Below are 55,691 nucleotides of genomic sequence, written 5' to 3' on the forward strand. Positions count from 1 at the left end.
GATCTTCAGCGACTTGTCAGCAGCGCTTTCGCGCCACTGCTTGGCGGCTGGCCACTACCAGCCGTTGGCGGACAGTGATGCGTTGCACATCACCCGAACCAAGGGGTCTTCTGCAGTCGGGGTCAGAAGACACTCAAAAACCGTCTTGGGCTTGGCAGGCTTTTGGGTGCGCTCTGAAAGCGGCAAAGGCTGGAGGGCCTTTCGGCGCACTCCAGCCCTGCGTTGGAACCGAATTACTTCAATTCCGCCTTGGCGCCGGCGTCTTCCAGCTTCTTCTTCATCGCTTCGGCGTCGGCCTTGGCCACGCCTTCCTTCACGGCCTTGGGAGCGGCTTCCACCAGGTCCTTGGCTTCCTTCAGGCCCAGGCCGGTGATTTCGCGCACGGCCTTGATCGCGGCAACCTTGTTCGCGCCGGCTTCCATCAGCATGACGTTGAACTCGGTCTTTTCCTCGACGGCAGCGGCGGCGGCACCGCCACCACCGGCGGCCGGGGCGGCCATGGCTGCGGCGCTCACGCCAAACTTCTCTTCGATGGCTTTCACCAGGTCGTTGAGCTCCAGGACCGTCATGCTGTCGAGCGCGGTCAGAAATGCGTCTTTATCGAATGCCATTTGGGTTTCCTAACAATTGGGTTGAAATTTGCAAAAACAAGCTCAGGCGGCTTGGGCTTCGACCGCAGCCTCGGCCGGGGCTTCGCCGCCACCACGCTTCTCGGCGAGCGCGGCCAGGACACGTGCCGTGCGCGAGATCGGGGACTGCATCAAGCCCAGCAGTTGCGCCAACAGCACTTCCTTGGAAGGGATGTTGGCCAGTTGCTTCACGCCTTCGACGTCCAGGGCCTTGCCACCGAAGGCACCGCCGCGAATGACCAGCTTGTCGTTGGTCTTCGCGAAATCGGCCACCACCTTCGCGGCGGCCACGGCATCCTCGGAGAAGCCATAGATCAGCGGGCCGGTCATCTGGTCACCGACGACTTCGAATGCGCTACCAGCGACAGCACGGCGTGCCAGGGTGTTCTTGAGAACACTCAGGGTCACACCCTTGCTGCGCGCATCGTTGCGCAGACGGGTCATGTCAGCGACCGTGATGCCACGGTATTCCGCCATCACGAGCGTTTGAGCTTTTGCGGCGAGGCTGGTCACATCACTGATGACCGCTTCTTTCTCACTGCGATTCAGACTCAAGGTCTACTCCTTTTCAATGCATCCTTCGGCGTACAGCCTCGGGACGCGCTTCATGCAGCGACCAACTGTTTCGGAAACGGATTCCTTGCAGCGGGATCGCCATCTGCGCTGGTTGCCTCACGAAGGTCGAGGCGATTAAGTGCAGGCCCTCCTGCATGCCAGCGGTCTCGGATGGCCCGGGACAGCGCTTGCACGCCGTCCCGACCCACCACACCGCCCCGCCGCCCTTCGACAGGCAACGGGGCCGATCTCATCGGGGCCCTGCCGGAGCAAGACCCGCTTTCATGCGCCTCAGCCCTGGGCCGAGATGGTCTGCGTGTCCACGCGGACACCCACACCCATCGTCGAGGACACGGCCACCTTGCGCAGGTAGATGCCCTTGCTTGAAGCCGGCTTGGCCTTGACCAGCGCCTCGATCAGCGCGGCCAAGTTGCCCTGCAGCTTGTCGGTGTCGAACGAACGGCGGCCGATCGTGCCGTGGATGATCCCGGCCTTGTCGACGCGGAACTGCACTTGGCCGGCCTTGGCGTTCTTGACGGCGGTAGCGACGTCGGGCGTCACGGTGCCGACCTTGGGATTCGGCATCAAGCCGCGCGGGCCGAGGATCTGGCCCAGCGCACCGACCACGCGCATCGCGTCCGGCGCGGCGATCACCACGTCGAAGGGCATGTCACCGGCCTTCACCTGGGCAGCCAGGTCGTCCATGCCGACGATGTCGGCGCCGGCGGCTTTGGCTTCTTCGGCCTTGGCACCCTGGGCGAACACGGCCACGCGCTTGGTCTTGCCGGTGCCGTTGGGCATCACGACCGCGCCGCGCACCACCTGGTCGGACTTCTTGGCGTCGATGCCAAGCTGCACGGCCACGTCGATCGACTCATCGAACTTCGCGGTGGCGGCTTCCTTGACGATACCGATCGCGTCGACGAGCGGGTACAGCTTGTTGCTGTCGACCTTGCCTGCCAGCGCCTTCTGCTTCTTGGTGATCTTGGCCATTTACACGCCCTCCACATTCACGCCCATCGAACGGGCCGAGCCGGCGATGGTGCGGACCGCGGCGTCCAGGTCGGCAGCGGTCAGGTCCTTCATCTTGGTCTTGGCGATCTCTTCGAGCTGGGCGCGCGTGATCTTGCCGACCTTGTCGGTGTGCGGACGCGCGGAACCCTTCTCGAGCTTGATGGCCTTCTTGATCAGCGTGATCGCCGGCGGCGTTTTGATGATGAAGGTGAAGCTCTTGTCGGCGAATGCGGTGATGACCACCGGCAGCGGCAGGCCGGGCTCGACGCCCTGGGTCTGCGCATTGAACGCCTTGCAGAATTCCATGATGTTCAAACCGCGCTGGCCCAGTGCGGGGCCGATCGGCGGCGACGGATTGGCTTTACCAGCTGGTACTTGCAGCTTGATGAAGCCGACGATTTTCTTCGCCATGCTTTACTCCTTGCGGGTCATAGCGCCTTGGCCTTCTCGGCCGCAGCTCCCCGGGGTTGACGACTCTTCGATCAAAACCACGCGCCGAGTCGGACAACGCGCAGCCGGAAACTGCTTCAGGTTTTCTCGACTTGCGAGAACTCCAGCTCGACGGGTGTCGCGCGGCCGAAGATCATGACCGACACGCGCACCTTGCTCTTCTCGTAGTTGACTTCCTCGACCGTGCCGTTGAAGTCGGTGAATGGGCCTTCCTTGACGCGCACGAATTCGCCTACGATGAACTCGACCTTGTGGCGCGGCTTCTCGGTGCCCTGCTGCATCTGGGAGACGATGTCCTCGACTTCCTTTTGCGAAATGGGGGCAGGCCGGTTCTTCGCACCTCCGACGAAACCCGTCACCTTGTTGGTGTGCTTCACCAGATGCCAGCTCTCGTCGTCCATGATCATCTCGACCAGGACGTAGCCCGGGAAGAAGCGTCGCTCGGTGGTGCGCTTCTGGCCGTTCTTGATCTCGACCACTTCCTCGGTCGGAACCAGGATGCGGCCGAACTTGTCTTGCATGCCGGCGCGGTTGATGCGCTCGGTGATGTTGCGTTCCACGGCCTTTTCCATGCCCGAGTACGCGTGGACCACATACCAGCGCAGGTCGGGGTTGGCGGGCGGCGCCAGCACGGGCGTATGTTCCGGCGTTGTGTCGACAGCGTCGTCAGTCATCATTTTCTCCAGCCCAGGATGAGGTCGAAAAACACCCATTCGAGCGTCTTGTCCGTGAGCCAGAGGAAGACGGACATCACCACGACAAAGGCGAACACATAGGCCGTCATCTGGATCGTTTCCTTGCGGGTCGGCCACACGACCTTCTTGACCTCGCGCCACGAATCACGGCCGAAGGCCCACAGTTGGCGACCATTCTCCGAGCTCGCGAACGCACCCACGGCGGCCGCCAAGCCCACCAGCAGGACAGCCCACTGCACGAGCGCGCCCTGGCGCGACAGCAGGTAGAACGCCACGATGGCGCCCACCGCGAGCAAGACAGCCACGGCCAGCTTGGCCTTGTCTGCGCCGGTGCTCACGGTTTCGATTTGAGAAGTAGCCATCTTTGGGCTTTGTTCCTGCGGCCTTACAGCCTCTTCAATTCATGGCGCCATTCCAGACGCCGAAGCCCGTCAGGTCATGACGGGCTCTTTGGGTTTCCTCAGCCCGCCGGTTTCGCGCCGGGCTTTCTCAACGCCACCTTCGAGTGGCAGGGGCAGTAGGAATCGAACCTACAACCTTCGGTTTTGGAGACCGACGCTCTGCCAATTGAGCTATACCCCTCCGCGAAATCGCTTAGACGTCCAGGATCTTCGCCACCACGCCGGAGCCCACGGTGCGGCCACCCTCGCGAATGGCGAAGCGCAGGCCTTCTTCCATGGCGATGGGGTTGATCAGCTTCACCGTGATGGACACGTTGTCGCCGGGCATGACCATCTCCTTGTCCTGCGGCAGCTCGATCGCACCCGTCACGTCGGTGGTGCGGAAGTAGAACTGCGGACGGTAGTTGTTGAAGAACGGCGTATGACGCCCGCCCTCGTCCTTGCTCAGCACGTACACCTCGGCGGTGAAGTGGGTGTGGGGCTTGATGGAGCCCGGCTTGCACAGCACTTGGCCGCGCTCGACTTCCTCACGCTTGGTGCCGCGCAGCAACACGCCCACGTTGTCCCCAGCCTGGCCCTGGTCCAGCAGCTTGCGGAACATCTCCACGCCCGTGCAGGTGGTCTTCTGGGTCGGGCGGATGCCGACGATCTCGATTTCCTCGCCAACCTTGATGACGCCGCGCTCGACGGCGCCGGTCACAACCGTGCCGCGACCGGAGATGGAGAAGACGTCTTCCACGGGCATGAGGAAGGTGCCGTCCACCGCACGCTCAGGGGTGGGGATGTAGGTGTCCAGGGCCTCGGCCAGCTTCATGATGGAGCCTTCGCCGAGTTCGCCCTTGTCGCCTTCCAGGGCCAGCTTGGCCGAGCCGTGGATGATGGGGGTGTCGTCGCCCGGGAACTCGTACTTGTCCAGGAGCTCGCGCACTTCCATCTCGACGAGCTCCAGCAGCTCCTTGTCGTCGACCATGTCGCACTTGTTGAGGTAGACGATGATGTAGCCCACACCCACCTGGCGCGCCAGCAGGATGTGCTCTCGGGTCTGGGGCATCGGGCCGTCGGCGGCCGAGCACACGAGGATGGCGCCGTCCATCTGGGCGGCACCGGTGATCATGTTCTTGACGTAGTCGGCGTGCCCGGGGCAGTCGACGTGCGCGTAGTGGCGGTTGGCCGTCTCGTACTCGACGTGGGCGGTGTTGATGGTGATGCCGCGCGCCTTTTCTTCGGGCGCCGCGTCGATCTGGTCGTAGGCCTTGGCCTCACCGCCGAACTTGGCCGACAGCACCGTGGCAATCGCCGCCGTCAGGGTGGTCTTGCCGTGGTCCACGTGACCGATCGTGCCCACGTTCACGTGCGGCTTCGTGCGGGTGAATTTTCCTTTTGCCATTTTCTCGACTCCGAAAAATAACTAGATCAACACACTGACATGGGGTTGCGACCACCCGGCCACAACCCCAAGACTGGTGCCCATTGCGGGAATCGGACCCGCGACCTCTCCCTTACCAAGGGAGTGCTCTACCACTGAGCCAAATGGGCGAAATACTTCTAAAACCTGCGCTTCGCGTCGATCGGAGATTGCTGGAGCGGGAGACGGGAATCGAACCCGCGTCATTAGCTTGGAAGGCTAGGGTTCTACCATTGAACTACTCCCGCATCGCGGTGCAACCCCTAGAGCCAGGGCCGCACCGTAGCACGGTCCGGGTTCTGCGCTTTCGCCTTCCAGCTTTGCACCGATACCCGTCATTCAAACGCTCTGCAAAATCCGTTCTTCGCTGGTGGAGAGGGCTGGATTCGAACCAGCGTACTCGTAAGAGGGCAGATTTACAGTCTGCTGCCATTAACCACTCGGCCACCTCTCCGGCGAACCTCGAAATATAGCACGGTTGACAGGGCAGGTCGATGACAGGGCTTGGCTGCGATCACGGCGGCGCAGTTGCCCGCCGCCGAAATGCCGTCGGCATTCGCTGCACCGCGGACCCTCGATTTCACCCGGATCAATTAAAGGCCCTGCGTCTCTCGCCAGGCCCGCGCCTCGCTGAAATGGCCGCAACCGATGAAAGGCGCCGGTGGGCGTAGAGCCGAAAGCGGCGAGGGATGGTTCGCGGATAGCACCTTGTGGCGGCGGCTGTCGATCAGCGCGCGCTTGCTCTGCGCATGCGATCCCCACAGCATGAACACCACCGGGCGCTCGCCCTCGGCCACTTGGCGAATCACGGCATCGGTCAGCACTTCCCAGCCCCGGCCGGAATGACTGGCCGGCTGGCCCTCCTCTACCGTCAGGCAGGTGTTGAGCAGCAGCACGCCGTGGGTGGCCCATTTGACCAGGCTGCCGCCCGGCTCGGGGAAGCGCGGCGGCGGGGTGCCCAGATCGCGCTCCAGCTCCTTGAAGATGTTGCGCAGCGACGGCGGCAGGGCCACGCCCGGCGCCACGGAGAAGGCGAGTCCCTCGGCCTGGCCACGCCCGTGGTACGGATCCTGGCCCAGGATCACGACGCGCACGGCCTCCGGCGGCGTGAGCTCGAGGGCTCGCAATGGCCGCGGCGGAAAGATGGCGGCGCCAGCCTTCAGCCGCTCATGCAGGAAGTCGATCAGCTTGAGGCCGGCCGGCGAGCCGAAGAACTCGTCGACCAGGGGCTCCCACCCCGGCGCCACCGGCCAATCGGCCGGATCGCTGCTGGCCAGCTGGGTGGACGGCGCGCTCATATGGCAACCTCGGCCCTGCGGGCTGCGATATTCGCCTTGGGAACGGCCCGGCGGCTCATCGGAACAGATCGGCCAGCGCCTCGCCCGGCTCGTCAGCACGCATGAAGGCTTCGCCCACCAGGAAGGCATGGACGCCGGCGGCACGCAGCGTCGCCACGTCCTCGCGCAACGTGATGCCGGACTCGGTGACGAGCAGGCGATCCGCCGGAACCCTCGGCAGCAGCTCAAGCGTCGTCTGCACCGAGACCTCGAAGGTCCGCAGGTTACGGTTGTTGACACCGATAAGCGGGGTGCGCAGCTTCAGCGCCCGCTCGAGCTCGGCCGCATCGTGCACCTCCACCAGCACCGCCATGCCCAGCCCTGTCGCGATCGCCTCGAAATCGCGCATCTGCGCGTCATCCAGGGAGGCGGCGATCAGCAGGATCGCATCGGCGCCGATGGCCCGCGATTCGTAGACCTGATAGGCATCGACGATGAAGTCCTTTCGCAGCACCGGCAGCTCGCAGGAGGCGCGCGCCTGCTTGAGGTAGTCGATGCCGCCCTGGAAGAACTGGCGATCGGTCAACACCGAGAGGCAAGCCGCATTGACGGTGCCGTCGCCCTCGGCATAGCTCTGCGCGATGTCGGCCGGGATGAAGTCGGCGCGCAACACGCCCTTGCTCGGACTGGCCTTCTTGATCTCCGCGATCACTGCTGCCTGGCCGCCCGCGATCTTGGTGCGCAGCGCGCCGATGAAGTCGCGCGTGAGCACCCGGCTCTCGGCATCTATGCGGATCGCCTCGAACGGGCGCATCTTGAGCGCCGCAGCCACCTCTTCCCGCTTGACGGCAACGATCTTCTCGAGGATGTCGGACATGCTTTCCCCTCCTCAGCCCGCATTGGTCGCCTGGACCAGTTCGGCCAGCTTGGCCTTCGCCGCGCCCGACTCCAGCGCCGCACGGGCACGCGCGATCCCGCCCGCCATCGAGTCGACCAGGTCAGCCGCATAGAGCGCCGCCCCTGCGTTGAGAACCACGATGTCGCGCGCCGGTCCCGGCTGGTTGTCCAGCACGCCGAGCAGCATCGCCTTCGATTGCTCGGGCGTCTCGACGCGCAGCGTGCGGTTGCTCGACATGGCAAAGCCGAAATCCTCGGGATGCAGCTCGTACTCGCGCACCTCCCCGTTCTTCAGCTCGCCGACCATGGTGGCAGCGCCGAGCGAGATCTCGTCCATGCCGTCGCGCCCGTAGACCACCAGCGCATGCTCGGCGCCCAGCCGCTGCAGCGCGCGCACCTGGATGCCGACCAGGTCCGGATGGAACACGCCCATCAGGATGTTCGGCGCGCCGGCCGGGTTGGTGAGAGGCCCCAGGATGTTGAAGATGGTCTTGATACCCAGTTCCTTGCGCACCGGCGCGACGTTCTTCATCGCCGGATGGTGATTGGGCGCGAACATGAAGCCGATTCCCACGTCCTCGATGCACTTTGCGATCTGCTCGGGCTTCAGGTTGATGTTGACACCCAGCGACTCCAGCACATCGGCGCTGCCGGACTTGCTGCTCACGCTGCGCCCGCCGTGCTTGCTGACCTTGGCGCCCGCCGCGGCGGCCACGAACATCGAGCAGGTCGAGATGTTGAATGTGTGCGAGCCGTCGCCGCCGGTGCCGACGATGTCGACCAGGTGGCGGGTGTCGGCCACCGGCACCTTGGTCGAGACCTCGCGCATTACCTGCGCGGCGGCGGTGATCTCGCCGATGGTTTCCTTCTTGACGCGCAGGCCGGTGATCAGCGCCGCCATCATCACCGGCGAGCACTCGCCGCTCATGATCAGACGCACGATGTGCAGCATCTCGTCATGGAACACCTCGCGGTGCTCGATGGTGCGCTGCAGGGCTTCCTGGGGGGTGATGGGCATGATGAAGTCTCCCTTGGATCAGTGAACGGATGAGGCCGCGCCCGGATTCTCTGCGAGCGCGAGCCGGATGCCAAAGCCGATGAACAGCGCGCTCGCGCCGCGCTCCAGCCAGTGCATGCCGCGGCGCACCGAGCTCACATGGCGCGCGGTCCAGCCTGCGAGCAGGGCCCAGCCGACATTCACGAAGATGGCGTTGAAGTTGAACAGCGTCCCGAGCAGGAAAAAAGCCAGCGGCTTGTTGGCCGTCTCGGGCGCGATGAACTGCGGCACGAAAGCCAGGAAGAACAGCGCCACCTTCGGATTGAGGACATTGGTCCAGAAGCCGCCGAGGAAGACGCTCCTCAGGCCGGAACGCTCCGGCACGTCTTTGAACGGCAGGCCATCCTCCTTCGGCATGCGTGATACGAGCATGCGGACGCCGACCCAGAGGAGGTAAGCCGCGCCGATCCACTTGAGTACCGTGAACAGCGCTGCCGAGGTCTGCATCAGCGCGCCCACGCCCACCGCGGCAGCAGTGATGTGCACGAAGCAGCCCGCCGTGATGCCCAGGCCGGCCACGATTCCGGCGCGTCCGCCCGAGCGCAATGCCCGGGTCACGATGTAGAGGACGTCCGGGCCAGGAGTCAGGTTCAACAGCAGGCCGGCAACGACGAAGAGCAGCAGCGAATGCGCCTCAGGCATGGAAGAAGCTCCGTATGGCGGCGATGGCGCGGGCTATGCCGTCGGCGTCGACGTCAAGATGCGTCGCGAAACGCAGACGGTACAGCCCCGTGGCAAGCACGCCCTCGCGCTTCAGGTGCGCGAGCAGCTCGGCGGAGCGCGCCTGTGCCTCGCCCACCAGGTCGACGAAGAGCAGGTTGGTCTGCGGCACCTCGACTTGCAGGCCGTCGATTCCGGCCAGACCCTCGGCCAGCCGGCGCGCCAGCACGTGATCCTCGGCAAGGCGATCGATGTGGTGCTGCAGCGCATGCGACGCCGCGGCGGCCAGCATCCCGGCCTGGCGCATGCCGCCGCCGGCCATCTTGCGAATGCGGTGGGCGCGCGCGATCAGCTCGCGCGATCCGCACAGTGCCGAGCCGACCGGCGCGCCCAGCCCCTTGCTGAAGCAGACCGAGACGCTGTCGAAGCAGCCTGCAATCCGCCGTGCCTCCTCCCGCGCATCGGTGCCGCGCCGCGCCGCCTGCGCCACCGCCGCGTTGAAGAGCCGCGCGCCGTCGAGATGCCGGGCCAGGCCCTTGCGCTGCGCAAGCTGCGTGGCCTGCTCCACATAGTCGAAAGGCAGCACCTTGCCGCCCAGCGTGTTCTCCAGTGCGAGCAGGCGGGTGCGGGCGAAGTGCGCGTCATCGGGCTTGATGGCCGCCTCGATGTCCTTCAGGGCCAGCGTCCCGTCCGGTTGATGGTCCAGCGGCTGCGGCTGCACGCTGCCGAACACCGCAGCGCCGCCGCCTTCCCAGCGGTAGCAGTGCGCCATCTGGCCGACGATGTACTCGTCGCCGCGCTGACAGTGGGCGAGGATCCCGCAGAAGTTGCTCTGCGTCCCCGTGGGGACGAAGAGTGCCGCCTCGAAGCCCAGCATTGCGGCGAGCTGCGCCTGCAGTGCGTTGACGCTCGGATCGTCGCCGAACACGTCGTCGCCCAGAGGAGCTTCGAGCATGGCCTCGCGCATTGCGGCGGTGGGCCGGGTGACGGTGTCGCTGCGCAGATCGACCAGGGGCCTGCTCATCGTTTCACTCCAGGAAGTTCTTGAGCATGGCATGGCCGTGCTCGGTGAGGATGGATTCGGGATGAAACTGCACGCCCTCGATGCGCGCCGCCTGCTCGAAACCGGTGTGGCGCACGCCCATGATCTCGCCGTCCTCGGTCCACGCCGTGAGCTTGAGTTCGCCCGGGCAGGAGTCGCGCTCGATGGACAACGAGTGGTAGCGGTTGACCACGAACTTCTCGGGCAACCCGGCGAAGACGCCTTCGCGCGTGGTCGTGATCTCGCTGGTCTTGCCGTGCATGAGCTGCTGCGCACGCACGATGCGGGCGCCAAAGGCCGCGCCGATCGCCTGATGGCCCAGGCACACCCCCAGGATCGGCAGCTTGCCGGCGAATTCCCTGATCGCCGCGACAGAGATGCCGGCTTCGGCAGGCGAGCAAGGCCCCGGCGAAATCACCAGCCGCCCAACGCCGGCAGCGATGCGCTCACCCACCCCTTCGACCGTGATCTCGTCGTTGCGATGCACTTCCACCTCCGCGCCAAGCTCGCCGAAATACTGGACGAGGTTGTAGGTGAAGCTGTCGTAGTTGTCGATCATCAGCAGTTTCATGGCTTGGCTCCGATCCGATGCACGCCCTTGACCACCGGGAACACGTTGAAATTGACGAGCAGGCCCAGCGGCAGTCCCGACAGCCGCACCGTGGCCTGCGCCTGGGCACGATGCAGGTCGGTCAACGCATCGACCGCCTTCACTTCGACGACCACCGATTGCTCGACCACGAAGCCCGCGCGGCACACCTCGCCGAGCGAGCGGCCCTTGTAGCTGGCCGACACCGGCACGTCCCGCACGAAGCCGATCTCGCGCTCGGCGAGTTCGATCTCCAGCGCCGCGGCATACACCTCGGCCGGCAGGCCGATGCCGAGCACCCGTTGCACCTCGACCGCTGCGCCGATGATCTCGTGCGAGAAGTCGGTATTCTGAAACTCGTCGGCCATCACTCGAGCCCTTCCTCGACCAGTTCGGCGGCGCGCAGCAGCGCCCGCGCCTTCGCCTCGGTTTCCTTCCACTCCAACTCGGGCACCGAATCGGCCACCACGCCCGCTGCCGCCTGCACGTGCAGCATCTGGTCCTTGACGATGCCGGTCCGGATGGCGATCGCAACGTCCATGTCGCCCGCGTAGCTGATGTAGCCGCAGGCACCGCCGTAGAGGCCGCGCTTGGTCGGCTCCAGCTGGTCGATCAGCTCCATGGCGTGTACCTTGGGCGCGCCGGTCAGGGTGCCGGCCGGAAAGGTGGCCTTCAGCACGTCGATCGCGGTCATGCCGTCCTTCAAGGTGCCCTCGACATTGCTCACGATGTGCATCACATGGCTGTAGCGTTCAATGGCAAAGGCCTCGGTCACCTTCACGCTGCCGGTCTTGGCGATGCGGCCGATGTCGTTGCGCGCCAGGTCGATCAGCATCACATGCTCGGCACGCTCCTTGGGGTCGTTGATCAGCTCCTGCTCGGCCGCCTTGTCCTGCTCGGGCGAGGCGCCGCGCGGTCGCGTGCCGGCCAGCGGGCGAATGGTGATCTTCTGCTCGCCTCCGCCCGTTTGCTCCTGGCGCACCAGGATCTCCGGCGAGGCGCCCACCACGTGGAAGTCGCCCAGGTCGTAGTAGTACATGTAGGGCGAGGGGTTGAGCGAACGCAGCGCACGGTAGAGCGAGAGCGGCGATTCGGTGTAGCGCTTGCTGATGCGCTGGCCCACCTGCACCTGCATGAAGTCTCCGGCTGCGATCAGTTCCTTGGCGCGCTCCACCGCCGCGAGGTAGTCGACCTTGGCAAAGCTGCGCTGCGGCGGATGCGCCTGGGTCGGCCGCACCTGCGGCGCGCTGACCGAGTACTTGAGCTGCTCGCGCAATTCGCGCAGGCGCCGCTTGGCATTGGCATAGGCCTCGGGCTGAGCCGGGTCGGCGTAGACGATCAGGTAGAGCTTGCCCGAGAGGTTGTCGATCACCGCCAGCTCCTCGCATTGCAGCAAGAGGATGTCGGGGCAGCCCAGCGTGTCGGGCGGGCAGCTCAGCGCCAGCTTCTTCTCGATATGGCGCACCGTGTCGTAGCCGAAGTAGCCTGCCAACCCGCCGCAAAAGCGCGGCAGGCCGGGCCGCAGGGCCACCTTGAAGCGCTTCTGGTAGGCCGCGACGAAGTCCAGCGGATTGCCGCGGACCTCCTCGACCACCTTGCCGCCGGTGACGACCTGGGTCAACGCCTCGGTGCCGAAGCCGCTCGCGCGCAGCAGGGTGCGCGCCGGCAGGCCGATGAAGCTGTAGCGGCCGAAGCGCTCGCCGCCAACCACCGATTCCAGCAGGAAGCTGTGGCGGCCGCTCTCCTTGGCGTGGGCCAGCTTGAGATAGAGGGACAGCGGGGTTTCGAGGTCGGCAAAGGCCTCGACCATCAGCGGGATGCGGTTGTAGCCCTGCGCGCTGAGGCTCTTGAATTCGAGTTCGGTGATCACGGGGTGGGGTCTCCGTCGGCCGGCGACGCCACGTGGTCGCCGGTGTCATTCACATGAGAGGTGGCCGCGTCGGGTTGGACCTCGGCCGTGGGCGCACGGCGTGCGCCGTGCAATCAAACAGGCTGCAACGATGGCGTGCGCCAAGGCCAGGCTCCCCGGCCGCCTTGACCTGTCTGAATGACGTGATGAATGAACATGGAGGCGCGAGTTTATCCCAGGGACACCGGCAACACAAAACAATGCCCTCGTCGCTTCACGCGCCCCGATCCGGATCTGCCCGGCCCGGCGCCGGAGGCCTGGAGGACTGCAAGAAGATGCGCGTCCCGGAAGGCGCTAGCGGACAAGGTGCACGCGCAGCGCCCCGAGCTGCGCATACAGCTGCTGCACCGCCTTCTCGTCCAGCCCCGCGAAGAGCTCCAGCAGCCATTCCTCGTGCGCCTTGGCCATGGCCTCGAAGCTGCGGCGGCCCTTGGGCGTCAGGCTCACGATCCAGGCTCGGCGGTCTTCCGGGCTGGGCGAGCGCTGGACCACGCCCTCGCGTTCGAGCTCGTCGGTCAGGCCGGTGACGTTGCCGCCGGTCACCATCAGGTAGCGCGACAGCACGCGCATCTTGAGGCCCTCGCGGTAGCGGTAGAGCTGCGCCATGTAGTCGAAGCGCGCGAGCGAGATGTCGAAGTTCTCGCGCAGCCGCTTGCGGATCTCGGCCTCGATCTGCGTGGTGCTGGCCAGCATGCGCAGCCACAGCTTGAGGACCGCGTGGTCGCCGGTGCCGGCACGCGCCTCGTGCCCCAGCTCCTGCGCGTCGCTCAGGAGCGCATGCGAAGCGTCGTTCTGCTTCATGTGACCTCGCCGCCCGAGACCGAGATCGACTGGCCATTGACCGACACGGCGCCATCGCCGCAGAGCCAACGCACCGCATCCGCCACCTCGGCCGGCTGCACGATGCGTCGCTGCGGGTTGACCGCCGCGAACTCCGCCATTGCCTCGGCCTCGCTGCGCCCTGTCTTGCCGACCACGTTGCTGACGCTGTCGCGCAGGATGTCGGTGTCGGTATAGCCGGGGCAGACGGCATTCACCGTCACGCCCTTGCGCGCCACCTCCAGCGCGAGCGAGCGCGTGAGCCCGATCACGCCGTGCTTGGCCGCCGTGTAGGCGCTGACATAGGCATAGCCCTTCTGCCCCGCCGTGCTCGCGATGTTGACGATGCGGCCCCAGCCCGCTTCGAGCATGCCCGGCAGCGCCGCCTGGGCGCAGAGGAAGCTGCCCGTCAGGTTGACGCTCAACATCCGCTGCCACAGCGCGACGGAGGTCTTCAGGAAAGGCGCGCTCTCGGCCGCGCCGGCGTTGTTGACGAGGATCGCGACCGGCCCGCGCTCGGCGCGCGCCTGCGCGAAGGCCGCTGCCACGGCCTCCGGGTCGGCCACGTCGGCGGTCACCACGCCATGGCCCGTGCCGGGCAGCGAGCCGGCCACGCGCAGCAGTGCGGCGCGGTCCCGCCCGAGCAGGGTCAGCACCGCACCCTCGGCCGCCAGGGTGCGCGCGATCTCGGCGCCGATGCCGCGCGCCGCGCCGGTCACGAGCGCGTGGCGGCCAGTCATTGAATGTGCTTGCATACCTGAATTGTCCAGTTCTGAATCTTTATAGGGATCGGCGATGACAGGCGCCTGCTCAGCGCATGCGGCATCCACCGTTGAGGTCCAGCGTGGCGCCGGTCACGAAGGCCGCGGCCGGCGAGGCCAGGTAGACCACCGCCGCGGCCACCTCCTCCGGCTCGCCGAAGCGCCCGACCGGGATGCCGGCGACCAGCGTTCGCTGCCGCGCCTCATCCATCGCCTCGAGCATCGGGCTGCGCACCGCGGCCGGCGCCAGCGCGTTCACCGTCACCCCGTGCGGCGCGAGTTCTCGGGCAAAAGCGCGGGTCAGCGCGATCACGCCCGCCTTCGAGGCCGCGTAGTGCACGCCGGTGGCCGCGCTGGCCTGCTGCCCGGCGATCGAGCCGAGGTTGACGATGCGGCCCGCCCCGCGCTCGCGCATGTGGCGCCCGGCGATCCGGCAGCCGAAGAAGCTGCCGCGCAGATTGACGGCCAGCACCTCATCCCATTCCTCGGCGCCGATGTCCCACAGTGAGGTGGACGGCGTGCGGGCGGCGTTGTTGACCATCACGTCGACCCCGCCGAAGCGCTGCACGGCCGCGTCGAAGCACAGCTGGAATGTGGCCTCGTCGCGCACGTCGAGCGGCATGGCAATGGCCTCGTGGCCCGCGTCGCGCAGGCCGGCCGCCACGGCCCCGACCGCCCGCTCGTCGATGTCGGTCAGCATCACGCGTGCGCCGGCCTCGGCCACCCCGCGCGCGATGGCCGCGCCAAGCCCTTGCCCCGCTCCGGTCACGAAGGCCGAGCGTCCGGCCAGCGAGAACAGCGCGGCAGGCGTCGGCATGCCTCAGCCCCTGGCCGGCGTCCGACCGCCGGGCCCGCGGTCCCAGGTGACGGCCGTCACGCCGCGCTCGCGCAGCTTGTATTTCTGTACCTTGCCGTTCTCGGTGCGCGGCAGGTCAGGCAGCAGGTCGACGTAGCGCGGCAGCGCGAAGTACGGCAGCCGGGTCTCGCAGAAGGCAAGCAGCTCGGCCGGGTCGAGGCGCTGGCCCTCTCGCGCCACCAGTGCGGCCATCACCTCGTCCTCGGCCAGTTCGGAGCGCACCGGATAGACCGCACAGGCGGCGACGCCGGGATGGCTCAGCAGCACCTGCTCGACCTCGAAGGAAGAGATGTTCTCCCCGCGCCGGCGTATCGCATCCTTGATGCGATCGACGAAGCGAAAGGCCCCATCCGCCTCGCGCACCACACGGTCGCCTGTGTGAAACCAGAGGTTGCGCCAGGCTTCGACCGTCTTCTCCGGCATGTTGAAGTAGCCGCTCGCGAAGGCATGGGGTTCGTCGGCGCGCAGCAGCAGTTCGCCGGCCTCGCCATCCGGCAGCGCGACATCGTCTTCATTCGCCACGCGCGCCTGGAAGCCGGGACGCAGCCAGCCCATCACGCCGCCTCGCGGCGAATCGGGCGCGGTGGCGATGGCGAAGTTGGTCTCGGTGGAGCCATAGCCCTCCAGCAGCCGCACGCCGGTGCGTTCCAGGAAGGCCCGGCCCGCGGATTCCGGCACGCCGGGCCCCAGCCCGACGCGCACGCGGTGGTCGCGCTCGCCCGACCCTTCGGGCTGCGCCAGCAGGATGGGCACCATCGCACCCAGCAGGTAGACGACCGTCGCGCCCGAGGCCCGCATCGACGGCCAGAAGCCGGACGCCGAGAAGCGCGGCTCGAAGACGACTTCGCAACCCGTGATCGCCGCCTGCGCAAAGGTGTTGAGCGCATTGATGTGGAACAACGGCAACGTGGTGCACAGTACGTCCTCGGCGCCCACGCCAAGCACATCCGCGCTGTTGACGCCCCACCAGTAGTACTGCGCATGCGGGCACACCACGCCCTTGGCCGGCCCGGTGGTGCCGGACGTGTAGAGGATGGCCAGGGGATCGCCCGGTTGCATCGCAGCCGGGGGGAGGCCCTCGAGCGCCGCAGGATAGGAAAGCGTGCGCACGTCCGGTGTTGCATCACCGGCGTGCACATCCAGCACCCAGATCTCGCGCAGCGAGGTGCGCGCCAGATCCGCGGCCAGCAGGCGCTCGACGAAGGCCGCTTCGATGACCAGCAGCTTCGCCTCGCTGTTCTGCAGGAAGTACTCGATCTGCGGCCCCATCGAGGCCGTGTTGATCGGCACCATCGCCGCACCCAGCCAGCCGCAGCCTAGAAAGACTTCCAGAAACTCGATGCGGTTGCCACTCATCACCGCCACGCGGTCGCCGCGCTGCACGCCGGCTTGCGCCAGCGCCGCGGCACGCCCGCCCGCAGCCCGCTGCGCGTCCGCGTGCGTCCATGAGCGGCCCGCAATGCGCAGCAGCGGCCGCTCCTCGAAGCGCGCCGCCTGGCGCTCGAGCATCGCAGGCAGCGTGCGTTGCGCCGGCGGCAGCGGACTGGCAGGGCGCTCAGTCGTCATCTTTCGTGCCCCCGCCGAGGTAGGTCGCCTGCACGCGCGGATCGTTGGCCAGCTCGTGCGACTCGCCGGTGAGCGCGATCTCGCCGGTCTCCAGCACATAGCCATGGTCCGAACTCTCCAGCGCCGCCCGTGCGTTCTGCTCGACCAGCAGAATGGAGACGCCGTCCTCGCGCAGCTTGCGCACGATGTTCAGGATGTCGCGCACGATCAGGGGCGCCAGGCCCAGGCTGGGCTCGTCCAGCATCAGCAGGCGCGGCGCCGACATCAACGCGCGGCCCACGGCCAGCATCTGCCGCTCGCCGCCCGAGAGCGTGTCGGCACGCTGCGAACGGCGCTCGGCCAGGCGTGGGAAGCGGTCGTAGACCGACTGCAGCCGCTTCTTCAGCGCCTCGCTGCGCAGCTTGCTGCCGAAGGCGCCGAGCTGCAGGTTGTCGAGCACGCTGAGCTCGCCGAAGAGCTCGCGCTTCTCGGGCACCAGGCAGAGGCCGCGCTCGACGCGCGCCTCCACGTCGAGCCCGTGGAGGTCCTCGCCTTCGAAGCGCAGCACACCCTTGCAGGGCAGCAGGCCCATGGCCGCGGCCAGCAGCGTGGTCTTGCCGGCGCCGTTGGGGCCGATCACCGAGATGATCTGGCCGTGCTCCAGGTTCAGCGAGACGCCGCGGACGGCTTCGACCTGGCCGTAGGACACGTGAAGGTCGCCTATTTCTAGCATCGCGGTCATTGGAAGGCCTTCTCGTGGCTCGTCACTTGGGGTTGTATTGCTTCCGCTCTCTGCGGTCGTGCTCCCTCTGCCTCTGCCTCTGCCTCTGCCTCAGCTTCTGGGCTGAGGTGAGGGCACTGGACTTTCGATTCGTACGTTGCTGTTGGTTTGAGGCTGGAGCCGGGGCGTCGTCCCGGCAACCGAGTCACTTTCTTTTGCTTCGCCAAAAGAAAGTAACCAAAGAAAAGGCGACCCCACTGGCCGCGACCCTCCGCTTCGCTGCGGGCAACCTGCGGTGCTCGCTTTTCGCGGGGGCCGCGCAAACTCGCCTGCGGCTCAAACACGCGCGGCCCTTTTTCCGCGAAAAGCTCCGCTCCTCGGCGCGGCCAGAGGGGACTTGGAGTCCAACGCGCCATGGCGCGTCCTTGTGTGCAATGCAGGTGGGCGTGAGCTTCGGATCCTCGCTCACGTTGACTCTCGCGGACACGCACACGCACACGCACACGCTCGTGCTCGTGCTCGTGCTCGTGCTCGTGCTCACCCTCGAGCGAATCCGCATGCCCCTGTTCCAGGCCTCGCGCAGCGAGGCCGTTGGAGGCCGAGCGAAGCAATGGCCCGTCCCATATCCCCTCTGCGCGTGCCGAGGAGCGGAGCTTTTCGCGGATCAGGGCCGCGCGTGTTTGAGCGCAGCGAGTTTGCGCGGACCCCGCGAAAAGCGAGCACCGCAGGTTGCCCGTAGCGAAGCGAAGGGACTCGCGCAGTGGGGTCGCCTTTCTTTGGTTACTTTCTTTGGCGAGACAAAGAAAGTGACTCGCCCGCCGGGGCGAAATCCCGGCTCCGAACTCAAACCACGCGCACCGTACGAAATCAAACGACCTCATACCACGCTCCCCAGATAAGCCGCCTGCACCCGCTCGTCCGCCCGCACCGCCGAAGGCACACCCTCCACCAGCTTGGACCCGAAGTTCATCACCACCAGCCGATCCACCAGCTTCATCACGAAATCCATGTCGTGTTCGACGATCAGGATGGTCACGCCCTCCTCGCGCAGCTTGCGCAGCAGGTCGCCCAGCGCCATCTTCTCCTTGCGCCGCAGCCCCGCGGCCGGCTCGTCGAGCACGAGCAGCACCGGGTCCGCCGCGAGCGCGCGGGCGATCTCCAGGATGCGCTGCGTGCCCAGCGGCAGGCTGCCCGCGAGCTCGTGCGCGCGCTCGCCCAGGCCGATGCGGTCCAGCTGGCGCTGCGCCTCCTGCAGGATCTGGCGCTCCTCGGCGCGGTCCAACCGCAGGCCCGCCTTGAGCACGCCCGAACTCGTGCGGGCATACGCACCCAGCGCGACGTTGTCCAGCAGCGTCATGTGCGGGCGCAGCTTGACGTGCTGGAAGGTGCGCGCCAGCCCCAGCCGCGCCACCTTGCGCTGCGGCATGCCGCCGATGTCGTGGCCGAGGAAGCGCACCTGCCCGGCCGTCATCGGCGCGGTGCAGGTCAGCAGGTTGAACATGGTCGACTTGCCCGCGCCGTTGGGCCCGATCAGGCCCATGATCTCGCCGGCCTTCACCTCGAAGCTCACGTCGTTGACCGCCACCAGCCCGCCGAAGCGCTTGACAGCCCCCGTGACCGAGAGGATCGGCGAACCGCGCTCGGGCAGCGTGCGATGCGGCAACGGCTCGACCGCCGCCAAGGGCTCGCGCGGCGCTTGCGCACGCGCACGCTTGTGGGTCCAGCGCCGCACGAAGCCCATCAGCCCGCCGCGCGCAAAGTGCAGCAGCAGGATGAAGAGCGTCGCGAAGGCCACGGCCTCCAGTTGCCCGGCACGCTGCGTCAAAAGCGGCAGCACGTCCTGCAGCCCGTTCTTGAGGATCAGCACCAGCGCCGAGCCGACCAGCGCGCCGGCCAGGTGCCCGAGCCCGCCGGCCACCGCCATCAGCAGGTACTCGATGCTGGCGCGCACGTCGAAGGGCGAGGGGCTCACGAAGCGGTTCATGTGCGCATAGAGCCAGCCCGCGAGGCCGGCGAACAGCGCGGCCGTCACGAACAGCGTGAGCCGCACGCGGTAGGCATCGGCCCCCACGCTGGCCAGCAGGATGGCGCCGCCGCGCAGGCTGCGGATCGCGCGGCCCGGCCGGGACTGCAGCAGGTTGTGGCTGAACAGCATGGCCAGGCCGACCAACGCCCAGATCAGGTAGTAGATGGCGCGCGGATCGGCCAGCGACCAGGTGCCGATGCTGAGGGCCGGGATGTTCGACAGGCCCGTGTGGCGCCCCAGCGCATCGACATTGCCGAACAGCATCGCGATCGACAGGCCCCAGGCGATGGTCGACAGCGGCAGGAAGTGCCCGCCCAGCCGGAGCGTGAGCATGCCGATGGCCAGCGCCGAGAGCCCGGTCAGGCCCAGCGCGAACACCAGCCCCAGCCACGGCGACAGGCCCTGCGCGGTGCTGAGCCAGGCCGTCGCGTAGGCGGCGATGCCGACGAAGGCCGCCTGCCCGAAGGAAGTCGCCCCGCCGATGCCGGTCAGCAGCACCAGCCCCAGCGCCACCAGCGCACCGATGCCGATGTCGTTGAGCAGCGAGACCGTGAAGTTGCCGGCGAGCAGCGGCACCAGCGCCAGCACCACGACGGCGAGGCCGATCCACAGCAGGCGCCTGGGGAGGCGCTTCGTCGATGCGCCTGCCGGCGTGCTGCTCACGGAGACGGCGCCTTCGGTCGTTTGCGCTGTGCTCATTGGTCCACCTCCTCTTCTTCCTCTTCCGCATGCACGCTCATGAAGGAGCGCAGCATCAGCACCGGGATCAGCAGGCTGAAGACGATCACGTCCTTCAGCGCGCCGCTCCAGAAGGAGGCGAAGCTCTCGACCACGCCCACCGCCAGCGCGCCGATGGCGGTCATCGGGTAGCTCACCAGGCCGCCGATGATCGCCGCCACGAAGGCCTTGAGCCCGATGATGAAGCCCGAGTCGTAGTACATGGTGGTGACCGGCGCGATCAGCACGCCGATCAGGCCGGCCAGCAGCGAGGCGCAGCCATAGGCCAGCAGCGCCGTGCGCGCCGGCCGGATGCCGATCAGACGCGCACCCACGCGGTTGACTGCCGTGGCGCGCAGCGCCTTGCCGGCGATCGTGCGCTCGAACACCAGGAAGAACAGGCCGCTGAGCACGACCGCCGATGCCACCATCAGGATCACCTGCCCGCTGACCGTGAAGCCGTCGCCCAGCGGGAGCGAGCCGCTGGCCAGGGGCTGCGTGCGCGAGCCCTCGGGCCCGAAGAACAGCAGGCCCAGGCCCGACAGCAGGAAGTGCAGCGCCAGCGAGACGATCAGCAGCACCAGCACCGAGGCATCGGCGATCGGCTGGAACACCACGCGCGAAAGAAGCGGCGCGATCGGCACCACCAGCAGCACCGCCGAGGCGATGTGCAGCGGCGCCGGCACGCCCGGCCGGCTCGCCAGCCAGGCCAGCAGGCAGGGGACGAGCGGCAACACGCCCCAGCCCAGCAGGGCCTTGGGGATGCGGGCGCTTTCGCCGCGCCGCACCAGGCTGCCGATCTCGGTCGCAAGCGCGAGCGCGGTCAGCACCAGCACCAGGCCGATGGTGGGCGGCACGCGCCCGGTTTCGAAAGCGGCCAGCGACAGCGCGGCAAAGGCCGCGACATCGCCGAAGGGCACGAAGACCACGCGCGTGACCGAGAAGATCAGCACCAGCCCCAGCCCGGCCAGGAGATAAACGGCGCCGTTCGCCAGGCCATCGATGCCCAGGATCAGTGCCACGTCGGGTGTCATTGAGGAGTCCTCCGCTTCTTTCCGCTGCAGCCCGGGGGCTTCAGTTGGCGAGCTTCCACTGGCCGTTCTCGAGCTTCACGATCACGCGCGCGCGCTCGTCCACGCCGTAGAGATCGCCCGGCTTGAAGTTGTAGACCCCGTGCGTGCCCACCACCTCCTTGGTGCTGGCGATCGCGTCGCGCAGCGACAGCCTGAACTCGGGCGTGCCCGGCTCGCCCTTGGCGCGCGCCGCAGCGTTGGTGAACACCAGCCAGCCGTCGAAGGAGTAGGCCGAGAAGGCGTCGCTGGTGGGCGCGTTGTTGACCTTCTGGAAGGCGGCGCGGAAATCCATCGCGATCTTCTTGGTCGGGTAGTCGTTCGGCAGCTGCTCGGCCACGATCACCGGCCCGGTGGGCATCAGCGCGCCCTGGCCGGCAGCGCCGACCACGCGCACGAAGTCGGGGTTGATCAGGCCGTGCTGGCCGTACATCGGGCCCTTGAAGCCGCGCTCGCTCAGCGCCAGGAAGGGCAGCGCGCCCGGCGTGCCGGCGCCGCCGGTCATCACCGCATCCGGCTTCATCGCCAGCAGCTTGAGCACCTGGCCGGTGACGGACGCGTCGGCCCGCGCATAGCGCTCGTTGCCCAGCACCTTGATGCCGGCCGTGGGCGCCGCCTTCATCAGCGCGTTGTAGACCAGATCCCCCCAGGCGTCGGAGAAGCCGATGTAGCCCACGGTCTTGACGCCGTCCTTCTTCATGCGCTCGACCACCGCGTCGATCATCAGCTGCGTGGGCTGCGCGACGGTGAAGACCCAGCCGTTCTCCGCCGGGTCGAGCTGGATCGGCGTGAGGCCGATCATCGGCACCTTCGCATCGCGGCCCACCTGCGCCATCGCGATCGCGGCCGGCACGCCGGAGGTGCCCATCAGCACATCGACCTTCTCCTCGTCCACCAGCTTGCGCGCGTTGCGGCCGGCGGTGGTCGGGTCGGAGCCGTCGTCGAGCACGATCAGCTGAATCTTGCGGCCGTTGACCTCGCCCTTGTAGGCCAGCGCGGCCTGCATGCCCTTGGCGTAGGGAACGCCCAGCGACGAGTTCGGACCGGAGAGCGAGACGCTCAGCCCCACCTTGAGATCGGCCGCGAATGCGGTCATCGCGAATCCGGCGGCAAGGGCCGTGGCCAGCGCGTTGCGCGCCAGGGTCTTCATCAAGCTCTTCGTCATGTCGTGGCTCCTCGAGGGGTGGGTGGGATAGGTCAGATGAACAACTGGATGGCCGGCAGCGCGCCGCCTGCGTTGAGCAGGTCGATGCGCTTCTGGCGGATCAGGAAACTCTCGCCGTGCCGCACCAGCAGGTGGCGGCAGGTGCCGGCGAGCAGCAATTGCTCTTCGCCGCGCGCCTCCACATAGATGAAGGGCGTCGCGAGCGCGAGGCCGGTCTCGTCGTCCTGCTCGATCACGGAGCGCTGCAGCACATGCTGGCAATGGCTTCGGGGATGCTGCGAGTGGGCGCGCGGATTCTTCAGGCGCTCGATGCGCAGCTGCAGCAGCAGCCGGTCCTCGTAGGCGATGGAGTTGTGCGAGAGCGGATCGGCCTGCGCGGCACCCTGCAGCGGCACCCAGTAGTGGCCATCCTCGGCGAAGAGCGCGAGCCAGTCGTCGAAGCGAGCGGCATCGAGCAGGGCCGCCTCGTGCGCGACGAAGTCCTGGGCCTGCGTCATGCCGAAGGCTCCGTCATGTATCTGGCCCAGGCACGGAACTGGTTGCGCATCAGCAACTCGTTGGTGCCGTTGGTGCTGATCGTGTCCTGCGCGAGCTCGGCCGGATCGAAGTTGCGATGCAGGCTGACCCACTCGTTGCCCTCGGCCGCCAGGCCTCGCTGCATGCTTTCGAACAGGTGCACGTCGTCGTGCGCCACCACCGACATGGGCGAGAAGACCAGGCGGTTGTACGTCATCGCGCGCTCGAAGAGCAGATCGGGTGCGCCCGCTGCGCGGAAGCTCCAGGCCTCGATCAGCGTGCGGTTCGCGGCCAGCGGCCGGATCACCCGGATGGCCTGCGGCGAACCCTTGACCGAGAGGCTGGGGAAGAGCACCGAGTTCTGCGGCGAGCGCTGCAGGATCTCCATCGCCCGCTCGGCGCCGTGCGCCTCGCGCATCGCGGCCTCGTAGTCGGGCAGCTGCGCGTAGTTCGAGTGGATGCTGAAGTTGATGCCCAGCACGCTGTGGCCGTTGGCGAACACACGCCCGCCCATCCTGTCGAAAAAGTCGTAGCCCGAGCCGAAAGGCAGGATCTGCTCCATCGCCATCGGCTTGGGCTCATCCGGCGAGCGGCCCTGCCACAGCGCATCGGCCGCCTGCGTGGCGGACTCGTGCGTGGACATCGGATGCACCGTATCGTTGATGTTCTCGAGGTACATCTTCCAGTTGCAATGGATGATGTTGCGCAGCACGCCGCCGCCAACCGAGAGCCGGCCTTCGGGCGAGCGCTCGACCATGTTGTCGATGGCGCCCAGCACCTCGCCGAAATAGTCCTCGAAGCGCGGGCCCCGCTCGGCGAGCCGCACGAACACGAAATCGCGGTAGACCGCCGTGTTCTTCAGCTCGACCAGCCCGCGCCCCGATTCGCATTCCTTCAGGCGCGTGCCCTCGTAGCCTGACTTCAGCGGGATCGCCAGCGGCGCGCCGTCCAGCTTGTAGGTCCAGGCGTGATAAGGGCAGCGGAAGAACTTGCCGGCATTGCCGCTCTCGTCCGTCACCAGCCGGCTGCCCTTGTGCGCGCAGCGGTTGTAGAACACGCGCACCGCGCCATCAGCCTGGCGCACCATCATCACGGGGCGGCCGGCGAGCTCCAGCGCCCAGTAGTCGCCGGGGTTCGGCACCTGGCTCGCGTGCCCCACGTAGAGCCAGGTGTTGGCGAAGAAGCGCTCCTGCTCCAGCGCGAACAGTTCCTCGCTCAGGTACAGATCGCGGTGCACGCGGTCGTCCTGGACCAGCGCGCGAATGGCGTCGGGTCGGTCGCGATAGGTGTTCATCGCCGGGCGGCCTGTTCTTCCGGCGCGACTAGGGCACCAGCTTCCACTGGCCCTTTTCCATGCGCACCACCACCACGGCGCGCTGGTCGGAGCCATAGCGGTTGTCGGGCTTGAAGTTGTAGACGCCGTGCGTGCCCACCAGCTCCTTGGTACTCACGATGGCATCACGCAGCGCCGTGCGATAGGCCGGCGTGCCGGGCTCGCCCTTGGCGCGGGAGGCGGCATCGGCGAGCAGCAGGTAGGCGTCGTAGGTGTAGGAGGAGAAGGCGTCGGTCGGCACCGCACCGTGCACCTTCTGATAGGCGCTGCGGAAGTTCATCGACACCTTCTTGATCGGGTTGTCGGCCGGCAGCTGGTCGGCCACCAGCACCGGGCCGCTGGGCACCTGCAGGCCTTCGATCGAGGCCCCACCCACGCGCACGAAGTCGGCATTGATCAGCCCATGCGTCCCGTAGAGCCGGCCCTTGTAGCCACGCTCGGCGAGGCCCAGGTAGGGAAGCGCGCCAGGCGTGCCAGAGTTGCCGGCGAACACCGCGTCGGGCCGGCTCGCCATGATCTTCAGCACCTGTCCCGCGACCGAGGAGTCGGAACGCGCGTAGCGCTCGTTGGCCACCACCTTGATGCCGGCCGCCTCGGCGCTCTTCACCAGCGAGTCGTAGGCCAGGTCGCCCAGGGCGTCGGAGAAGCCGATGAAAGCCACCGTCTTCACGCCCGACTTCTTCATCTGCTCGACCACGCCGGCCACCATCAGCGGGAAGGGCTGCGAGACCGTCACCGTCCAGGCGCCCTCGGGCCCGGGAATGGTGACCGGCGTCGGCGAGATCAGCGGCGTGTTGAGCTCACGCGCCACGGCTGCGATGGCCATCGCGTTGGGCACGCCCGAGCTGCCGATCAGCACGTCGACCTTGTCCTCGGTCACGAGCTTGCGCGCATTGCGGCCGGCGGTGGTGGGGTCGGAGGCGTCGTCGAGCACGATCAGCTCGACCTTGTGCCCTGCCAGCTGCGGATGCTCCGCGATCGCGGCGCGAATGCCCTTCTCATAGGGAATGCCCAGCGCGGAGACGGGTCCCGACAGCGAGCTGATGAAGCCGATCTTGAGATCGGCGGCCGTGGCTTGCGCCGTCGCCAAGGCGATCGCTGTGAGGCCGATGAGACGTGCGATGTTCTTCATGTTCAGGGGACCAGTTTCCATTGACCTTTTTCGAGCTTGACGACCACGCGCGAGCGCTCGTCCGAGCCGTAGCGGTTGTCCGGCTTGAAGTTGTAGACGCTGTGCGTGCCCACCAGCTCCTTGGTGCTGACGATCGCATCGCGCAGTGCCACGCGATACGCCGGCGTGCCCGGCTCGCCCTTGGCGCGCTGTGCGGCATCGAGGAACAGCAGCCAGGCGTCGAAGGTGTAGGCGGAGAAGGCGTCGGTCGGCGCCGCGCCGTTGGCCTTCTGGTAGGCCGCGCGGAAGTCCATCGACGTTTTGCGGATCGGGTTGGAATCAGGCAGTTGCTCGGCCACGATCACCGGCCCGGTGGGTGCCAGCAGGCCTTCGACCGCACTGCCGCCGACGCGCACGAAGTCGGGGTTGATCAACGCATGCATGCCGTAGATCTGGCCCTTGTAGCCGCGCTCCGAGAGCGCCAGGTAGGGCAGCGCGCCCGGCGTGCCGGAGGTGCCGGTGATCACCGCGTCGGGACGCAGCGCGACGATCTTCAGCACCTGGCCGGTCACCGAGGCATCGGCGCGCGCGTAGCGCTCGTTGCTCACCACCTTGATGCCGGCCGCCGGCGCGCTCTTGGTGAGCGCGTCATAGACCAGGTCGCCCCAGGCGTCGGAAAAGCCGATGTAGCCCACGGTCTTCACGCCGGACTTCTTCATCTGCTCGACCACCGCGTCCAGCATCAGCGGCGCTGGCTGCGGCAGCGTGACCATCCACGCGCCTTCCTCGCCCGGCAGGTTGGCGTTGGCGATGGAGATCAGCGGCGTCTTCGTCTCGCGCGCCACCGCGGCGATGGCCAGCGCGCCGGGCGAGCCGGCCGTGCCGATGATGACGTCGACCTTGTCCTCGTCGATCATCTTGCGTGCATTGCGCGCGGCGGTCGACGGATCGGAGGCGTCGTCGAGCTGCACCAGCTGGATCTTGCGGCCGTTCAACTCCGACTTGTACGCCAGCGCAGCCTTCATGCCCTTGTCGTAGGGAATGCCCAGCGAGGACACAGGCCCCGACAGCGAGGTAATGAAGCCGACCTTGTAGTCGGCAGCCCAGGCACTGGCCGCGCTCAGCGCGCCGATGCCGAGGACGATGCCCGCCAGGGCGCGGATGGGGCTTGGAACTTTCATGACGATCCTCCGGAAGTTGAAGTGGTCTGAAGATGATTTGTGAAATGTTTAGACCTAAACAATACTAGCGAGACGACAGTGCAATGACAAGGGAGACAACGAGGGTTTCGGGTAAAGGAGCGCGCAACGCACCGCTACAGGGCCAGGCTGCCCACGCTGGTGCCGCCGCACACATAGAGCACCTGGCCGGTGACGAAGCCGTTGGCCGGGTCGACGAAGAAGCGCACGGCCCGTGCCACATCGGCCGCCTCGCCCAGGCGCTGCACCGGCACCGAGGCGGCGAGCCGGCGCTCCTTCTCGCTGCCGGCTTCCACCACGTCGTAGAACATGTCCGTGCGGATCGGCCCTGGCGCCACCACGTTCACGGTGATGCCCTCGGCCGCGAGCTCGAGCGCCCAGGTGCGCGCCATGCCCAGCATGCCGGCCTTGGTGGCGGAGTAGCTCGTGCGCGTGGCCAGGCCCACCGCGGCGCGCGAGGACATGAGCACGATGCGGCCGAAGCGCTCGGCCCGCATCGCCGGCAGCGCGGCCTGCACCAGCTGGATGGCGCAGCCCAGATGCAGTTCGACCAGCGCGTCGAGATCCTCGAGCTGGACCTCGGGCAACAGCGCCGGCCGGATCACGCCCGCGTTGTGCACCACGGTCCTGACTTCGAAGCGCCGCGCCATCTCCTGCGCGGCCTGCGCGGTGGCGGCGCGGTCCATCAGGTCGACTTCGATGCTGAAGAGCTTGGGGTGGTTGATCTCGCATCGGCGCCGCGCCAGCGACACCACCTCGTAGCCTTGGGCGAGCAGGTCCGCGCAGATCGCCTTGCCGATGCCGGCACTGCCGCCGGTGACGGCGGCGACGGGATGCGTGAGGTTCATCGTGGTCTCCTGTTATGGCTCAAGCAGCATCCCCCACCAGCGCCAGCACGCGCAACGGGCTGCCGCTGCCCTTCTCGATCTTGAGCGGCGGGCAGATCAGCACCGCGCCGGTCGGCGGCAGCAGGTCGAGGTTGCTCAGGCACTGCAGGCCATAGCGGCCCGCGCCGTGCATGAAGTAGTGGCAGGGATAGGGCGGGCGCAGGTGGTAGCCCTGGCCCGCATCGGTGCCGATGGCTTCGGAGCCGAAGCCCAGCACATCGCGCTGCTCGACCAGGAAGCGCACCGCCTCCGTGCTCGGGCCCGGCGTGTGCTGGCCGGTCTCGTCGAAGTTCTGGTAGGCCTCGGGGTCCTGCCGCTTCGACCAGTCCGTGCGCATCAGCACCCACGCGCCCTTGGGGATGCGGCCGTGCTTTGCCTCGAAGCGCTCGATGTCCTCCACCGTCATCAGGTAGTCGGGATCGGACTTCACCTGCTCCGAGCAATCGATCACGCAGGCCGGCGCCACGAAGTGCTGCACGGGGATGGTGTCGACCGAGTTGTTCGGCAGGTCGCGGCCCGAGATCCAGTGGATGGGCGCGTCGAAGTGCGTGCCCGTGTGCTCGCCGCACGAAAAGTTGTTCCAGTACCAGCCGGGCCCGCGCTCGTCGTACTTCGACACCTCCTCGATGCGGAAGGGCCAGCACTGGCCCATCTCGGGCGGCAGCGCGATCTGCGGGAACTCGGGCGTGAGCGTCTGCGTGAGGTCGACCACGCGGATACGGCCCGTGGCCATGGCGCCGACCAGGCCGCCGAGGATCTCGGCGGTAGACATCAGTTCGGTTGTCGTCATTGTGTTGCTCCTGTTCAGCCGCCAGCAGCCAGCTCGCGTTCGAGCACCTTGGGGTTGTCGCGCCAGCGCTCCAGCCATTCCTGCGCCACGTCGCCCGGGTACACATCCTCGAGCCCTTCGCGCAGCGCCTTGACGATCGCGTTGGCGAGCGCGCCGGGTGTCACCTTCGGCGGCGGCATGTGCTGGTTCCATTCGTCGTCGATCGGCCCCGGGAACACGTTGACAACGCGAATGCCGGCCGGCCGCATTTCGGCGCGCAGGCATTGCGCCAGCGAATACGCCGCCGCTTTCGAGGCGCTGAAGGTGCCGTGCGGCGGGAAGTTCGCGAGCGCGTAGATCGACAGCAGGTTGACCCAGGCCGTGGCGCTGGTCACGCCATCGGCCGAGCGGCCCTTGAGCGCCGGCCCGAATTCCTGCGCCAGCCGCAGCAGGCCGAAGTAGTTGATGTCCATCTCGGCCTTGGCCACGTCGGTGCCGCGGCGCGCGCCGATGCCGAAGGTGCGGTGCACCTCGGCGTTGTTGATCACGATGTCGACCTTGCCGCCGATCTCGCCGGCCAGCTCGCTGACCGAACGGCCGTTGGTCAGGTCCAGCGGCACCAGCGTCACCTGCGGCAGGGCCGTGATGTCGTCCATTCCGCCGAGCTTCTTCCAGGGCTCGGCATGGCCGACCCAGACGATGTCTGCACCGGCCTTCACCAGGGCACGCACCAGGGCCTGCCCCACCGGGGTCTTGCCATCGGTGACCAGCGCCTTGCGGTACTTCGGGTCGCTGGTCATCTCGCGCAGCATCTTGTCGTCGGCCATATGGGCACTCCCTTCGTTCGGAAATCCAATGAGGACGGCCTGTCCCGCGCGGTCCAGGCGCGCGCCCACGCGCACCCGCGCCGGCGCATCGCCGACCTCGCCGTGCAGGTGGACCATGAGCGTCGGGCCGGTGTCGAGGTGCACCAGGCCCAGGCGCCAGGGCAGGCGCTCGCGGAAGAACAGGTCGTTGCTGTGATGCAGCGTGGTGGTGCTGATGAGCTCGCCTTCGCCGGTCTGCTCGCGCCAGTGCAGGCGCGGCGAAAGGCACTTGTGGCAGGCCTCGCGCGGCGGGTACTGCACCGTGCCGCAGTCCTTGCAGGTCTGCAGTTCGAAGCGGCCTTCGGCGGCCGCGGCCGTCATGCCCAGCGCGACGCGGCCGCGGGAACCCGGCGGCAGGTTCATCTGCCGCGTGCGCAGGATCGGGTTCTTGCGCTTGGGGCGCATCAGGGGCATGGTCATGACGGTCTTCCGAGGATGACCGCGCCGGTGCAGAGGCAGCGGTCGTAGGTGACCATGCCGAAGCCCGCGACCAGGCCGAGCTTCGCATCGGGCACGGCGCGGGGGCCGGCCGCATCGGTGAGCTGGCGGATCGCCTCCACCATGCCGAGAAAGCCACCGGCCGCGCCGGCCTGACCGGCCGAGAGCTGGCCGCCGCTGGTGTTGTTGGGAAAGCTGCCGTCGAAGGTCATGGTGTTCGCGCGCACGAATTCCGGGCCCTCGCCCTTCTCGCAGAAGCCCAGGTCTTCGAACTGCATCATCACGATCACCGGGTAGTCGTCGTAGGTCTGGACGAAGTCCAGGTCGGGGGGCGTGACGCCGGCCTGTGCGTAGAGGTCGTCGCGGTCCTTGCGCCAGCCGCCCTGCACCATCACCGGGTCTTCGGCATAGGCGTTGTGGCGCTCGATGGCGCCGCGGATCACCGCATGCGGCAGGCCCAGGTCGCGGGCACGCGCCTCGCTCATCACGAGGAAGGCATCCGCACCCGCGCAGGGCATCACGCAGTCGAACAAGTGGATCGGGTCGGAGATGGGCCGCGCATCCATGTATTCCTCGAGCGTGAGCGGCTTCTTGAACACGGCGTTCGGGTTGCCCAGCGCATTGGTGCGCTGGTCCACCGCGATGCGGCCGAAGTCCTCGCGCTTGGCGCCGTAGGTGCGCATGTAGTTCGCGGTGATCATCGCGAAGATCGAATTCGGCCCGCCGGAGCCGTAGGGGTAGCTCGCATCGCGCGCAAAGTTGCTGAAGCTGCCCAGGGTCAGGCGGAAGGAGTCGACATGGTTGGTGTCGGCACCCACGCAGGCCACGATGTCGGCGTCGCCTGCCTGCACGGCGCGCGCGGCGCGGCGCAGGCACATCACGCCCGAGGCGCCGCCGGTGGGCATGTGGTCCAGCCAGCGCGGCGACAGGCCCAGGTGCTGCGTCACGCCGACGGCCGTATCGGGCGCGAGCGAGAAGCTGCTGAGGCTCAGGCCGTCGATGTCTTCCTTGGCGACGCCGCTGGCCTTGACCAGCGCATCGAGGGCCTGGCCGATGAACCAGTGCGCACTGCGCGTGGAATAGCGTGCATAGGGCACGGTGACGGGGACCGCCACCGCGACGCCTTCGTAGGAAAGGCGCTTGCTCATGCCTGCCTCTTCTTCATCGCACGGGTGTCGATGCAATGCGGCTGGCCGGGCAGCGCCTGGGCCAGCTCGCGCAGTTGCCCGCGCTGGATCTTCTGCGAGGCGGTGAGCGGCAATGCATCGACGAAGGCGACATAGCCCGGCGCCTTGTAGTAGGCCAACTGCGCCAGCGCATGCTCGACGATGCTGCCGGCGATTCGGGCGCGCTCCGAGGCATCCACGCCATCGCGCACCACGATGCAAGCCAGCACCTCGTCGCCGCGCACCGGGTCAGGCGTGGCGGCCACGGCAGAACTCTTGACGGCCGGGTGCTGGTTCAGCACGCTCTCGACCTCTACCGCGGAGATGTTCTCGCCGCTTCGGCGGATCACGTTCTTCTTGCGATCGACGAAGAAGAAGTTGCCTTCGGCATCGCGCCGCACCAGGTCGCCGGTATGGAACCAGCCGCCGGCCCAGGCTTCGCGCGTGGCCTCCTCGTCCTTCAGGTAGCCGGAGAAGAAGTAGCGGCGCGGGTCGGTGCCTGCGGAGCGCACCAGCAGCTCGCCAGGCGTGTCGGCGGGCACGTCGCGGCCTTCGTCGTCCAGCAGCCGGACCTCGACGTAGTCCTGCTGGCGGCCGAAGCAGCTCGTGCCCACCTGGCGCGGCTCGCGGTTGGCCATGATGCAGGCGCCGGCACCGGTCTCGGTCATCGCCCAGGCCTCGACCAGAGGGAAGCCGAAGCGGGCCTCGAAAGGCGCGTGGTTCTTGCGGTCCACGCCGGCGCCGAAGCCCCAGCGGATCGCATGGTCCTTGTCGGCCGGCGAATCGGGCGCGGCCAGCAGCATCGCCGGCATCACGCCCAGGTAATGCACGATGGTGGCGCGGCTCTCTCGCGCGCTCGCGAGCCAGGTCTTCGGATGGAAGCGGTCCAGCTGCACCAGGCAGCCGCCGGCCACCAGCACCACCATCGTGGAGAAGGCCATCGCGTTCATGTGGTTGAGCGGCAGCGGCGTGATCACGCGCTCGGCATCGGGACGGATGGCGCACACGCCGTCGAGGGCCGCGTACCACTCGCCCGCGCGCAGGAAGTACGCGTTGCTCAGGATGCAGCCCTTGGGCCGGCCGGTGGTCCCGGAGGTGTAGAGCAGCGCGCATTCGGTGTCGAGGCCAATCGCTTCGTGAGGGCGCGGCGGCGCCGTGGCAGCAGGCGGGACCACGTCGTCCGGTCCCATGGTCTCGAAGGCGATGCCGGCCAGTGCCGCCGCGGCACGCAGATCGGCCACGCGCTCCGGCAAGGTCACGGCCAGGCCGATCTCGCTGTGGCCGATCAGATAGACGAGCTCGGCCGAACGCATCTCGGCATTGATGGGCACCACGCTCACGCCCAGCGCGTTCAGGGCGAACCAGTGCAGCAGGAAGGCAGGCCGGTTCTCCAGCAGCAGTCCCACGCGGTGGCCGTGGCCGTAACCCGCAGCCTGGTAGGCCAGGCGCAGGCGCTCGACCTCGGCGGCAGCCTCGCCCCAGCGGATGGCGCCCGGTGCGATGCCGTAGGCCGCGGCGGTCACCGATTCGGTAAACAGGAACTCCGCATCCGGCGTGCGCGCCGCGGTGGCTGCGAAGCATTGGTAGACCGACGTGTGCATCGCGTCCCTAGATGAAAAGCTGCACCGCAGGCAGTGCCGCGTCGCAGTTGAGCAGGTTCACGCGCTTGAGCGTCATGCGCAGTTGGCCATCCACCTGCGTCAGGTGGTGGAAGAAGGTGCCGACATAGAACTGCAGCTCGTCGCCTTGCGATTCGGTGTAGTGGAACTCCGTGCGCACCACGAAGGCATTGCCCGCCTCGTCGAACAGCTCGACCGTGGGCATCTGCAGCAGGTGATGGCAGCGGCTCGGCGGCTGCTGCGAGAAGGCGCGCGGGCTCTTCAGGCGCTCGATGCGCAGGTCGCGCAGGAGCTTGTCCTCGTACAGATGCGAGCAGTGGTTGAGCCCGTCCTCCTGGTCCGGCGTCGCCGGCACCCAGTAGTAGGCGTCGTCGGCGAAGAGCGCATTCCATTCCTCGTAGCGCTTGGCATCGAGCTGGCGGCACTCGTGCACGACGAAGTCGATCAGGTCCTGGTGCAAGACGGCCATTACATCGTCTCCGTCATGTAGCGCGCCCAAGACCGATACTGGTTGCGCATCGGCAGCTCGTTGGTGCCGCCGGTGGTGATCTCGCCGCCCTTGAGCTCCTCGGGATCGTAGTTGCGGTGCAGGCTGACCCACTCGTTGCCGGTCGCGTGCAGACCCGCCTGCATGCCCCGATAGGCCTGCAGGTCGTCGTGGCCGACCACCGAGAAGGGCGAGTTGATGAGCCGGTTGTACATGGCAGTGCGCTGCAGCAGCTCGGGCGGCGCGCCCTTCAGGCGGAAGGTCCAGCTCTCGATCAGGGTCTTGTCGGCCGCGATCGGCTTGACCACGCGAATCGCCTGGATCGCGCCCTTGATCGTGAGGTTGGGGTAGTACACCGTGTTGTGGCGCGCCATGCCGAGGATCTGCGCGGTGCGCTCCTCACCGTACTTCGCCTTCATCGCGTCGTCGTATTCGGGGATCGCCTTGTACTTGCTGTGGATGCTGAAGTGCACGCCGGTGAAGCTGTGGCCGTTGTCGTAGGTCCGGATGCCCATGTCCTCGAAGAACTTGTAGTCCGACATGAAGGGCACGAACTGCTCGATGGCCATGGGCTTGGGCTCGTCGGCCGGCTTGTCGGCCCACATGCGCTTGGCGGTGCCGGCCGAGGACTCGTGCGCCACCATCGGATGCATGGTGTCGTTGAGGTTCTCGACGAACATCTTCCAGTTGCACTGGTGCATGAAGCGCAGGCAGCCGCCGGCGATCTCCAGCTCGCCTTCGGGCGAGCGGTCGGCCATGTTGTCGATGGAGCTCAGCGAGTCGCCGAAATATTCCTCGAAGTCCGGGCCGACGTCGTTGATCTTGACGAAGATGAAGCCGCGGTGGCTGCGCACGTTGCGGATGGAGGTCAGTCCCTTGGCCGACTCGCATTCGTGCAGCTGGGTGCCCTCGTAGCCGTTCTTCAGCGGAATGGCCAGCAGCGCGCCGTCGGTCTTGAAAGTCCAGGCGTGATAGGGACAGCGGAAGAACTTGCCGGTGTTGCCGCAGGGCGCGTTCACCAGCCGCGAACCCTTGTGGGCGCAGCGGTTCATCATCGCGCGCAGCGAGCCGTCGGTGTGGCGCACCACGATCAGCGGGCGGCCGGCGATCTCGTTGCTGATGTAGTCGCCCGGCCTGGGCAGCTGGCTCTCGTGGCCGACGTAGTTCCAGGTGTTGGCAAAGAAGTGCTCCTGCTCCAGCTCGAACAGCTCCTGGCTGACGTAGAGGTCGCGGTGCACCCGGTCGTTCTGCACCAATGCACGAACCGCGTCGGGATTGCCTCGGTAGGACGTCATCGTTTCTCTCTCCTTCAGATGTCCAGCACCAGCCGCGGGCCCTTGGCGCGCGAGATGCAGATCTGCATGACGTTGCCTTCTGCCTTCTCGCGTGCACTCAGCACATAGTCGCGATGGTCGATCTCGCCTTCAAGCACCGGCGTCGCGCACACGCCGCATTCGCCGCGCTTGCAGTCGTACAGCGGGTCGCAGCCATGCTCGATCAGGCAGTCAAGGATGCTCTGATCCGCGGGCACCGTAAAGCGCTGTCCCGACTGCGCGAGCTCCACCTCGATGGGCTGGTCGCCTGCCTCGGCGACCGGCGTGGTGAAGAGCTCGAAGTGCACGCGGTCGTGTTCCCAGCCGCGCGCCTGGGTGCGGGCCAGCACGGCGTCGAGCATGACCTTGGGGCCGCAGACGTAGAGCCGGTCCCCGGCGGGCACGTCGTCGAGCACCGCATCGATGTCCAGCGGGCCTCCGGCGTCGGCGTCGGCGTGCACGCGCAGGTCCCCGCCCAGCAGCGCGTGCAGTTCGGGCAGGAAGGCCATCAGCTCGCGGCTGCGGCCGGCATAGTGCAGGCGGACGGGTGCGCCCTCGGCGCGCCGGCGCGCGGCCATGCTGGCCAGCGGGGTGATGCCGATGCCGCCCGCAATCAGCACCGTGCCGCCCGGACCGGTATGCAGCGGGAAGTCGTTCTTCGGCGGCTCGATGGTGATCAGGTCTCCCTGCTTCAGGCGCTCGTGCATGAAGCGCGACCCACCGCGGCCCTCGTCCTCCTTGCGCACGGCGATCACGTAGCGGGTGGGCGCGTTGGTCGCATTGCGCTCGATCGCGAAGTTGATCAGCGAGTAGTGGCGCCAGTCCTTCGCACCATCGGGCAGTTCAACCTGCACGCGGACATGGGCGCCGGCGCTGTAGCCCGGCAGCGCATGGTTGTCGTCGGCGCGCAGCACGAACATGCGGATCAGCGGGTTCAGCTCGCAGGCCTCGGCGACGCGCAGTTGAAGTGTGTGGGTCATGCGTGTCTCTCTTGTTCTCTATTCAAGCCAGCGCGTGCCGTGACAGCGCCGCATGCAGCTGGTGGCCCTGTTCATCGGCCAGCGCCGCATCGCGCAGCTCGCGCAGCGTGGCGGGCGCCATGCGGGTGCCTGCGCGCTGGAAGGCGGCCATCAGCGTGTCGTAGTTGCGCAGGCCGCGTTCGTGCGTGTCGCTGTAGCCCTTGACCAGGCGCTGGCACTGGGCGAGCTCGATCGCCAGCTCGGGATGCTGCACGGCCGTGCCGGCGACGCGCTGCAACCATTCCTCGATGCGGCGGTTCTCCTCGGCATAGCGCAGGGTGCTGCGGCGCCAGCGTTTCATGGCGGCGACGGCGGAGAGCATCAGGTAGCCGTGCAGCGAGCTGGTACGGATCACGCGGCCCTTGCGGGTCATGCGCTCCACCAGGCGGCGCGGCCAGCCCGAGCCCATCAGCCACCTGCCGAGGCCACTGGGCAGGGTCTCGCAGATCTCCTGCAGCCGGGGATGCATGTACTCGTTAATCGCGAGCAATTGCCCTTCCTGCACGCCCGCCTCGCCGCGCACGCGATCGAAGCGCGAGGCGCGGGTCTTGAGCGCCGCGACGCGGGCCGTGTCCTCGTAGGACATCCACAGCGCCAGGTGGCGGGCAGTCTCGCGCTGCAGGCGATGGTCCTCGCCCGCCGGGAGTGCGGCGATCGTGGCCATGCGGTCGAGGTAGAGGCCTGCGTAGTCCGGGTCCTGGTAGTCGATCAGGCGCCGCACGCCTTCGAAGAGGACGGGGTGCAGCGTCGGCGCGAAGTCGCGCTGGACGCGTTCGACCAGGGCGCGCACCGCGGGGTGGCTGGGCTGCGGCGCGGCAGCGGAGGCCGGCACCGGCTTCTCGTCCTCGCCCGCGCCCTGGGCCCGCGCGAAGCCAACGCTGAAGGCCTTCAGGCTGGGCTTCACGCCCACGCCGCCACGCTCGACGGTGGCCTCGAACTGGGCGCGGCTGAAAGGCAGCACGCCGGAGCCGGCCAGCGCGCCGAAGAGCACGGCGCTGATGACGCTGCCCGAAGCCTCGGCGGCCTGCGCCATGTCGAAGCGGATGAAGCGCTTGGCGGCCTGGTCGGCGTGCGACAGCAGCTCGGCGCTGTCGACCCGCCCGTCGCCCATGGCGCTCTTCTCGGCAATGGAGTACACGCGATGGGTGGAGGCGATCAGCGTGCTGCGGTCCTTGGTCACCAGCCCGCGCTGCACGGCGCGGCCGGCTTCCATCAGCTCCGAGGCGAGCACCACGTCGACGTCGCCCGGCAGCGGCATCAGCGCCAGCACCGGCCGGCCGCCATCGGCCTGGGCCTGCGCCTCGGGATAGAGCTCGACGTAGTAGATGGTCGCGCCGGTGCGCTGGGCCACGCCGGGCACCGAGGTGGTCTGCGCGACGTATCCGTTGGCCTCGCCCATGTCGACGATCCAGTCGGCCAGCACGCCGCCGCCCTCGCCGCCCATGGCGAGGATCGCGATCTTGATAGGTTGTGTCTTGCTCATGGATCAGAACGCGTAGGCAGCGCGGCGCCTGGCCTCGCCGCGCTGCAGCCATCCGATCACGCCGGCGCGCACACGCTCGCGGAACCGGTCCCAGCCCGTCGGATTGCTCACGATCTGCGCCTTGTAGAAGGACGGGCAGAGCACGGCGGCATGCGAGACGTCGCCGCAGTTGCCGCAGCCCACGCAGCTGTCGAGCACGGTGGCAACGGGATCGGTGCGCAGCGGATCGGGATTCGCCTTGATCGAGAGCGAGGGGCAGCCCGAGAGGCGGATGCAGGAATGGTCACCGGTGCAGGTGTCCTCGTCGACCCCGAACTTGTCGCGCACCATGCGCTTGCCTTCGGCGATGGCCTTGCGCACCAGCGGCTTCTCGCGGCGCTGCTTGTTGAGCATGCACTCCGATTGCGCGATCAGGACCTTGGGGCCCTTCTGCTTCGTCGTCAGCGCTTCCTTGATCACGTCGCGCATACCGGCAACGTCGTAGGTGCGGCGCATCGTGCGCACCCATTCCACGCCCACGCCGCGGACGGCGCGCTCGATCGCGTGGCCGGTGCTGCGCGTCGCGTTATGTGCCTTCGAAGAGAGGATGTCCTGGCCGCCGGTGGCCGAGGTGTAGTTGTTGTCGACCACGATGGTCAGGTTGTCGCTCCGGTTGAAGACGGCGTTGGCCACGCCGCTGGTCAGCCCGTTGTGCCAGAACCCGCCGTCGCCCATCATCGAGATCGCGCGCTTGCCTGCAGGCGCGTTCAGCGCGGCGGCGCCGGCGCCGCCCAGGCCGTAGCCCATCGTCGTGTTGCCGATGTTGAAGGGCGGCAGGATGGAGAACAGGTGGCAGCCGATGTCGGCGCTCACGTGGTGCGGGCCGAGCTCGCGCTCCACCAGCTTCATCGCGCTGAAGATCGGCCGCTCCGGGCAGCCGGTGCAGAAGCCCGGCGGGCGGGCGTGGACGCTGTGGCCCAGCGGCAGGGCCGGCTCGGGCGCGCCATCGACGCCGATCTCGGCCACTTCCCTGAGCGGGATCACCTTGCGCACCGGCGCCGGGACCGGCAGGGGCTGCAGCCGGCCATAGCGCTCGCCGAAGGTGCGTGCGCCTTTGAGCAGCTCGGCCGCCGTGTATTCGCCCGCGACCGGCAGCATGTCCTTGCCGTGCAGTGCGGTGGTGGAGCCGGCCTGGCGCAGGATGGTGGCGAGGTTCTGCTCGACGAAGTTGGGCTGCCCCTCCTCCACCACCAGCACCGCGCGCTTGCCTTCGCAGAAGCGCAGCACTTCGTTGTCGACCAGCGGGTAGGCCACATTCATCACGTAGAGCGGCACCTGCGTGTTGCCGTAGACATCGGCCAGGCCCAGCCGTTCGAGGGCGCGCAGCAGGGTGTTGTAGCTGCCGCCCTGGACGATGATGCCGATGTCGTCGGCGTCTTCCGAGAAGAACTCGTTGAGTTTGTGCTCCTCGATGAAGCGCAGCGCGGCGGGCCAGCGCTCCGTCACCTTCTCCTGCTCATGCACGAAGCTGGCCGGCGGCAGCACGATGCGGCTGACGTCGCGCTGCGGGTTCTCCAGTGCGTCCTTCAGCGTGAAGGTGGGCCGGCGATTGGCACCCGCCACGAAGTGCCCGTGCACGTGGCAGGCACGGATGCGCAGCTGCAGCATCACCGGCGTGTGGCTGGCTTCGGACAGCTCGAAGCCTTTCTTCACCGCCTCGACGATGGAGGGCAGGTTGGGGCGCGGATCGAGCAGCCAGATCTGCGACTTCATCGCGAAGGCGTGGCTGCGCTCCTGCATGATCGAGGAGCCTTCGCCGTAGTCCTCGCCCACGATGATCAAGGCGCCACCGGTCACGCCGCCCGATGCCAGGTTCGCCAGCGCGTCGGAAGCCACGTTGGTGCCCACCGTCGCCTTGAAGGTGACGGCGCCGCGCAGCGGATAGTTGACCGAGGCAGCCAGCGTGGCGGCGGCCGTGGCCTCGCTCGCGCTGTTCTCGAAGCGGATGCCCTGCTCGGCCAGGATGTCCTGGGCGTCGGCCAGCACATCCATGAGGTGCGAGATGGGCGCGCCCTGGTAGCCGGCCACATAGGAAACACCCGATTCGAGCAGGGCCTTGGTGACTGCCAGAATGCCTTCACCCCGGAACACTTCGCCCTCGGCGAGCCGAAGCTTCTTTACTTCCTCGACGAAAGATCGTTCAGCCATGGTTTGTTTCTTTCCCGTTTCGGCGTGGGAGCCGCTTCATCGCACGGTCTCTATAATGTTTACAAGTGAATGTATCCACAATCATGAATAACCCTAGACACGCAAGCTGCGTGCCTGCCTGAACCGAGGGACGCAACATGGCCACTGCCGCCTCCAAGAAGAAGGCCTTGCGCTTCGTCGACGACTACCTTCCCGCATTGCTCGCGCAGGCCAGCCAGCTGATTTCCTCGGAGTTCCACGTGGTGGCGCGCCAGCACGGCTTCTCGGTGTCGGAGTGGCGGGTGATGGCGTCGCTGGCAGGCGGCGAGCCCATCAGCATCGGCCAGCTGGCCCAGGTCACGGTGACCAAGCAGCCGACGGTCACCCGCCTGCTGGATCGCATGGAGTCCAAGGGCCAGGTCGAGCGCCTGCCCCACGACAGTGACCGGCGCGTCACGCTGGTGCGCATCACCCGCAAGGGCGCCAAGACGGTGGAACGGCTGATGGAACTGGCGCTGGAGCACGAGCGGCGCGTGCTCGAGCCCTTCGGGCTGCTGCGCGCCGAGGAGTTGAAGACGACGCTGCGGCAGATGATCGAGCTGCACGCCCGCGCGCCGGGAGAGGCAGACGAGGCGGAAGAGGAGTAGCGCCTACACGCGCGCCAACGCCAGCGCCAGCCGGGCGCCCACCTCGGCGTTGTGCTTCACGAGCGCGATGTTGGTCGCCAGGCTGCGCCCGCCCGTCAGCGCCTTGATGCGGGTGAGCAGGAAAGGCGTGACGGCCTTGCCGGCGACGCCCTGCGCTGCAGCCTCGGCCAGCGCCTGCTCGATGATCGCATCGATCTCCTCGCGCGGCAGTGCCGCGGCTTGCGGCACCGGTGTGCTCAGCACCACGCCACCCGCGAGGCCCAGGGCCCACTTGGCGCGGATGAAGCGAGCCTGCGCCTGCGCATCGTCCAGCCTGTAGTCGGCGCGAAAGCCGCTGTCGCGCGTGTAGAAGGCCGCGAAGTTGTCGTGGCCGCAGCTGAGCACCGGGACACCATGCGTCTCCAGGTACTCCAGCGTGAGCCCGATGTCCAGGATTGACTTGGCGCCGGCGCACACCACCGCGACCGAAGTCCTCGCCAGCTCCTGCAGGTCGGCGGAGATGTCGAAGCTCTGCGACGCACCGCGATGCACGCCGCCGATGCCGCCGGTGACGAAGACCTCGATGCCGGCCAGCGCCGCGCAGATCATGGTGCCGGCCACGGTCGTGGCGCCGAGCTCGCCGCTGGCGAGCACGGCCGGCAGGTCGCGCCGGCTGACCTTGTGCGCCTGGCCGGAGCGCCCGAGCAGTTCCAGTTCATCGTCCGACAGGCCGATGCGGATGCGCCCGCCCACCAGCGCGATGGTCGCGGGCTCGGCGCCCAGGCCGCGGATCACGGCCTCCACCTCGCGCGCCGTGCGCACGTTCTCAGGGTAGGGCATGCCGTGCGCGATGATGGTCGACTCGAGTGCGACGAGGGGACGGCCGGCCGCGCGCGCGGCGGCCACTGGCGCGCTCAGGGTGAGCCAGGACTGGGCAAGCTGGGCGTCCATGTCGATGCTTTCTCGAGGCGGGTTGATGCGGTGCGCAAGGATCTCAGATCCCGCCGCCGCGCACCACTCTCAGGGCACCAGGACCGCCCTGCCCCGGTGCCCGCGCTGCGTGATCCATTCGAGCGCCGCGGCGGCTTCGCCGAGGGCGAAGCGCTGCACCTGGAGCGTCAGCCTCCCGTCCGCCAGCCGCGCCAGCAGCTGGGGCACTGCGGCACGGCCGGCCGCTTCGCGCCGGAACATGTTGAGCGGCAGCAGCGCCACGTCGCGCTGCAGGAAATGGGCGATGTTCAAGGGCAGCATGTTGCCGGCCGTATAGCCGACCAGCACCGCGCGGCCGCCGGGCGCGACGCAGGGCAGCGCGGCCTCCAGCACCGGACCACCGACGGTATCGACCAGGAGCTCGACGGGCTGTTGCTGCTGCGCGGCTTCCTCGGCGCGCGTGAGCACGATGGCGCCCGCCTCGCGCGCCAGTTGCACCGTCATCGACCCCACCGCACCGCTGGCGCCGGTCACGAGCACGCGCTCGCCCCGCTGCAGCTTCGCGACCTCGTGCAACGCGACCCAGGCCGAGGTGCAGGGCGAGAAGAAGGCCGCGCCGAGCGCCATGTCGAGCCCGTCGGGCAGCAGGCCCAGCGCCTCGTCGGGCGCATCGATCAACTCGCACCAGGTGCCGTTCTCGGTCGTGCCCAGCCCGCTGCCGCGCAGCCACACGCGCTGGCCCGCCGGATAGCTCCCGCTCGCGACCACGGTTCCCGCGGCCTCGACGCCGGGGATGTAGGGCAGCGGCGGATGCTTGAGAAAGGCGCCGCTCCAGACGGTGCGGTCGATGTGGCCGACGGTGGCTGCGGCCATGCGCACGATCGTGCGGCCGGCACGCGGCTGCGGATCGGCCTCTTGCCCCAGCACCGGCCCCGCGTCGAAGGCCGGAATGCGCACGGCCTTCACGGCAGCGTCTCCAGAAAATCCACCACGGCGTTCGCGAAAGCCTCGGGCATCTGGTCGGGCAGCGGCACCATGCCGCCTTCGATGTCGACGATGCGGGCCTGCGGGATGTGCGCCTTCAATTCCTGCGCGTGCGGAGCTGCGAAGGGGTCGTCGGTCGCGCAGAGGATCAGCGTGGGCTGACGCACTTTCGCGATGCGCTCCTCCATCCGATAGGCAGCCACGGCACGGTGTCCCTCTTCCATCCGGCCGCTCACCTTGAGCGCATCCAGCACGAAGGCCTCCAGCAGCTCGGGCCGCCCTGCCGGATAGAAGCCCGCGCGCTTCTGCCACAAGGCCGCAAGATGGCTGCCGTCGTCGCTCATCGCCACTTCGTCGATGGGCGGGCGCTCGGCCCGCGCGCGGCGGAAGGCCGCATCCGTGTACGGCGTCGAGGACAGCACCAGCCCGTGCACGCGTGCGCCGAAGGTGCTCGCCAACTCGACGCCGATCACGCCGCCCGTGTGATGGCCCACCACATGCGTGCGAGCGATGCCCAGCGCATCGAGCAGCTCGATCGCCACGCGCGCCCATTGCTCGATGCTGGCGGGCACGGCGCCGTCGTCGGAATCGCCGAAGCCCGCGGTGTCCATCGCCACGGCTCGGAAGCGCCGTCCGATCAGCGGCAGGACGTGCCGGTACTCGGCCCAGCTGCGCGGCGACTGGTGCAGCAGCAGCACCGTCTCGCCGCGCGGATCGCCGCAGCTCGCGTAGTGGACCTGCCCGACCGACAGATCGGCGAAGGCGCGGCGGATGCTCCTCATGGCTGCGTCCGCTCGGCCGGCGGCCGCCAGAGCCCGGCGTGCTTCAGCATGCCGAGGGTGCGCGCCAGCACATCGCGCCGGTAGGCGCCCACGTCGCGACCCGCGTAGTCGTAGAAGCCGCTGCCGCTCTTCAGGCCCAGCCGGCCCTCTTCCATCATGCGGTCGAGGATGGCCGGCGCGGCATAGCGTGCGGGATCGATCGAACCCGACATCTCGCGGCTCGCATGGTGCAGGATGTCGGCGCCGCCGAAGTCGATGAACTCCACCACGCCCAGCGCAGCGAAGCGAAGGCCGAGGCCGTAGCGCGTGGCCTTGTCGATCTCCTCGGCAGTGGCGGCGCCCTCCTCGACCATGCGAGCGGCCTCGTTCATCACCAGCGCCTGCAGGCGCGGGACGATGTAGCCGGGGGTCGGGCCGCAGACCACGGGCAGCTTGCCGATCGATTCCATCAGCGCCTTGGCGCGCGCCAGGACCGCGGGATCGGTGCCCGGGTGGCAACTGAGCTCCACCACCGGGATCACGTAGGCCGGGTTGAGCCAATGCATGTTGAGGAAGCGCTCCGGCCTCTTCACCAGCGCGGCGATCTGGGTGACCAGGATGCTGCTGGTGGTGGAGGTGAGGATGGCATCCTCGTGGCAATGGCGGTTGAGCTGCTCGAAGGCCTCGCGCTTGGCGTCCAGCGTTTCCGGCACGCCCTCGAAGATCAACTCGGCGCCTGCCAGCGCGCGCGGCGCTTCGGCGGCGGGGACGAGCTCGACGCGCGCCGCGATCGCCGGCACCTGCGCCGCATCGAGCACCCCCAGCTGCGCCAGGCCTGCGAGGCTGGCTTCGATCTCCGTGCGCGCCTCGGCGCGCAGCTTCTGCCAGGCCTCTTCGCTGCGCACGCGCAGATCGACGAGCGAGATGCGGTGGCCCGCATACGCGAAGGCGATCGCGATGCCACGCCCCATGCGGCCAGCGCCGACGGCAGCGAAGCGCGGCGCTGCGGCCTCATTCGCCATCGTGCAGCCTCTTCTTCAGCTCGGACTGGCTCAGCCCGGCCAGGCCCAGCGCCTCGAAGGTGCGCGGGCCCTTGCGCAAGTCGCGGCCCAGGAAGCCGCCGACGATGGCCAGCAGGCCATGCGCGATGGGCGCATCCACGCCCGCATGCCGCGCCGCCGATGCCAGGAAGGCCAGGCCCAGCTCCGTGTCCTCGGTGATGTAGCGGTGGGCGTAGAGGTCGATGTTCTCGCGCCAGTCGCCCGACTTCACCAGCTGCTTGTGGGCATCGCCGTACATCCATTGGTCGTTGTTGTAGTGGTCGGCCAACGGATAGTGCGGCGCGACATGGCCGAAGGCTTCGCGCACCGCGATGCGCTCCTGGTCCAGCCGATCGGTCACGTCGCGCACCGCGCGCTGCGTGCCCTCGTTGTGGATGTCCCAGCGCTCGAAGTGCTGCAGGGGCGCGGCATTCATCACCATCAGCGGCGGGTGGATGATCGGACCTGCATTCATCAAGGCCCCCGAGAGCGCATCGCCGCAGCCGTGCACGCTCGGATAGGCCTGGCGGATCACCTCCAGCGCCTGGCCTTCCTTGCGCGCCGGATAGACGCCGGTCGGCAGGCGGATCGCGCGGATCGTGACGTTGACTTCGCGCTCCCCATGCTTGCGCGCGAGGTAGGGCAGCGTGCCGGTCTCGGCCCAGGCCACGTCGGCGCGGCTGCCGGCCTGCTTGACGATGCGCGCCATCACGAAACTGCCGAAGGTGCCGGGGGGCAGGAACACCACCTGCCCGTCGACCAGGTGCGGCGCCATGGCCCGGGCGATGTCCTCCTGCGCGATCGCGGGCGTGGGGAGCACGATCAGCGAGGCGCCGCGCAACGCCTCGCCGATGTCGGCCGTGGCCAGCGCGATGGGCACGTCGCGCGCGCCGCGCGCGTCCTTCAAACGGATGGAGCCAGCCTGGCGCACGGGCGCCAGCGCATCGGCATCACGCCGCCAGAGGCGCACCGAATGGCCGGCTTCGGACAGGTCGGCAGCGGCGGCATAGCAGCCATGGCCGCCGCCCAGGATCGCGATGTTCATAGAGCAAAAAGTGTTGTGGGCCACGGGCCGCCGACATCCAGAGCGGCGGGCTCATAGGTACATTACTTTTCATCAATTCGGCTGTCAACTATCATCTACCCCGAGCCCAGCAGGCGATCGAGCTCGGCCAGCGAATCGACGAAGCCGTCGGCGTCCACCTCGCGCACCGGCTGGCCGTGGTTGTAGCCGTAGCTCACCAGCACTACAGGACATCCGGCCGCGCGCGCGGCCTTCGCGTCGTTGCTCGAATCACCGACCATCAGCGTGCGCGCCGGCGCGCTGCCCAGCGCCTCGCAGGTCTTCAGGAGCGGCAGCGGATCGGGCTTCTTGCGCTCGAAGGCCTCGCCGCCGAACAGATGCTCGAAGTAGCCGTCGAGGCCCTTGGCCTCCAGCAGCGGGCGCGCGAAGGCGATGGGCTTGTTGGTGAGGCAGGCCAGGCGCAGGCCGCGTGCGCGCAGCGCGGCCAGGCCTTCGACGACGCCGGCGTAGATCGACGCATGCTGGCCGTTGATGGCAAGGTAGTGGTGCACATAGCGGGGCCAGGCCGCCTCGAAGAGCGCGGCATCGGCTTCGCGATCGTCGCGCACCTGGCGCAACACGGAGCGGATCAGGTGCTCGGAGCCCTTGCCGATCATCTGGCCGATCGCCTCGGCCGTGATCGGCGGCAATGCGAGTTCGTCGAGCATGCGGTTGAGCGCCACGACGAAGTCACCGAGCGTGTCGATCATCGTGCCATCGAGATCGACGATGGCTGCCTCGAGGCGCGGACGGCGCAGGGCCGCAAGATCGGGGGAGTGCAAACTAGATCTCCAAAATGGGGATTATTTCTGACTGCGAAGTCATGCAGAACAAGAGGGCTGGCAAACTGTTCGCGATCCAGAGTCCTTCAGGGAGGCGCGTCATGAAAAACTGGCAAGAAGATTTGCTGCGCATCATCGCCGTTGCGCCCGGCGAGCAGAAGATCTTCGACGAAATCGTTAGTGCCGCGCACGGACTGGGCTTCGAGTACTGCAGCTACGGACTTCGATTCCCATTCCCGATGTCGAATCCCAAGGTACTAACCTTGTTCGAATATCCGCGCGCATGGGCCGAGCGCTACCATGATGCTGGCTACGTCAGCACCGACCCCACGGTCCTGCATGGCCGGCGCAGCAGGATGCCCGTGGTCTGGAGCGATGCGCTGTTCGCGTCCGCCCCGCAGCTCTGGTCAGAGGCGCAGTCCTACGGGCTACGCGTCGGGTGGGCCCAGTCGAGCCTGGACGCCAACGGCGTCGTGGGCATGCTGACCTTGGCGCGCTCGGGCGAGCAGCTTTCGACCACCGAACTCGAGTCCAAGGAACCGCGGATGCGATGGCTGGTCAACGTCGCGCACCTGGCACTCACCCAGGCTTTGACGCCAACGCTGGTCCAGGATGTCCACCTGACCAGCCGTGAACTCGAGATCCTGAAATGGACCGCCGACGGCAAGACCTCGGGCGAGATCGCGCAGATACTCGCCATCTCCTCCGACACAGTCAACTTCCATGTGAGCAATGCCACTGCCAAACTCGGCACTGCGAACAAGACAGCCGCGGTCGTACGGGCCGTGATGCTCGGATTGCTCAATTGACGTGCCCGCCGAGCGTCACTGTGTTCCAGCGGCACGATCGGCGCGAACGGGGCAAACGCGCAGAGAGTCCATTCAATGAAAGATCTCGCCTTTGATGCACCGATGTATTCCGATGGCCTGCTGCGCCTTTCGAACCCGGCGCTGCAGACACTGCAGCTGACACACCTGGTATCGGGCATTTACGACGAGCCGGCGTTGCAGACATGCGGTCGACCCACCACGATCACGGGCTACACGGAATGGGTCGATGCAGCGGGATCGCCCGCAACGCTGGGGTGGGACTGGGAGATTCGCTGCATGCCCGGCCAGGTCCGATGGCATCGCCTGAGCCTCCCTTTCACCAATGTGCTGCTGGTCAACGAGGATCAGCGGGACTTCTCATGGCAACGCAACCTGCAACGCCTTGCAGAGTGGGTGGACACTCTGGCATGGACCGAGCCGCTACGTACCGCGTTGATCCTTCGATACGCCTGCCATTCCGGCCACTAACTATTTGGTTGGCCCAGTTGTCCTACCAACATTGGTAGTTTCCATCCGCCTCCGGTTTGGGTGAAATACCACCCACTACAAAGGAGTCAGGGTGGAATTCACTACAGGAACATCACGCGACTTGCCCGACGAAGTTCTCATCGGGCTCGCTCAATACCGGCACAAGGTATTTGTCGAAACCTTGGGGTGGGACCTGCCCACGCAAGCCGGGTTGGAACTCGATCAATTCGATCGTCCGGACACTCTCTATGTGGCCGCGCGTGAAGAGGGGCGCTATATCGGCGTCGCCCGATTGCTGCCTACCGTGCGACCGTATCTTCTCAGTGAGGTCTTCCCTGAGTTGATGGGCGATGCACCGCCACCCCAGTCCTCCGATGTCTGGGAGCTCTCGCGGTTCGCTGCGATCGACTTTCATTCCAACGTTCTTTCGGGCCCGTTCTCATCTCCAACGACCGTCGGCTTGTTGGAGGCCGTCCAGTCCTGCGCGCTTCGGCATGGCGCGAGCCGTCTCATCACCACCCTGTCCTCCCCCGGCATCGAGCGATTGCTCCGAAAACTAGGCTTCCTGGCCTACCGCGCAGCCCCGCCCCAAATCATCAACGGACATCCTCTTTTCGCATGCTGGATCGAACTGAACAACACGTCGAACGTGCGCAGCTGAGGGGCACTCCTCCCCGCTGCGCCGATCGGCCGTCCCGCATCGCGAACGATGCGATGAAGCCGCTCGCGCGCATGGTGGCACGCTTCTGCGGCACGCTGGCCAGACTCCCGGAACGCGAGGCACCATCTGCCCGTTCCAGTGCGTGTGCCAGAACGTTGGGTTATGCCGCACCCCCAGACTTGTACAACCAGGCTGTCCAGATCCGGCGGCATCTCGTCGATCTGGGCGTTGGCATCGACCTGGCCCGAAGCGGAACGGTGACGAGCACACAACGCGCGTTGCAACAGCTCCAACACGCATACCGCAACCTGCAGGGCTTGATGATCGGCGTGCCTGAACGGCTGCTGGACGTTCAACCGGAATCCGAGCGACGCAGCGCGCGCCAACTGCTGCAGACCGCATTGTCCGGATCTCGCCTGCAAGCACCGACGCTGCACGCCACCGGTTCGGCGGCAGCGTCTCCCTGCCGATCCGGCTCCGGTGCGCTGTCTGCGATGTTCGAGTCCGGCGAGCTGAATCATCGCTCCTTGGTCGAAACGTGTCGCGACATGCCGGACCGGACGCGCCAGCATTCCTCAAAGGACGGTGGGGCGCTGGCCACCCTCATCATCAATGGCCGATGCGCCGTTCCCAATGGCTAACGCAGCGCCATAGTTGCTGAGATTTGACGCGAAAGCGTTTACGCCAATTGCGAGGCTCTCGCCAACAGTAATAGTGCTGTTAATGAGGCCGTCCGCGGTTGGTACGGTTGTAAAAACCGCAGTCGCACCGCATCCGATCGCAATGCTGTTAGTGCCTGCATTTGAGGTGTCGCAAGTGTCGCCAGAAATAGCTGTTGCGGATCCATTAGCAGCAATACCTCCCCCAAGCGACTGCGCCCCGGCCCCACTCGCCCCCCCAACGCCACCAGCACCACCGCAGCGGCCACCACCGCACCCGAACGACTCCGCTTCCCTCTCGCCTTGGTAATCTCCGAGGCCGCGACCCAGGCACCGAGCGCTTCGTTCCACACGGTGCGGTATGACTTGTTCATGCTGCTTGACATCCTTTTTGTAGCAATGAGCGGAAGGGCTTGCCCCTCGCTGATGCGGGCAGCGCGCCTCATTGCCACTGCATACGTGCCCACCACTCCCGGAAAGGCGTGGATGATGCCGAGCCATGTCAATACCGTGCGTTTAGCGTCACAATTTGCCAGATTGGTCTCTCCGGCAGCCAAGGCCGGATCCGGCACCCTCCTCGTTGCGCAGCGAGGGGGCGAGTTCGAACAGGCAAGGCGCAACAATTTACGAGATTTGGGCTCGTAAAAAGAGGAAGAATCCGGCCCACTTCCTGCTGAGCCACGAGACGAAAGAACCCATGCGTATCGCAGTACTTGACGACGATCCGACCCAGCTGGGCTACCTGGTCCATGCGTTGAAGCGCGGGCTCGATACGGGCGAGGAATCCATCACCTGCGTGCCCTTCGACAAAGGCGAGACACTGCGCAGGTCGCTGCGGCAGGAAACCTTCGACCTGCTGGTGCTCGACTGGAACGTGCCCGACCTGGACGGCGTCGAGTTGCTCCACTGGCTGCGCAGCTTCCAGAAGAGCGACGTGCCGGTCATCATGCTGAGTTCGCGCAGCGCCGAGCGCGACGTGGCCGGCGCGCTCGGCATCGGCGCGGACGACTACGTGGTGAAACCCTTCCGCACGATGGAGCTGTGCGCCCGCATCCGCCGCCTCCTGACTCGCCAGCCGAGCCTGACTGCGGCCGCCGAGCAGGAGCGCTTCGGCGCCTGGAGATTCGACCAGCCAAACCTGTGCGTGCACTTCAAGGCGAAGGACGGCACGCTCTCGCGAATCGCCCTCACGGACCGGGAATTCCGCCTGGCGCTGGCGCTGTTCCGCCACATGGGGCATGCGGTTTCGCGTACCTACCTGCTCGAGAAGTTGGGCGTGCACGGCGAGGAAATGCCCTCCCGCGCGCTCGACAGCCACATCTACCGGCTGCGCAGCAAGCTGGGCCTGCACAGCGCCAGCGGGCTGCGCCTGCAGACCGTCTACGGGCGCGGCTACCGGCTGGAGCGCGTCACAGGCGACCAGAGCGAAGCGAACACCATTGCCCCCCCCGGCGGCCGTTCCGACGACATCGATGACAAAGCCGGCGCCTAGGATTTCCAGACGCCGCTGGCTCATTGCAGCCCTTGTTTGCCTCGCCGGGCTGCCTGCGCCGCGCGCGCATGCGCAGGCGGCAAAGGTGCCGCGGGGTCCCGTGTCGACCTACCTGGTCCAGCCGGGCGACACCCTGTGGGGGCTGGCACGCAGATACATGGAGTCAGCGCATCGCTGGCCCGAGCTTCAGCGCGGTAATGCGGTGCCGGTACCCGAGCGTCTGCGTGCGGGCCAACTGTTGAATTTGGGCGGCTCCGCCGCGGTGCTGCATGTCTCGGGCAGCGTGTTGCTCCAGCGCGCCGCCAATCCGGAGCAGCAGCTCGCCGCCGGCGCGGCGCTCGCGCCGGGCGACGTGCTGACCACCGGGCGCGACAGCTTCCTGACGGTGGGCTTCGCGGACGGGAGCCGTGTGGTGCTGCCCTCGAGCAGCTCGGCCCGCCTGGTCGAGGCACATGGCCAACGGACCCAGCTGGAGCTGCTCAGTGGCCGGGTCGAATCGTACGTGGAGAAGCAGAGGGAGCGGGAGTTCGAGATCCGCACCCGCAGCTTCGCGCTGGGCGTGAAGGGAACGCATTTCCGCGTCCGGTCGGAAGGCGGGGTGCAAGCAGTGGAGGTGCTCGAAGGCAAGGTGCAGGCGACCGAGCTGGGCGCTGGCGGCCGCAGCACCGAGGTGGCGGCGCTCGAAGGCATGCCGCTGGTCGCCGCGGGCTCCGTCCTCGAGGTGCGCAGCCTGCTGCCGGCGCCGGCACAGCGCGCACCGGTCGACCGGAACACGGTTGCGGCGGAAGCGGTGGCAGGCGCGGCCGCGTACCGCCTGCAACTGGCGGCCGACGCGAACTTCCTGCGCCCGGCGGCGGAGTCGCGCGAGCCGGTGCCGCGCTTCGCGTTGCGGGGCTCGCTGTCGCCGGGCTTCTATCACACGCGGGTCTCCGCCCTCGACGGGCAAGGGGTCGAAGGGCGGGCGAGCGAGGGCGTGACCTTCGTGACGCCGCCGCAAGCCCCGATGACCAGCGAGGTACGCGCAGCGGGCAACGGCCTATGGCAGATCCGCTGGACAACACGTCAAGGGCAACGTCATACTTTCGAACTCGCGCGCACGCCCGACTTCGCGTCGCCCCTGGTGGCCGAATCGGGGACCTACATGAGCGGCGTGACGGTCGGCCCGCTCGAAGGTCCCGCACGCTACTACTGGCGATGTCGCGAACAAGCCGAGGGGGAGTCGTCGCCGCCGGCCGAATGGGGGGGCAGCTTCGAAGTAACCTCCCCTTGAACCGGGGAGTCGAGACGGGTGGGTACATGCAGCGACTGCGCCGTCGCTACTTGTTCGAGTGGATGCTGATGTTGCTGCTGCTGCCGCCGACCATGGTCTGGCTGGACGGCAAACCGGGACTTGTCGAAGCCAACGCGGCCATCTACGACAAGATGCTGCTCGACAGCGCACAGCGGCCGGCCCGGGACATCCTGATCATCGGCATCGACAATCGCACGCTGGATGTCTTGGGCCCCTGGCCGCTTCCGCGCTCGACGCACGCACAGTTGCTCGAGCGACTGGCCACGCATGCGCCGCGCGCGGTGCTGCTGGACCTGTTCTTCGACACGCCGTCCGCCGAACCCGCACAGGACCAGGCGCTCGCCACCGCAATGTCGAAGCTGCCGGTCTACCTGCCGCTCGACTACGCCGCACCGCCGATCGGCCTGCCCCGGGGTGAGCCCGCCTTCAAGCTTCCCATCCCGGAACTGGCGCAGCGCGCGCGCGGGCTGGGGCACGCCAACGCCGCACCGGATGCGGATGGCCTGGTGCGCGCGCTGTGGCGCTACGAGGGCCGGCCGGACAAGGTCTGGCCCTATGTGGGACTCGAGATCGCCATGCAGGCGGTCGAGCCGGGGCCGGGGGAAGTCCGGGGTTTGCAGGCCACTGACGGCTGGGTCCGCAGGGGGCGCTTCGGCGTCGACTTCGCGGGCGCCGCGGGCAGCTATCCGACGGTGTCCTACCTCGACATGCTGCGCGGCGATTTCACCGACGAGCTCGTGCGCGGCAAGCTGGTGCTGGTGGGCGCACTGGCCAACGCCGGCCTGGGCGACACGATGCCGGTGGCAGGCATCGGCGCGCTCACGAGCCTGCCAGGCGTCGAGATCCACGCCAATGCGTTGGATGCGCTGCTCACCGGCCGCACGATCGACATCCCGACCGACTGGCGACGGGTGCTGTGGATCTCGGCACCGATCTGGTTGGTGCTGATGCTGTTCCTGATCAGCGCGAGCCACGCGGTGATCTGGACCTTCGCGGTGTTACTCGCTTGCATTGTGCTGGACTACCTGGCGCTGGTGCACTGGCGTGTCGCCTTGCCGCTCGCCTCGCCGCTGTGCGGGGTGATCGCGTCCTATGTGCTTTGGAGCTGGCGCCGCCTGGATGCCCTGCTGGTGTTCTTCCGCCAGCGCGCGGCGCTGCTGAACGCCGTCCCGGCGGGCGCCTTCGAGCCACCGTTGCCCCTGCACCCGGCGCCGCTGGACTCGGTGGAGCGCCGTGCCAATGCGCTCGATCTTGCGATCGAGCGCCTGACGCGCCTCCAAGCGCTGCTGACCGAGGGCATGTGGAGCTTGCCCGTGCCGGTGCTGATCTGCCGCGACGACGGCACCGTGAGCCAGAGCAACGCGGCCGCCCAGAATCTTCTCGCCACGGCGCTGGTGCTGTCCTCCACGGGTGCGGTGTCACGGCCCGCCGCAGGCGGTATCGACCACCTCAAGGGCATCGACCTGCTGCGGCTGCTCGCCGATATGCAAAAGGCCGAGATCGCAGGCGCGCCCGGTGCGCGCGCAACGACGGTCTGGGAAGAGGCGATGGGCATCGAGTACACGACCGAGCAGGGAAGCGTGTTCACGCTGCGGGCGGCGTCGCTCGGGGAGGTGGGGTCGGGCGCGGCCGCATCGCGCGCCTGGGTGGTGGTACTCAACGACATCACCACCGAGCGCCGTGCCCAGCGCGAACGCGAGCAGTGGTTCAGCTTTCTCTCGCACGACGTACGCGGCCCGCAGGTCACCATGCTCAGCCTTCTGGCGCTGTACGTGGAGGGCGCTTCCAACGTCAGCATGCAGAACGTGATCGACGGCGTGGGCCGAGAGGCGCGGCGCACGATCCAGCTCGCCGAGAGCTTCATGGACATGCTGGAGGCGGAATCGAAGGTCTACCGCTTCGCGCCGACTTTCGCCGGCTCGGTGGTGCTCGATGCCATCGATGCCACCTGGGCCACGGCCCATGCCCGCGGGCTGGTTGTGAAGCCGCGGCTGGGCGCTGCGGAAGCATCGCTCTCGGCCGATGCATCGCTGCTGACGCGGGCCCTCGTGAACTTGCTGCACAACGCAATCCGCCATAGCAAGCCCGATAGCGCCATCCATATCTGCGTCGAGACCAACTTTGAGGCAAACGCCCCCTATGGCGAGGTGCTGATTTCGTTGCAGGACAGCGGGAGCGGCATGGACGAGCCGCAGCTGGCAAAGTTGATGACCCCCAACAAGGGCCGCCGGTGGAGCGCAAATGCCGATCCCGAGGCAGGACACGGCTGGGGCCTCGGCTTGACGATCGTGCACACCGTCGTGGCGCGCCACGGCGGCTGGATCGATGTCATCAGCGCACCGAACGCGGGGACGACCTTCTTCATCGGCCTTCCCCTGAGCCCGGAAGAGCCGCCCCTCGAGCCCTGAGGGGGGCGGGCATTTTCAGAACCCGAGGACGGGAGACGCCTCGAGCTTCAGGTCCCGCGCCGACAAGGTCACCAACCTCGGTGCTTTCTTGCCGGGGCTTCGGCTGAGCTTGAACCCGGCATAGCGAATGGTGCTGAGCTTCCATTCGCAGCCGTGGAAAGCGATGAGTCCGAGTTGGCTGCGCAGGCGTCCCACGCTGGCGTCCAGCCACCGGCCACCCGTTTCCGGCGCCAGCCCCGCCGCCATGGTGCGCAGCCAATCGCGCGACAGTACGTGTTCGATGTTGTGGAAGAACTCCAGCGCGAGCTCGAAGTCCAGCGGACGCATGCCGATCTCGGTCCCGTCGAGCACCACGGATTCCCTGGATGGCACGAAGCGATAGCCGCCCCACTCCAGGCCAGCATGGTCGGCAGCGAGCGAGTGCTGCGCGAAGAATGCCTTCATCCCCTTGTAGACGTCCGCGAAAGACAAGGGCGCCGCGAGGACCACGTCTCCCGCGGAGCAGCGCAGCGTCTCGGCGGCCTTGACGGGGTTCTCTCGCGCCAGGAAGAGCAAGGGCACATCGGGGCCGACCAGGCTCCTGGCGGCGCGGATCCAGGCCTGTTGCTCGATCGGGTTCTGGGGCAGGCCAACGCACAGGGCCGAGCAGCGCAGGAGGCTCCCGCGCAGCGGGAGCAGTTCCTCCAGATCATTGAATACGAGCGGCGCATGGCCCAGGGCGCGGATGGCGCGGCGCATGTGTTCCCGCGAGCGAAGCATGGGGTCGAGCACGGCGACTCTTCGACGCAGTTCATTTCTGGCAGACATGTCATTGAGCTCCAGTGAATGCGTGGGTACTCGCAAAGAAGTGAAACACAGGAGCTTCCTTGTCGCCGCCACGCGTGATGTAAGACTTAAGGATTGCGATAGTGCCGAGCAACAAAAGTCGCGTGGATGCGTTGTGACAATTGATCAGGATTGGGTCGCACGGAAACAAGGGTTTCCAACAGCCTTCACGAAATGAGGCCGCGAGCGACTGGATCTGCGCATCTGCGGGGCGTGGGCATCGCCCGGACGCGCGGGCGCGATCGTCACGCGCCATCACAACCTGATGAATTGTCGCGTCCGGCGAGCCTCGCCCCGGTTGCAGCCCTAACCTGCCAGCCGCGATCGAGACAAGGGCTCCTCCACTGGCCCAGCGGCTTTCAGCAGCAAACGGAGTGGCTTCTTTCTGATTGTGGTTCCATGTCACTGTCCACGATGATCGGGGCGCCGCATTCCCCCTCGCATTCACCCTCGCAGTTGTCAGGGCGCGCATTCGGCGCCCTCCACCCTCCTGCACCGCGGCCGTCCGTACTGCGCTTCGTCGCCGCGCTTCCCTTTCGCAACCAAACGGGCCGGGACGCACTGGTCTGGGTCGAGTTCTGCATGGCGGCCCTGCTGAACCGGGAGCTCGAAGCGCAGCAGGCCCTTACCGTGCTGCCGCTCGTCGACGTGGTCACCGCGCTCAAGGGAAGCGGCGACGGTCCTTCGAGCGCCCGTGCCATCGAGCAGGTCCGTGCACTCGGTGCCCGGACGGTGATCGCTGCCCAGGTGCACGCGCACGAGAACGGCTTCGAGCTGCGCTACCAACTGCACGGCGAGATGGCCCTTGCCGATTCCAGCCCGCTGCGCGGCGGTGACCTGACGCAGCTGACCATCGCCCTCGGCCGGAAGCTGGCCCGCGCGCTTGTCGACGAGGAGCCGGCACGCGTCCCCACCGACACCTTCACGAACGAGGCCTTCGCGCGCGCCATGCACGCCGCCAGGGAACAGCGCTACCAGGTGGCGCAGGACTACCTGCAGGTCTGTGTCGCTTCGCAGCCGCATGCGCTCGACATGGATGTCGAGCACGTCGAGAGCCTGGCCGCGACCGAACACCCCGAGACCGCGCCGAAGGCCCAGCGCCTGCTGGCGCGCGCGGCCGCATCGGCCGATGTGGCGACGCAGGCACGGGTGCTGCGCGCACTCGCCGCCTACCACCGCGCGCTCGAAAACAACGAGCTTGCCCGAACGCTCATCCACCAGGCCCTGACGCTGCTCGAAACGAACGGCGACGAAGCGCTGAAGGCGGCGGTGCTGCTGGAGCGCTGCGAGTTGGCGATCGCGGATCGCGAGTTCGAGCTCGCGCAAAGCATCGGCCGACGTGTTCTCGCCGCGGCGCAGGGAGGAGGCCATGACCGGCTGACGGCGCAATGCCTGCGGCAGGAAGGCATCATCGCGCACCTGCGCGGCCAGGCAGAGCCCGCGCTGGAGGCCCTGCACCGTTCGGCGCAGCTCAGCCGCACCCCGCACCCGCAGCACGCAGACCTCGCGCATACCCTCTACCAGATCGCAATCGCCTACCGCGATGCCGGGCGCATGCGCGATGCGGCCCTGGCAATCGACGAAGCGGTGGACTGCGCGAAGCTGGCCGGCACGCCGGTACGCCATGCGCTCACGCTCGCGTTGCAGTTCACGGTTCACAGCTACGCGGGCAACCAGGAGGTCGCACACGCGGCGCAGGGCAAGCTGGCATCGGCGTCGATGCAGCAGTCTCGGGCTGGCCGGTTTCTATCGCAGCTGACGGAAGCCTGGCTCTACTGGCGCAGCGGCCGGATCGGCGACGCGCTGCAGCGCATGGAGCAGGTGCGCAAGCTCGGACGCGAAGCACGGCGCTTCTGGCTCAGCTTTGCGATCGCCATGCACACGGGCATGGCCATCGCCGGCGGGCGCTACGACCTGGCGCACGACCTGATCGCCGAGATCGAGGCCAATCGGCGCTTCTACGAAGGCACTTGCCTGCACGGTTCCGCCACCTTCTTCAGAGCCGCGCTGGCCCACGCGAGAGGCGACCGGCAACAGGCGTGGCGCAGGCTGCGCGAGACCATGGCGGTCTCTTCTGTCGGTATGGTCCGCTCCAACGCCTGCCTGGCGGCCGCCTGGCTTGCCTGCGAGGATCGCGCGCTGCACGAAGTCCAGGGCTGGCTCGACCAGGTGCCCGCATGGACCGCGGAGCATCCGAACGGCATCATGGCACTCGCGCGCTACCGCTTCGAGCAGGGGG

54 protein-coding genes and 4 tRNA genes (1 of these 58 cut by a window edge) are annotated in these 55,691 nt (G+C 67.5%); 9 read left to right on the forward strand and 49 right to left on the reverse strand.

The window, feature by feature from the left end; genetic code table 11:
* Positions 1-233 precede the first annotated feature (233 nt).
* The 41 genes from rplL to E5P3_RS27660 all read right to left on the reverse strand — a co-directional run bounded on the left by rplL (position 234) and on the right by E5P3_RS27660 (position 38,653).
* Positions 234-611: a 50S ribosomal protein L7/L12 gene (gene rplL / locus E5P3_RS27460; RefSeq protein WP_068684340.1), complete on the reverse strand. Its 378-nt coding sequence runs from the start codon at positions 609-611 to the stop codon at positions 234-236.
* A gap of 42 nt (positions 612-653) precedes the next feature.
* Positions 654-1,184: a 50S ribosomal protein L10 gene (gene rplJ / locus E5P3_RS27465; RefSeq protein ID WP_162588845.1), complete on the reverse strand. Its 531-nt coding sequence runs from the start codon at positions 1,182-1,184 to the stop codon at positions 654-656.
* A 291-nt stretch (positions 1,185-1,475) separates the two neighbouring features.
* Positions 1,476-2,177: a 50S ribosomal protein L1 gene (gene rplA / locus E5P3_RS27470; protein WP_162588846.1), complete on the reverse strand. Its 702-nt coding sequence runs from the start codon at positions 2,175-2,177 to the stop codon at positions 1,476-1,478.
* Positions 2,178-2,609 carry a 50S ribosomal protein L11 gene (rplK, locus tag E5P3_RS27475; protein ID WP_028252759.1) on the reverse strand — a complete coding sequence of 144 codons (432 nt, stop codon included), beginning with the start codon at positions 2,607-2,609 and terminating at the stop codon, positions 2,178-2,180.
* A gap of 116 nt (positions 2,610-2,725) precedes the next feature.
* Positions 2,726-3,322, reverse strand: a complete 597-nt coding sequence (gene nusG, locus E5P3_RS27480) for a transcription termination/antitermination protein NusG (protein WP_068684330.1) — start codon at positions 3,320-3,322, stop codon at positions 2,726-2,728.
* On the reverse strand, positions 3,322-3,705 hold the full coding sequence (gene secE / locus E5P3_RS27485) for a preprotein translocase subunit SecE (protein WP_068684328.1): 384 nt from the start codon (positions 3,703-3,705) through the stop codon (positions 3,322-3,324). The genes nusG and secE overlap by 1 nt, the downstream gene beginning before the upstream one ends.
* Before the next feature lie 144 nt (positions 3,706-3,849).
* Positions 3,850-3,925, reverse strand: a tRNA-Trp gene (locus tag E5P3_RS27490).
* Positions 3,926-3,937: 12 nt separating this feature from the next.
* Complete coding sequence (gene tuf, locus E5P3_RS27495) at positions 3,938-5,131, reverse strand: elongation factor Tu (protein ID WP_102905612.1); 1,194 nt, start codon at positions 5,129-5,131, stop codon at positions 3,938-3,940.
* 74 nt (positions 5,132-5,205) lie between these two features.
* Positions 5,206-5,280, reverse strand: a tRNA-Thr gene (locus E5P3_RS27500).
* 43 nt (positions 5,281-5,323) lie between these two features.
* A tRNA-Gly gene (locus tag E5P3_RS27505) sits at positions 5,324-5,397 on the reverse strand.
* Positions 5,398-5,517: 120 nt separating this feature from the next.
* Positions 5,518-5,603, reverse strand: a tRNA-Tyr gene (locus E5P3_RS27510).
* A gap of 139 nt (positions 5,604-5,742) precedes the next feature.
* Positions 5,743-6,447, reverse strand: coding sequence for a uracil-DNA glycosylase (locus E5P3_RS27515; protein WP_162588847.1), 705 nt, complete (start codon positions 6,445-6,447; stop codon positions 5,743-5,745).
* Between the two features lie 55 nt (positions 6,448-6,502).
* Positions 6,503-7,303, reverse strand: coding sequence for an indole-3-glycerol phosphate synthase TrpC (gene trpC / locus E5P3_RS27520; protein WP_162588848.1), 801 nt, complete (start codon positions 7,301-7,303; stop codon positions 6,503-6,505).
* 12 nt (positions 7,304-7,315) lie between these two features.
* Positions 7,316-8,341, reverse strand: a complete 1,026-nt coding sequence (trpD, locus tag E5P3_RS27525; RefSeq protein WP_162588849.1) for an anthranilate phosphoribosyltransferase — start codon at positions 8,339-8,341, stop codon at positions 7,316-7,318.
* A gap of 18 nt (positions 8,342-8,359) precedes the next feature.
* Positions 8,360-9,022: a LysE family translocator gene (locus E5P3_RS27530; RefSeq protein WP_162588850.1), complete on the reverse strand. Its 663-nt coding sequence runs from the start codon at positions 9,020-9,022 to the stop codon at positions 8,360-8,362.
* Positions 9,015-10,064, reverse strand: coding sequence for a low-specificity L-threonine aldolase (gene ltaE / locus E5P3_RS27535; protein WP_162588851.1), 1,050 nt, complete (start codon positions 10,062-10,064; stop codon positions 9,015-9,017). Before ltaE ends, E5P3_RS27530 begins: the two co-directional genes overlap by 8 nt.
* Before the next feature lie 4 nt (positions 10,065-10,068).
* On the reverse strand, positions 10,069-10,653 hold the full coding sequence (locus tag E5P3_RS27540) for an anthranilate synthase component II (RefSeq protein WP_162588852.1): 585 nt from the start codon (positions 10,651-10,653) through the stop codon (positions 10,069-10,071).
* Positions 10,650-11,039: a GxxExxY protein gene (locus E5P3_RS27545; RefSeq protein WP_162588853.1), complete on the reverse strand. Its 390-nt coding sequence runs from the start codon at positions 11,037-11,039 to the stop codon at positions 10,650-10,652. The genes E5P3_RS27540 and E5P3_RS27545 overlap by 4 nt, the downstream gene beginning before the upstream one ends.
* Positions 11,039-12,541 (reverse strand): anthranilate synthase component I, encoded by a 1,503-nt coding sequence (trpE, locus tag E5P3_RS27550; RefSeq protein WP_162588854.1) that lies wholly within the window; start codon positions 12,539-12,541, stop codon positions 11,039-11,041. Before trpE ends, E5P3_RS27545 begins: the two co-directional genes overlap by 1 nt.
* Positions 12,542-12,874: 333 nt before the next feature.
* Positions 12,875-13,381 carry a MarR family winged helix-turn-helix transcriptional regulator gene (locus E5P3_RS27555; protein ID WP_162588855.1) on the reverse strand — a complete coding sequence of 169 codons (507 nt, stop codon included), beginning with the start codon at positions 13,379-13,381 and terminating at the stop codon, positions 12,875-12,877.
* Positions 13,378-14,154 carry an SDR family NAD(P)-dependent oxidoreductase gene (locus tag E5P3_RS27560; protein ID WP_162588856.1) on the reverse strand — a complete coding sequence of 259 codons (777 nt, stop codon included), beginning with the start codon at positions 14,152-14,154 and terminating at the stop codon, positions 13,378-13,380. Before E5P3_RS27560 ends, E5P3_RS27555 begins: the two co-directional genes overlap by 4 nt.
* A 55-nt stretch (positions 14,155-14,209) precedes the next feature.
* Entirely contained in the window at positions 14,210-14,977 is a 768-nt protein-coding gene (locus E5P3_RS27565; protein ID WP_162588857.1) for an SDR family NAD(P)-dependent oxidoreductase, read from the reverse strand.
* A 3-nt stretch (positions 14,978-14,980) separates the two neighbouring features.
* Complete coding sequence (locus E5P3_RS27570; RefSeq protein ID WP_162588858.1) at positions 14,981-16,582, reverse strand: ATP-dependent acyl-CoA ligase; 1,602 nt, start codon at positions 16,580-16,582, stop codon at positions 14,981-14,983.
* Positions 16,572-17,303: an ABC transporter ATP-binding protein gene (locus tag E5P3_RS27575; RefSeq protein WP_162588859.1), complete on the reverse strand. Its 732-nt coding sequence runs from the start codon at positions 17,301-17,303 to the stop codon at positions 16,572-16,574. The genes E5P3_RS27570 and E5P3_RS27575 overlap by 11 nt, the downstream gene beginning before the upstream one ends.
* An 856-nt stretch (positions 17,304-18,159) precedes the next feature.
* Complete coding sequence (locus tag E5P3_RS27580) at positions 18,160-20,007, reverse strand: branched-chain amino acid ABC transporter ATP-binding protein/permease (RefSeq protein WP_232073342.1); 1,848 nt, start codon at positions 20,005-20,007, stop codon at positions 18,160-18,162.
* A complete protein-coding gene (locus E5P3_RS27585; RefSeq protein WP_162588860.1) occupies positions 20,004-21,059 on the reverse strand; it encodes a branched-chain amino acid ABC transporter permease in 1,056 nt (351 codons plus the stop codon). The genes E5P3_RS27580 and E5P3_RS27585 overlap by 4 nt, the downstream gene beginning before the upstream one ends.
* Positions 21,060-21,099: 40 nt before the next feature.
* A complete protein-coding gene (locus E5P3_RS27590; RefSeq protein ID WP_232073497.1) occupies positions 21,100-22,245 on the reverse strand; it encodes an ABC transporter substrate-binding protein in 1,146 nt (381 codons plus the stop codon).
* Positions 22,246-22,292: 47 nt separating this feature from the next.
* Positions 22,293-22,757: an aromatic-ring-hydroxylating dioxygenase subunit beta gene (locus E5P3_RS27595; protein ID WP_162588862.1), complete on the reverse strand. Its 465-nt coding sequence runs from the start codon at positions 22,755-22,757 to the stop codon at positions 22,293-22,295.
* A complete protein-coding gene (locus E5P3_RS27600) occupies positions 22,754-24,070 on the reverse strand; it encodes an aromatic ring-hydroxylating dioxygenase subunit alpha (RefSeq protein ID WP_162588863.1) in 1,317 nt (438 codons plus the stop codon). The genes E5P3_RS27595 and E5P3_RS27600 overlap by 4 nt, the downstream gene beginning before the upstream one ends.
* A 28-nt stretch (positions 24,071-24,098) precedes the next feature.
* The gene (locus E5P3_RS27605) at positions 24,099-25,241 is read right to left on the reverse strand and encodes an ABC transporter substrate-binding protein (RefSeq protein ID WP_162589905.1); all 1,143 of its coding nucleotides are present in this window, start codon (positions 25,239-25,241) and stop codon (positions 24,099-24,101) included.
* Positions 25,242-25,243: 2 nt separating this feature from the next.
* Complete coding sequence (locus E5P3_RS27610; protein WP_162588864.1) at positions 25,244-26,401, reverse strand: ABC transporter substrate-binding protein; 1,158 nt, start codon at positions 26,399-26,401, stop codon at positions 25,244-25,246.
* A 134-nt stretch (positions 26,402-26,535) separates the two neighbouring features.
* A complete protein-coding gene (locus E5P3_RS27615) occupies positions 26,536-27,267 on the reverse strand; it encodes an SDR family oxidoreductase (protein WP_162588865.1) in 732 nt (243 codons plus the stop codon).
* Positions 27,268-27,286: 19 nt separating this feature from the next.
* Complete coding sequence (locus E5P3_RS27620; RefSeq protein ID WP_162588866.1) at positions 27,287-28,096, reverse strand: cyclase family protein; 810 nt, start codon at positions 28,094-28,096, stop codon at positions 27,287-27,289.
* 14 nt (positions 28,097-28,110) lie between these two features.
* Entirely contained in the window at positions 28,111-29,361 is a 1,251-nt protein-coding gene (locus E5P3_RS27625; protein ID WP_162588867.1) for an SDR family NAD(P)-dependent oxidoreductase, read from the reverse strand.
* Positions 29,358-30,527 (reverse strand): thiolase family protein, encoded by a 1,170-nt coding sequence (locus tag E5P3_RS27630; RefSeq protein ID WP_162588868.1) that lies wholly within the window; start codon positions 30,525-30,527, stop codon positions 29,358-29,360. The genes E5P3_RS27625 and E5P3_RS27630 overlap by 4 nt, the downstream gene beginning before the upstream one ends.
* Positions 30,524-32,146, reverse strand: a complete 1,623-nt coding sequence (locus E5P3_RS27635; protein ID WP_162588869.1) for an AMP-binding protein — start codon at positions 32,144-32,146, stop codon at positions 30,524-30,526. Before E5P3_RS27635 ends, E5P3_RS27630 begins: the two co-directional genes overlap by 4 nt.
* A 7-nt stretch (positions 32,147-32,153) precedes the next feature.
* A complete protein-coding gene (locus E5P3_RS27640; protein WP_162588870.1) occupies positions 32,154-32,633 on the reverse strand; it encodes an aromatic-ring-hydroxylating dioxygenase subunit beta in 480 nt (159 codons plus the stop codon).
* Positions 32,633-33,946, reverse strand: a complete 1,314-nt coding sequence (locus E5P3_RS27645; RefSeq protein ID WP_162588871.1) for an aromatic ring-hydroxylating dioxygenase subunit alpha — start codon at positions 33,944-33,946, stop codon at positions 32,633-32,635. Before E5P3_RS27645 ends, E5P3_RS27640 begins: the two co-directional genes overlap by 1 nt.
* A gap of 14 nt (positions 33,947-33,960) precedes the next feature.
* Positions 33,961-34,944 carry a PDR/VanB family oxidoreductase gene (locus E5P3_RS27650; protein ID WP_162588872.1) on the reverse strand — a complete coding sequence of 328 codons (984 nt, stop codon included), beginning with the start codon at positions 34,942-34,944 and terminating at the stop codon, positions 33,961-33,963.
* A gap of 22 nt (positions 34,945-34,966) precedes the next feature.
* A complete protein-coding gene (locus E5P3_RS27655) occupies positions 34,967-36,466 on the reverse strand; it encodes an indolepyruvate oxidoreductase subunit beta family protein (protein ID WP_162588873.1) in 1,500 nt (499 codons plus the stop codon).
* A 3-nt stretch (positions 36,467-36,469) separates the two neighbouring features.
* Complete coding sequence (locus tag E5P3_RS27660; protein ID WP_162588874.1) at positions 36,470-38,653, reverse strand: thiamine pyrophosphate-dependent enzyme; 2,184 nt, start codon at positions 38,651-38,653, stop codon at positions 36,470-36,472.
* A gap of 137 nt (positions 38,654-38,790) precedes the next feature.
* On the opposite strand from E5P3_RS27660, the gene E5P3_RS27665 reads away from it, so the two are divergent.
* On the forward strand, positions 38,791-39,279 hold the full coding sequence (locus E5P3_RS27665; RefSeq protein ID WP_162588875.1) for a MarR family winged helix-turn-helix transcriptional regulator: 489 nt from the start codon (positions 38,791-38,793) through the stop codon (positions 39,277-39,279).
* A 3-nt stretch (positions 39,280-39,282) separates the two neighbouring features.
* On the opposite strand, the gene E5P3_RS27670 is transcribed toward E5P3_RS27665, so the two are convergent.
* From E5P3_RS27670 to E5P3_RS27695, 6 genes are all read right to left on the reverse strand, one after another.
* Entirely contained in the window at positions 39,283-40,209 is a 927-nt protein-coding gene (locus tag E5P3_RS27670) for a pseudouridine-5'-phosphate glycosidase (RefSeq protein WP_162588876.1), read from the reverse strand.
* A 69-nt stretch (positions 40,210-40,278) separates the two neighbouring features.
* Positions 40,279-41,154 carry a quinone oxidoreductase family protein gene (locus E5P3_RS27675; RefSeq protein ID WP_162588877.1) on the reverse strand — a complete coding sequence of 292 codons (876 nt, stop codon included), beginning with the start codon at positions 41,152-41,154 and terminating at the stop codon, positions 40,279-40,281.
* Positions 41,151-41,954, reverse strand: a complete 804-nt coding sequence (locus tag E5P3_RS27680; protein WP_162588878.1) for an alpha/beta fold hydrolase — start codon at positions 41,952-41,954, stop codon at positions 41,151-41,153. Before E5P3_RS27680 ends, E5P3_RS27675 begins: the two co-directional genes overlap by 4 nt.
* Positions 41,951-42,955: a 3-hydroxybutyryl-CoA dehydrogenase gene (locus tag E5P3_RS27685; protein WP_162588879.1), complete on the reverse strand. Its 1,005-nt coding sequence runs from the start codon at positions 42,953-42,955 to the stop codon at positions 41,951-41,953. The genes E5P3_RS27680 and E5P3_RS27685 overlap by 4 nt, the downstream gene beginning before the upstream one ends.
* A complete protein-coding gene (locus E5P3_RS27690) occupies positions 42,945-44,018 on the reverse strand; it encodes an NAD/NADP-dependent octopine/nopaline dehydrogenase family protein (RefSeq protein WP_162588880.1) in 1,074 nt (357 codons plus the stop codon). Before E5P3_RS27690 ends, E5P3_RS27685 begins: the two co-directional genes overlap by 11 nt.
* A 95-nt stretch (positions 44,019-44,113) precedes the next feature.
* Positions 44,114-44,818, reverse strand: a complete 705-nt coding sequence (locus E5P3_RS27695) for a phosphoglycolate phosphatase (protein WP_269473995.1) — start codon at positions 44,816-44,818, stop codon at positions 44,114-44,116.
* A 101-nt stretch (positions 44,819-44,919) separates the two neighbouring features.
* Between E5P3_RS27695 and E5P3_RS27700 the strand changes: the two genes are divergently transcribed.
* From E5P3_RS27700 to E5P3_RS27715, 4 genes are all read left to right on the forward strand, one after another.
* Positions 44,920-45,627, forward strand: coding sequence for an autoinducer binding domain-containing protein (locus E5P3_RS27700; RefSeq protein ID WP_162588881.1), 708 nt, complete (start codon positions 44,920-44,922; stop codon positions 45,625-45,627).
* A 75-nt stretch (positions 45,628-45,702) separates the two neighbouring features.
* A complete protein-coding gene (locus E5P3_RS27705) occupies positions 45,703-46,116 on the forward strand; it encodes a DUF4902 domain-containing protein (protein WP_162588882.1) in 414 nt (137 codons plus the stop codon).
* Between the two features lie 91 nt (positions 46,117-46,207).
* Entirely contained in the window at positions 46,208-46,777 is a 570-nt protein-coding gene (locus tag E5P3_RS27710; protein ID WP_162588883.1) for an acyl-homoserine-lactone synthase, read from the forward strand.
* A gap of 53 nt (positions 46,778-46,830) precedes the next feature.
* Positions 46,831-47,418, forward strand: coding sequence for a hypothetical protein (locus E5P3_RS27715; protein ID WP_162588884.1), 588 nt, complete (start codon positions 46,831-46,833; stop codon positions 47,416-47,418).
* A gap of 38 nt (positions 47,419-47,456) precedes the next feature.
* On the opposite strand, the gene E5P3_RS27720 is transcribed toward E5P3_RS27715, so the two are convergent.
* A complete protein-coding gene (locus tag E5P3_RS27720; protein ID WP_162588885.1) occupies positions 47,457-47,810 on the reverse strand; it encodes an ESPR domain-containing protein in 354 nt (117 codons plus the stop codon).
* A gap of 323 nt (positions 47,811-48,133) precedes the next feature.
* On the opposite strand from E5P3_RS27720, the gene E5P3_RS27725 reads away from it, so the two are divergent.
* The 3 genes from E5P3_RS27725 to E5P3_RS27735 all read left to right on the forward strand — a co-directional run bounded on the left by E5P3_RS27725 (position 48,134) and on the right by E5P3_RS27735 (position 52,627).
* Positions 48,134-48,928, forward strand: coding sequence for a response regulator transcription factor (locus E5P3_RS27725; RefSeq protein ID WP_162588886.1), 795 nt, complete (start codon positions 48,134-48,136; stop codon positions 48,926-48,928).
* A gap of 100 nt (positions 48,929-49,028) precedes the next feature.
* On the forward strand, positions 49,029-50,198 hold the full coding sequence (locus tag E5P3_RS27730; protein ID WP_162588887.1) for a FecR family protein: 1,170 nt from the start codon (positions 49,029-49,031) through the stop codon (positions 50,196-50,198).
* Positions 50,199-50,224: 26 nt separating this feature from the next.
* A complete protein-coding gene (locus E5P3_RS27735) occupies positions 50,225-52,627 on the forward strand; it encodes a CHASE2 domain-containing protein (RefSeq protein ID WP_162588888.1) in 2,403 nt (800 codons plus the stop codon).
* Positions 52,628-52,642: 15 nt separating this feature from the next.
* On the opposite strand, the gene E5P3_RS27740 is transcribed toward E5P3_RS27735, so the two are convergent.
* The gene (locus E5P3_RS27740) at positions 52,643-53,434 is read right to left on the reverse strand and encodes a response regulator transcription factor (protein ID WP_162588889.1); all 792 of its coding nucleotides are present in this window, start codon (positions 53,432-53,434) and stop codon (positions 52,643-52,645) included.
* 417 nt (positions 53,435-53,851) lie between these two features.
* Here E5P3_RS27740 and E5P3_RS27745 point away from each other — a divergent pair, with 417 nt between their 5' ends.
* Positions 53,852-55,691, forward strand: partial view of a hypothetical protein gene (locus E5P3_RS27745; protein WP_232073344.1) — the 5' portion only. Its footprint extends 167 nt past the window's final position; 1,840 of the gene's 2,007 nt are visible here — the first part of the coding sequence; the start codon lies at positions 53,852-53,854; its stop codon lies beyond the right edge, outside the window.

It is taken from the genome of Variovorax sp. RA8 (assembly GCF_901827175.1).
Classification (GTDB): domain Bacteria; phylum Pseudomonadota; class Gammaproteobacteria; order Burkholderiales; family Burkholderiaceae_C; genus Variovorax.

Bases quoted from the DNA above. Each gene is read 5' to 3' on its own strand.
- rplL (WP_068684340.1), bottom strand. From the start codon at position 611: ATGGCATTCGATAAAGACGCATTTCTGACCGCGCTCGACAGCATGACG.
- rplA (WP_162588846.1), bottom strand. From the start codon at position 2,177: ATGGCCAAGATCACCAAGAAGCAGAAGGCGCTGGCAGGCAAGGTCGAC.
- rplK (WP_028252759.1), bottom strand. From the start codon at position 2,609: ATGGCGAAGAAAATCGTCGGCTTCATCAAGCTGCAAGTACCAGCTGGT.
- nusG (WP_068684330.1), bottom strand. From the start codon at position 3,322: ATGACTGACGACGCTGTCGACACAACGCCGGAACATACGCCCGTGCTG.
- secE (WP_068684328.1), bottom strand. From the start codon at position 3,705: ATGGCTACTTCTCAAATCGAAACCGTGAGCACCGGCGCAGACAAGGCC.
- tuf (WP_102905612.1), bottom strand. From the start codon at position 5,131: ATGGCAAAAGGAAAATTCACCCGCACGAAGCCGCACGTGAACGTGGGC.
- E5P3_RS27515 (WP_162588847.1), bottom strand. From the start codon at position 6,447: ATGAGCGCGCCGTCCACCCAGCTGGCCAGCAGCGATCCGGCCGATTGG.
- trpC (WP_162588848.1), bottom strand. From the start codon at position 7,303: ATGTCCGACATCCTCGAGAAGATCGTTGCCGTCAAGCGGGAAGAGGTG.
- trpD (WP_162588849.1), bottom strand. From the start codon at position 8,341: ATGCCCATCACCCCCCAGGAAGCCCTGCAGCGCACCATCGAGCACCGC.
- E5P3_RS27530 (WP_162588850.1), bottom strand. From the start codon at position 9,022: ATGCCTGAGGCGCATTCGCTGCTGCTCTTCGTCGTTGCCGGCCTGCTG.
- ltaE (WP_162588851.1), bottom strand. From the start codon at position 10,064: ATGAGCAGGCCCCTGGTCGATCTGCGCAGCGACACCGTCACCCGGCCC.
- E5P3_RS27540 (WP_162588852.1), bottom strand. From the start codon at position 10,653: ATGAAACTGCTGATGATCGACAACTACGACAGCTTCACCTACAACCTC.
- E5P3_RS27545 (WP_162588853.1), bottom strand. From the start codon at position 11,039: ATGGCCGACGAGTTTCAGAATACCGACTTCTCGCACGAGATCATCGGC.
- E5P3_RS27555 (WP_162588855.1), bottom strand. From the start codon at position 13,381: ATGAAGCAGAACGACGCTTCGCATGCGCTCCTGAGCGACGCGCAGGAG.
- E5P3_RS27560 (WP_162588856.1), bottom strand. From the start codon at position 14,154: ATGCAAGCACATTCAATGACTGGCCGCCACGCGCTCGTGACCGGCGCG.
- E5P3_RS27565 (WP_162588857.1), bottom strand. From the start codon at position 14,977: ATGCCGACGCCTGCCGCGCTGTTCTCGCTGGCCGGACGCTCGGCCTTC.
- E5P3_RS27570 (WP_162588858.1), bottom strand. From the start codon at position 16,582: ATGACGACTGAGCGCCCTGCCAGTCCGCTGCCGCCGGCGCAACGCACG.
- E5P3_RS27575 (WP_162588859.1), bottom strand. From the start codon at position 17,303: ATGACCGCGATGCTAGAAATAGGCGACCTTCACGTGTCCTACGGCCAG.
- E5P3_RS27580 (WP_232073342.1), bottom strand. From the start codon at position 20,007: ATGAGCACAGCGCAAACGACCGAAGGCGCCGTCTCCGTGAGCAGCACG.
- E5P3_RS27585 (WP_162588860.1), bottom strand. From the start codon at position 21,059: ATGACACCCGACGTGGCACTGATCCTGGGCATCGATGGCCTGGCGAAC.
- E5P3_RS27590 (WP_232073497.1), bottom strand. From the start codon at position 22,245: ATGAAGACCCTGGCGCGCAACGCGCTGGCCACGGCCCTTGCCGCCGGA.
- E5P3_RS27595 (WP_162588862.1), bottom strand. From the start codon at position 22,757: ATGACGCAGGCCCAGGACTTCGTCGCGCACGAGGCGGCCCTGCTCGAT.
- E5P3_RS27600 (WP_162588863.1), bottom strand. From the start codon at position 24,070: ATGAACACCTATCGCGACCGACCCGACGCCATTCGCGCGCTGGTCCAG.
- E5P3_RS27605 (WP_162589905.1), bottom strand. From the start codon at position 25,241: ATGAAGAACATCGCACGTCTCATCGGCCTCACAGCGATCGCCTTGGCG.
- E5P3_RS27610 (WP_162588864.1), bottom strand. From the start codon at position 26,401: ATGAAAGTTCCAAGCCCCATCCGCGCCCTGGCGGGCATCGTCCTCGGC.
- E5P3_RS27615 (WP_162588865.1), bottom strand. From the start codon at position 27,267: ATGAACCTCACGCATCCCGTCGCCGCCGTCACCGGCGGCAGTGCCGGC.
- E5P3_RS27620 (WP_162588866.1), bottom strand. From the start codon at position 28,096: ATGACGACAACCGAACTGATGTCTACCGCCGAGATCCTCGGCGGCCTG.
- E5P3_RS27625 (WP_162588867.1), bottom strand. From the start codon at position 29,361: ATGACCATGCCCCTGATGCGCCCCAAGCGCAAGAACCCGATCCTGCGC.
- E5P3_RS27630 (WP_162588868.1), bottom strand. From the start codon at position 30,527: ATGAGCAAGCGCCTTTCCTACGAAGGCGTCGCGGTGGCGGTCCCCGTC.
- E5P3_RS27635 (WP_162588869.1), bottom strand. From the start codon at position 32,146: ATGCACACGTCGGTCTACCAATGCTTCGCAGCCACCGCGGCGCGCACG.
- E5P3_RS27640 (WP_162588870.1), bottom strand. From the start codon at position 32,633: ATGGCCGTCTTGCACCAGGACCTGATCGACTTCGTCGTGCACGAGTGC.
- E5P3_RS27645 (WP_162588871.1), bottom strand. From the start codon at position 33,946: ATGACGTCCTACCGAGGCAATCCCGACGCGGTTCGTGCATTGGTGCAG.
- E5P3_RS27650 (WP_162588872.1), bottom strand. From the start codon at position 34,944: ATGACCCACACACTTCAACTGCGCGTCGCCGAGGCCTGCGAGCTGAAC.
- E5P3_RS27655 (WP_162588873.1), bottom strand. From the start codon at position 36,466: ATGAGCAAGACACAACCTATCAAGATCGCGATCCTCGCCATGGGCGGC.
- E5P3_RS27660 (WP_162588874.1), bottom strand. From the start codon at position 38,653: ATGGCTGAACGATCTTTCGTCGAGGAAGTAAAGAAGCTTCGGCTCGCC.
- E5P3_RS27665 (WP_162588875.1), top strand. From the start codon at position 38,791: ATGGCCACTGCCGCCTCCAAGAAGAAGGCCTTGCGCTTCGTCGACGAC.
- E5P3_RS27670 (WP_162588876.1), bottom strand. From the start codon at position 40,209: ATGGACGCCCAGCTTGCCCAGTCCTGGCTCACCCTGAGCGCGCCAGTG.
- E5P3_RS27680 (WP_162588878.1), bottom strand. From the start codon at position 41,954: ATGAGGAGCATCCGCCGCGCCTTCGCCGATCTGTCGGTCGGGCAGGTC.
- E5P3_RS27685 (WP_162588879.1), bottom strand. From the start codon at position 42,955: ATGGCGAATGAGGCCGCAGCGCCGCGCTTCGCTGCCGTCGGCGCTGGC.
- E5P3_RS27690 (WP_162588880.1), bottom strand. From the start codon at position 44,018: ATGAACATCGCGATCCTGGGCGGCGGCCATGGCTGCTATGCCGCCGCT.
- E5P3_RS27700 (WP_162588881.1), top strand. From the start codon at position 44,920: ATGAAAAACTGGCAAGAAGATTTGCTGCGCATCATCGCCGTTGCGCCC.
- E5P3_RS27705 (WP_162588882.1), top strand. From the start codon at position 45,703: ATGAAAGATCTCGCCTTTGATGCACCGATGTATTCCGATGGCCTGCTG.
- E5P3_RS27715 (WP_162588884.1), top strand. From the start codon at position 46,831: ATGAAGCCGCTCGCGCGCATGGTGGCACGCTTCTGCGGCACGCTGGCC.
- E5P3_RS27720 (WP_162588885.1), bottom strand. From the start codon at position 47,810: ATGAACAAGTCATACCGCACCGTGTGGAACGAAGCGCTCGGTGCCTGG.
- E5P3_RS27725 (WP_162588886.1), top strand. From the start codon at position 48,134: ATGCGTATCGCAGTACTTGACGACGATCCGACCCAGCTGGGCTACCTG.
- E5P3_RS27735 (WP_162588888.1), top strand. From the start codon at position 50,225: ATGCAGCGACTGCGCCGTCGCTACTTGTTCGAGTGGATGCTGATGTTG.
- E5P3_RS27740 (WP_162588889.1), bottom strand. From the start codon at position 53,434: ATGTCTGCCAGAAATGAACTGCGTCGAAGAGTCGCCGTGCTCGACCCC.